The following is a 47,376-nucleotide window of genomic DNA, read 5'->3' as shown; positions in this document are numbered from 1 at the left end:
GCGGTATCGGCTTTTCGCCGCGCGCTGGAGGTGAGCCTGGTTACGGAATGTTGGGCTTTCCCATGGGGGTGAACATTTGCGACCTTCAGCGACCGTGGATGCGGCACGCCAGCGCGTAGCCGCATTCCTACGGGACCTAGTGACCTGCAGCGGCGTTTGAAAATGTATGAGCTGTTAAGTTCTCAAGGCGGCATGAGCGCACCTATGGCAAAAAGGCCGGGTGGCTCCTAAATCCCGTCTTCAGGGAGTCACGAAAGCATGAAGCGAGAACTCATCGCTTACCTCGATTCGATCAAGGCGCGCGATCCGGCGCCCCGCTCGCGCTGGGAGATACTGCTTTATCCCGGCGTGCTTGCGCTCGGACTGCATCGCCTTGCCCACTGGCTATTCAACGGCGAACTCTATTTCCTCGCCCGCCTGGTGAACCATCTGTCGCGCTTCTTCACGGCTATCGACATCCACCCCGGCGCGCAGATTGGACAGAATTTCTTTATCGATCACGGCTTCACGGTGATTGGAGAGACGGCCAAGATCGGCAACAACGTCACGATCTACCAGAATGTCACCCTTGGTGGCACAAATCCCGCTGACGGGGTTGGCGGCCAGCGCCATCCCCTGATCGCGGATGATGTCATCATCGGTTCGGGCGCGCAGGTGCTGGGTCCGATCATGGTGGGGCGTGGCGCGCGGATCGGCGCGAATGCGGTGGTGACGCGCGACGTACCGGAAGGCGCGACGATGGTCGGCATTCCGGCGCGGCCGACCCTGATCGATGCCGAGACGTTCAACAGCTTCGTCCCCTATGGAACGCCGTGCACCGAGCGGTTCGATCCGCAGACCCAGCAACTGGAATTGCTGAAATGCGAGGTTGAAACCTTACGCGGTAAGCTCGCCAAAATCATCGACGAGCGTGAGGCGGCGAGCGCCGCCAGTTCGACGGACCGCCAGTCCGCCTGATGGGGATCGTCACACCTTTTCCGTCGCAGGCACCTATCCAGGTGGCGTTCGACCGGGCCGAGCTTCAGCGCATCCTTGATCTGTATGGCCGAATGGTCGCCGCAGGGCGGTGGCGCGACTATGCGATCCAGTTCGGCAAGGATGCGGCCGTTTTCGCCTGCTTCCGCCGGGCCGCGGAGCGGCCGGAATATCGCATCGAAAAGCGTCCCGCCCTTCGCCAGCGCCAAGGCGAATGGGCGTTGATCGGAGAGAATGGTGCGATCCTGAAGCGCGGCCATGAACTCGGCCCCGTGCTCGCACCGGTCGAGCGGAAGCTGCTCAAGCTGGTGGAAGAATAGCGGCGGGGGCGCCCGCCTGTCCTGCCGATCAGCCAGCGGGGCGCGGCCTGCAGCGTGACTTGGAGCACGCGGTTCGCGGCGGCCGGCAGCCTTGCCTGAAGCCGTTCCGGCAGGCTTCTGACCGCGATCATGCGAGCATTGTGCCAAAAGGCCGACAGCAGCAGAGCCGAACCGATGACAAGCGCTGCGGCGGCAGCGGGTGTGATCGCACCGCTGGCCACGGCTGCCTCGATATCGGATACGCTGTATATCCGGCATTCTCCCCTGTGACCGGAGAGATAACAGGCGTGTATTGCTTGAGAAATATACTGCCTACTTCAGGCTGTGCCCTCAGCGTCAAGCGCGTAACCGGCCGACCGAACGGTGCGGATCAGATCGGGCTGATCTCCTAGGTTGATCGCCTTGCGGAGCCGGCGGATATGCACGTCCACGGTGCGCGGTTCGATGTCGCTGTCGCGCCCCCAGACAGAATCCAGCAGGCGTTCGCGGGAAAAGACGCGGCCCGGATGCTCCATGAAGTGCCGCAGAAGCCGAAATTCGGTTGGGCCGAGCGCCAGCGCGACGCCATCGCGGCGCACCTTGTGATCGGCAATATCCATTTCGATGCCCGAATAGGTCAGTCGTTCGCCGGCCAGCGCCGGACGGACGCGACGCAGCACGGCGGCGACGCGGGCGACCAGCTCGCGCGGGCTGAACGGCTTGGTAACATAATCGTCGGCACCGGTTTCCAGCCCGCGAATGCGGTCCTCTTCCTCGCCCCGGGCCGTTAGCATGATGATCGGGACGTTGGCCGAATGGCCGGCGCGGCGCAGCCTGCGGCATACTTCGATGCCGGACAGGCCTTCGATCATCCAGTCGAGCAACACGATGTCCGGCGGCCCTTCGGCAGCCAGGAGCAGCGCCTCCTCGCCGTCGGCCGTACGCTCCACGACATGACCTTCGCGGCGCAAATGCCACGTCAGCAACTCGGCGAGTGCTTCGTCGTCCTCGACGAGAAGGATGCGTGCTCCAGCCATGGCTTCAGACAGCGGGAGCCAACGCATCGGCACCTCGCGCGCGTTCGGGCATTTGTTCGCCGGTTGCGGCATAATAGATCATCTCGGCAGCGTTGGTTGCGTGATCTCCGATCCGCTCAATGTTCTTCGCGATGAACAACAAGTGCGTGGAGGCGCCGATATTGCTGGGGTTTTCCATCATATAGGTCAGCAGGGCGCGAAACAGGCTGTCATAGAGATCGTCAACTTCGCGATCGCGAATGCTCACGTCCCGCGCGCCCTCTGCGTTGCGCGCTGCGAAGGCGTTGAGCACGTCGTGCACCATCTCCGACGTCGCCCGCGCCATGGCGGGGAGGATGGCGAGCGGTTCGATGCCGCGCATATCCTGCAACAGCGGAACGCGCTTCGCGATATTCTTGGCATAGTCGCCGATCCGTTCGACGACGCCCGCGATCTTCAGCGCCGCAATCACTTCGCGCAGGTCATCGGCGAGTGGGGCGCGTAGCGCGATCAGCCGAACGACGCGGCGTTCGACCTCATTTTCCAGCTCATCGATGCGCTTGTCCGCTTCGACGATCTGGGACGCGGCTTCGGCATCGCGGCGGATCAAGGCTTGGACTGCCCCGTCGATCGCGGCCTCGGCAAGTCCGCCCATCTCGGCGACGAGCGCGCGCAATTCGCCGAGATCCTCGTCGAACGCCTTAACTGTATGCCCGCTGGTCGCCATTCTGCACTCCTGGGAGGCCCAATGCGGCAGATCCGCGTCACTTTTATGACACCGATGGCGGGGCCAGGGGAAGCTCTACGGTGACCGTGGTGCCTTCACCGACAGTGCTCGCAATGTCGAGTTTGCCGCGGTGGCGTTCGACGATGTGCTTGACGATCGCCAGCCCTAAGCCCGTTCCGCCGATGGCGCGGCTGCGGCCCGGATCGGCCCGATAGAAGCGTTCGGTCAGGCGCGGCAAATGTTCTGGCCCAATGCCATCGCCCTCATCGGCCACGCTGAACTGGGCAAGATCGGGCGTCATCGTCAGCACTGCGCGCACCGGCTTGCCCTCTCCACCATATTTGAAGGCATTGCTGATGATGTTGTGCATCAGTTGATGGAGCTGGCCGCGGTCACCGATCACCGCCACCTTGGGTGGTGAGGAGATCGACAATCGGTCTCCGTCACGGCGCGGCCGGAACTCGTCCGATACTTCGCGCAGCAGGGCCGCAAGGTTGACGAGATCCTTGGGGAGAAAATACCGATCAGCCTCGATCCGCGAGAGCGACATCAAGTCGTCGATCAGGCGCTGCATCCGCCGCGCTTCCTTCTCCATGATGGACAGGAAACGAAGGCGCGTCGCGGCATCTTCCGGACCGTTGGCTTCCTCAAGAGTCTCGATAAAGCCGATCAGGGATGCGAGCGGCGTGCGCAGTTCATGGCTGGCATTGGCAACGAAATCGACCCGCATCTGCTCGGCCGCGCGCTGGGCGCTGCGATCGGTCAGGCGCAGCAGGCGCCGTCCCGGACGGATCGTCCCCGCAGTCAACTCCCACAGCCGCTCATGACCACCGAGGCCATTCAGCGTGACCGGGCCGTCCTCGTCACCGCTCAAGACCGGCGCTGCTGCAGGGTGACGGAGCGCGAGGCGGACATAATCGCCGACAATATGCTCGCCCAGCAGCGTGCGCGCGGCGCTGTTGGCATGGCTGATGTGAAAGCCGTCCAATAGCAGTAGCGGCTCCGCCACTGCCTCGATCAGATCGTGGGACGGATCTTCCGGGGCCGGTTTGCTCTCCGCGATCGGGCCCGAGCCCAGGCGGGTGAAGCGCGGCAGCGCCATCTTAACCCAGCCGCTCCAGCGCCGGCAGCAAGGCATCGAAATGATCGATCAGGATCGTAGCGCCCAATTCTTCCGGTGGACGATCGGAGAAGCCGAAGGTGAGCGCGATGCACGGCATTCCCGCCGCGCGGGCCGCATCGGTATCGCTGATCGAGTCGCCGACGAACACCGCCCGTCCTCCGCCGGCCCGCGCGGTAGCTTCCCGTACAGGCGCGGGATCAGGTTTGCGTACCGGCAGTGTATCCCCACCGATGATGGTCGCGAACCGATCTTCCCAACCGCAGGCGGCAACGAGTTGCCGGGCGAGGGCTTCGGGTTTGTTGGTGCAGATCGCCAATGTCATCCCTTCGTCGTCGAGCGCGGTCAGCGCCTGCTCGACCCCAGGGTAGGGCGATGAATGGTCAGCGATATGACGCTCATAATAGTCCAGGAAGATCGGCATCGCCGTATCGACGAGCGCTTCGCTGGTGTCTCCTGTCGCCGCCAGGCCGCGGTGCAGTAACGTGCGCACGCCACGCCCGACCATGCCGCGCACAGCCCTTTCGGAAAGCGGCTGTCTGCCGAGTGAGGCGAGGCTGTGGTTGAGCGCCGCGGTCAGATCGGCGGCCGTATCCACCAGCGTGCCGTCCAGGTCGAAGATGACGATGTCGAACGCAATCCGGCCCATGGCCGCGCCCATAGCCATGGATATGGCCTGCGCAAGCGGAACATGGCAGAGATTGGAATATGAACGACACGCCTCTTGCCGCCATCATCCTTGCCGCCGGCAAGGGCACCCGAATGAAATCCGATCTGCACAAGGTCCTCCATCCCCTCGCGGGCAAGCCGATGCTGGGGCATCTGATCGATGCAGTTCAAAGCCTTGGCGCGGTGCGAACCGTGATCGTCACCGGGGCAGGCCGCCAGCAGGTGGCGGCCTTTGCCACGCCGCTCGGGCTGGAGGTGGCGGTGCAGGCCGAGCAACTCGGCACGGCACATGCCGTATCGCAGGCACAATCGGCCTTGGCGGGGTTCGAAGGGGATGTGCTGATCCTGTATGGCGACGTGCCGCTGGTATCGAGCGAAACGATGGCGCGTATGGTGGCCAGGCTGCACGCGCCGGATGCGCCGGCAGTCGTCGTGCTCGGCTTCCGCCCGGCCGATACGCTGCGGTACGGCCGCATCATCGCCGATCAGGGGCGCATCCTGAAGATGGTCGAACATAAGGATGCAAGCGCTGCCGAACGCGCGGAGACTTTGTGCAATTCGGGCCTGATGGCGGTGCGCGCGTCTGACGCATGGCGGCTGCTCGATCGGGTTGGGAATGAGAATGCCGCAGGCGAATATTATCTGCCCGACATCGTGATGCTCGCCGGCGAGGAGGGGCGGCATTCGGCGGTCATCGAAACTGACGCCGATGAAGTGGCAGGCGTCAACAGCCGCGCCGAACTCGCCGATGTCGAAGCAATCTGGCAGAAACGTCGGCGCGCACGCGCGATGGAGGAAGGGGCAAGCTTGCTGGTGCCCGAAACGGTGTGGTTCTCTTGGGACACGGTGATCGGACGGGATGTCACGATCGGCCAGAATGTCGTTTTCGGGCCCGGTGTGAAGGTGGCCGACAAGGTCACCATTCACGCCTTCTGCCATATCGAGGATGCCAGCGTCGGGAGCGGCGCGATCATCGGCCCTTATGCGCGGCTGCGACCGGGCGCCGACATTGGCGAGAATGCGCATGTCGGCAATTTCGTGGAGATCAAGAAGGCCCGGCTTGGGCAGGGAGCGAAGGCCAATCACCTGACCTATATCGGCGATGCGGATGTCGGCGCCGGTACGAATATCGGTGCGGGCACCATCACCTGTAATTACGACGGCTTCGGTAAATATCGCACGCAGATTGGCGAACGAGCCTTCATCGGATCGAACAGCGCCCTCGTAGCCCCGGTCTCGATCGGCGATGGCGCGATCGTGGCGGCTGGCTCGGTCGTCACGAACAACGTGCCGGCCGATGCACTGGCCGTGGCGCGCGGTGCACAGACAAATCGCGATGGCTGGGCGCTGCGTTTTCGGGAGCGCAGCAGGAAGGGCTGACCTGCGTCTATTCAGCTTTGTGCAACCGGACTAAGCGCTTGGGGCTGCGCGGTTGTTTGAAGGGAGCATAACGTCGTGTGCGGCATCATCGGTATCGTCGGCAAGGAAGAGGTCTGCGAGCGGCTGCTGAGCGGGCTGCGACGGTTGGAATATCGCGGTTATGATTCCGCGGGCATCGCGACCGATCACGACGGGGTGATCGATCGTCGCCGCGCACCGGGCAAGCTTGACAATCTGGCTGCGGTTTTGCGGGAGGAGCCACTGCCTGGCCGCACCGGCATTGCGCATACCCGCTGGGCGACGCACGGCGCGCCGACCGAGGACAATGCGCATCCGCATGCGACCGGCCATGTCGCGGTCGTTCACAACGGCATCATCGAGAACTTCAAGGCGCTGCGCGAGGAATTGCAGGCGCGCGGGCGCGTCTTCACCAGCCAGACCGACACGGAGGTGGTCGCGCATCTGGTATCTGAGCAGGTCGAGGCCGGTGCGGAGCCTGCGGCCGCCGTTGCTTCCGTTTTGAAGCGGCTTCACGGGGCGTTCGCGCTCGCCATCCTCTTCCGTGAATATCCCGATCTGCTGATCGGCGCCCGCCTCGGCTCGCCGCTCGTTGTCGGCTATGGCGAGGGCGAGACATATCTCGGCTCTGACGCGCTGGCGCTGGCGCCGCTCACCCAGCGCATCTGCTATCTCGAAGAGGGCGATTGGGTCGTCATCACGCGGGATGGCGCGCAGATCTTCGATGCTCTGGATCAACCGGTCGATCGTGCGATCGTCGAGTCTGGGGCGATGGACGTGGAGCTTACGAAGGGCAACCACCGCCACTTCATGCTCAAGGAGATTTATGAGCAGCCGATCGTCGTCGCTCAGACGCTGCGATCCTACCTGCGCCGGCTGGAAGAGCAGGTATCCATGCCGACCGAGGATTTCGATCTGGCTTCGGTGAAGCGCATCACGATCGTCGCGTGCGGAACGTCTTTCTACGCCGGCATGGTTGCGAAATATTGGTTCGAGCAATTTGCCCGCGTTCCGGTCGACGTCGATGTGGCCAGCGAATTTCGGTATCGCTCGCCAGTAATGGAGCCGGGTGGGCTTGCCCTGTTCATCAGCCAGTCGGGGGAAACGGCGGATACGCTGGCGGCGCTCCGTCACGCACGCACCGAGGGGCAGAAGATCGCGGTTGTCGTAAACGTGCCCACCTCGACCATGGCGCGCGAAGCCGATCTGCTGCTATCGACCCATGCGGGGCCGGAAATTGGCGTAGCCTCGACGAAGGCCTTCACCTGTCAGCTGGCGGTGTTGGCGGCATTGGCCGTCAACCTGGCGCGAGCGAAGGGCCGTCTGAGCCATGATCAGGAGCGCGTGATCGTTCGCCATCTCGCCGAGGCTCCTGCGGCGCTCAACGGCGCGCTCGCCTACGACGAGGCGATCGAGCAGATGGCCCATCACATCGCCGCCGCCCGTGATGTGCTCTATTTGGGGCGCGGCCCGGATTACCCACTGGCGTTGGAAGGCGCGCTCAAGCTGAAGGAAATCAGCTATATCCATGCCGAAGGCTATGCCGCGGGCGAGATGAAGCATGGGCCGATCGCGCTAATCGACGAAGCCGTGCCGATCATCGTCATCGCTCCCTCGGGGCCTTTGTTCGACAAGACCGTGTCCAACATGCAGGAAGTACAGGCACGCGGCGGCAAGGTGGTGTTGATCTCGGACTATGACGGCATCGCCGCGGCCGGCGACGGCTGCCTTGCGACCATCACCATGCCGAAGGTGCATCCGCTGATCGCTCCGCTCGTCTACGCCATTCCAGTCCAATTACTGGCTTACCATGTCGCCGTGCTGAAGGGCACGGACGTTGATCAGCCGCGTAACTTGGCCAAGAGCGTCACGGTGGAATGACGGCGGGATCATAGGGGCATGATGCGGGGGGCAGAGTGGAGACGCGCGTTGGCGTGCGCTGCGGTGCTGGCGGCTGTGATACCTGGCGCAAGCCGGTCGATCGCGGCACCACCGGGTAACGACAGCGCACAGTCTGACGATCACGTGCGCTTGCGCGAGCGGGCGCAGCGCAAACGCAGCGGCGATATGTCGCCGGCCAACGAACAGGCCGATACGCAGCGGCCGCCGCCGCCCGGTCTGGCGGGCGACTGGTTCGGACTGAAGGAATTCCTGGCGGATCGCGGGATCGGCGTGACCGCACGTTACGCCTCCGAGACGGCACTGAATTATACCGGCGGCCGCCGTAAGGCGATCACCGAGACCGGCCAGCTTGATATCGGTGCGCTGATTGACCTCAAGAAGCTGATCGGGTTGAATGGTGGATCCGTGCAGGGAACCGTCACCTATCGCCGTGGCCATGATCTTGGCCAGCATGCGGGCTTGGGCGTCCTTCAGCAAGTGCAGGAAGTCTACGGCAGAGGTCAGACGATCCGCCTGACCCAATTCTGGTACGAGCAGATGCTGGCGGGCGATCAGGTCGACCTGAAGCTGGGACGCACGGCCCCCGGCGAGGATTTTGCTGCCTTTTCCTGTTCCTTCCAAAATCTGTCCTTCTGCGGTTCGCAGCCAGGCAATATTGCGGGTGACTATTGGTATAATTGGCCGATTAGCCAATGGGGTGCGCGGGCGCGCGTGAATTTAGGTAAAATCTACGTCCAGGCAGCCGCCTATGAGCAGAACCCGCGCAATCTCGACCGCGGTTTTCTGGAATGGCATTTCCATGGCGCGGACGGGGTGTTGGTGCCTGTGGAAATTGGCCTCGTTCGGGGCGCCGCATCGAATGGGCCGATCGGCTCGTTCAAGGTTGGGGGTTGGATCAGCACGAGCAACGCCCCCGATGTGCTGCTGAATCAGCGTCGCCAGCCCGCTATCTTGGCCGGCGACACGATGTTGCAGCGTTCTTCCCGCAGCGGCGTCTGGGTGAATATCCAGCAGCAGCTGACCGGAAGTTCGAAGGATGGCAAAACGGAGCGCGGTCTGAGTGTGTTCGCGAACGCTACTCAATCCGACCGGCAGACCTCGGTTGTAGACAGCCAAGTGGCGCTCGGCCTTTTCTATCGCGGTCTGATCCCTTGGTTCACCGAGGACGTGTTCGGGCTCGGCATCGCCCGCACCCATGTCAATGATCGCGTCGCCGATCGTGAGCGACTGCTGGCGCAGCCGACGCAGGGTTCAGAATATGCGGCGGAAGTCTATTACGGTTTTCACCCGCGCAGTTGGCTGGAACTGCGCCCTAACCTTCAGTGGGTTCATCATCCAGGCGGCTATCGTCGAGCGGACGATGTGGGCGTGATCGGTCTAAAAGGTGCGCTCACGCTTTAGCGTAATCGACCCGACGAGCATCTGTTCGGCGGGCGCGCGAAGGTGCATGACGTATCTGCAGGCCGTGCAAAGCGGCCGCGAGAGGAGGGAGATGCGGATGATCCGATCGGTATGGGCGGGCGCCATGCGCCGCGCGATCGCATCCCTGATTGCCGTTCTGGTAAGCGGCGCTGCGGCAGCCCAGCAGGCGCCGGCGACCACCGCCGCGGAACAGCCTTTCATCAAGCCTGCGACGATCGATGATGCGCTGGAGGTTACCGGCGACAGCGTGGCCGCCAAGCAGATCAACACCCGCATGCTGATCGGGGTTGAGGTTAACGGCCAAGGCCCGTTCAACTTCTTCGTTGACAGCGGAGCCGATCGTACCGTGGTCGGCGAGGCGCTGGCGCAGCGACTTGGTCTACCGCTCGGACCTGCCGTGATGTTGAACAGCATGAGCGGGGCGAAGTTGACGCCAACGGTCCGTATCGATCGGCTGCGGGTCGGCAGTAGCGAAGTTCGCGACATCGCGGCGCCGCCGTTGCCGGAACGCTTCCTCGCCGCCCAGGGCCTCGTCGGCATCGACGCCTTGGCGGATCAGCGGCTTAACATCGATTTCGAGCGTAAGCGGGTCACCGTTCAGGACACGCACGGGTCGAACCTGAAAGCTGGACCCGACGAGGTCGTTGTCGTTGCACGACGGCGCAAAGGGCAGCTTATCCTGACGCAGGCGCTCGCCGGCGGCACGAACGTCGCCGCCGTGATTGATACCGGCACGGAAATCACTGTGGGCAACAGCGCGCTGCGTGCCAAGCTTATGCGCCGCAGCAAGCTGCCGTTCCGAACGGCAACACTGATGAGCGTGACCGGCGAATCCTTTATCGCCGATTTAATCCAGGTGCCGGAACTCAAGATTGGATCAATCCTGTTCCGTGGGGTGACGATCGCCTTCGTGGATGTTCCCCCCTTCAAGCTCTTCGGCCTGCAAAACGAGCCTGCAATCATGCTGGGTACCGATGTGCTGGAGGGATTTGCCCGCGTGTCCCTGGACTTCCGGCGCCGGCGCGTCCGCTTTTCGATGCGCCGCACGAGCCGTTGATCGCCCCGCGATAGATACCATATGGTGAACAGTTGCCGCCATTGATCGCGGCGCCGGAGTGTTCATGACCGAAGCTTTTCCCGTACTGCCGCTGCGCGACATCGTTGTATTCCCGCAGATGATCGTCCCGCTCTTCGTGGGACGCGACAAGTCGGTCGCCGCGCTGGAAAGCGCGATGGCGGCGGACAAGACCATTTTCCTGGTTTCGCAGATCGATCCTGCCGAGGATGATCCCGATGCCGATGCGCTGTTCGACGTCGGCGTGACCGCCACCGTGCTGCAGCTGCTGAAACTGCCGGACGGCACCGTCCGCGTGCTCGTCGAAGGCAAGCAGCGTGCCCGCATGACCCGCCTGCAAGCGGTGGCGACCCATTTGACGGCCGAGATCGAATTGCTCGGCGATGGCGAGGCAGATCCGAATTCCGATGACATCAAGGCGCTCATGCGGTCGGTCTCCGATCAGTTCGAGCGTTATGCCCAACTCAACCGCAAGCTGCCGGACGAACTGCCCGGCCAGTTGGCGGAGATTGAGGACCCGGCGCGCTTGGCTGATGCGGTTGCCGGCAATATTTCCGTCAAGGTCTCCGACAAGCAGGCGATGCTGGTCGAGAGCGATCCGGCCAAGCGGCTGGAAATGGCGTTCGCCTTCATGGAGGGCGAACTCGGTGCGCTGCAGGTCGAGAAGAAGATCCGCAGCCGCGTGAAGCGCCAGATGGAGAAAACGCAGCGCGAATATTACCTCAACGAGCAGTTGAAGGCGATCCAGCGCGAGCTTGGCACGAGCGAAGGTGAGGAAGGCGGCGACGAGATCGCCGAGCTGACCCAGAAGATCGCCAACACCAAGCTCTCCAAGGAAGCGCGCGCCAAGGCGACCGCAGAGGTTAAGAAGTTGCGGACGATGGCGCCGATGTCGGCTGAAGCCACGGTGGTGCGCAATTATCTGGACGTGCTGCTCGGCCTGCCGTGGGGCAAGAAGTCCAAGATCAAGAAGGACATCGCTGCCGCTCAGGCGGTGCTGGACGAAGACCATTATGCGCTGGAGAAGGTGAAGGATCGGATCGTCGAATATCTGGCGGTCCAGGCGCGCACCAACAAGCTCAAGGGTCCGATCTTGTGCCTGGTCGGTCCTCCCGGGGTCGGCAAGACCTCGCTCGGCCGCTCGATCGCCAAGGCGACGGGGCGTGAGTTCATCCGGCAGTCGCTGGGCGGCGTTCGGGACGAAGCCGAGATCCGCGGCCATCGCCGTACCTATATCGGATCGCTCCCGGGCAAGATCGTGTCGAACCTGAAGAAGGCTGGCACCTCCAACCCGCTGTTCCTTCTCGACGAGATCGACAAGCTCGGGCAGGATTATCGCGGCGATCCCGCGTCGGCCCTGCTCGAGGTGCTGGATCCGGAACAGAATAACAAGTTCCAGGACCATTATCTGGAGATCGATGTCGATCTGTCGGATGTGATGTTCGTCACGACCGCGAACTCGCTCAACCTCCCGCAGCCGTTGCTCGACCGGATGGAGATCATCCGCCTGGAAGGCTACACCGAGGATGAGAAGGTCGAGATCGCGAAGAAGCACCTGCTTCAGAAGCAGATCGATGCGCATGGTCTGAAGCCCGAGGAGTTCGTGCTGACGGACGAGGCGCTACGCGACCTGATCCGTTATTATACGCGCGAAGCCGGCGTTCGCACGCTGGAGCGCGAGATCGCCAAGCTGGCGCGCAAGGCGCTCCGCAAGATCCTCGAGAACAAGGAAGGGTCGGTCACGATCACGCCGGATAATCTCGGCGACTATGCCGGGATCCGGAAGCATCGGTTCGGGGTGTCCGAGGAAGAGGATCAGATCGGTGCTGTGACCGGTCTCGCCTGGACCGAGGTCGGCGGCGAGTTGCTGACGATCGAAGCCGTGACGGTGCCTGGCAAGGGGCATGTCAAAACCACGGGCAAGCTTGGCGAAGTCATGCAGGAGTCGGTTCAGGCCGCCTGGTCGTTCCTGCGTGCCCGTGCGCCGATCTATGGCATCAAGCCGAGCATCTTTGCGCGTAAGGATGTCCATATCCACTTGCCCGAAGGGGCTGTGCCCAAAGACGGTCCGTCCGCCGGTATCGGTATGGTGACGGCGCTGATCTCCACCTTGACCGGCATCCCGGTGCGGCGCGAAGTCGCCATGACCGGCGAAGTCACGCTACGTGGACGCGTTCTCCCGATCGGCGGCTTGAAGGAGAAGCTGTTGGCGGCGCTCCGCGGTGGCATCACCACAGTGCTGATCCCGGCGGAAAACGAGAAGGACCTTGCGGATATTCCGTCGAATATTCGGGAGGGCCTGGAAATCGTGCCGGTCAGCCATGTCGACGACGTGCTTGTTCGCGCACTGGCTCAGCCGATCGTGCCGATCGAATGGACAGAAGCGGACGAATTGGCGACGGAACCGCCGCTCGCACAGATCGGTACCGAACCCGGCGCGAGCGTCGCAAGACACTAAAACGCACCAGCTTTCCTTTGACTCACCCCGCCGGCTTGGCATTAGATGAGCGCTTGCGTTCGTCGGGCTAAGCTGGCGGAAAGGGGGAATTAATGAACAAGCAGGAGCTGATCGCGGCAGTCGCGGATCAAACGGGGCTGGCGCGCAATGATGCCGCCAAAGCTGTCGAATCGCTGATCGAGACGATCATCGCGCAGCTGAAGAAGGGTGAAGAAGTCCGCATGGTGGGCTTTGGCAATTTCTCCGTAAGCCGCCGGAAGGCGTCTGTGGGCCGCAACCCGCGAACGGGTGAGCCGATGAACATCAAAGCCACGAGTCAGCCCAAATTCCGGCCCGGTAAGGTGCTGAAGGATTCGGTCAACTAGCCCACGCCAGCTGCTTTAGCTGCGGGGAGCCGCACGGGCTTGGCCGGAAAGCCGGAGACTGGCAGGACGCTGCTCTTCCGCCTGCGATGGTCGGGTGCGTATGAGAGCACCGCTCTGGACATAGCGTTCGCGGCCCGGTAACCGGCAGCGAACGGGCGCATAGCTCAGCGGTAGAGCACTGCCTTCACACGGCAGGGGTCGCAGGTTCAATCCCTGCTGCGCCCACCAGATCAAGCCCCGGCGGCCGCACGGCCCGCCGGGGCTTTCTCGTTTCAGGGCCGCGCACGCGCAGCCCTCGGGCAGGAATGGGGAGGAAGGCTGATGGCGGGACCGCTGCAAGGCCTGAAGGTGCTGGAGCTGGCGCGGATCCTGGCAGGCCCCTGGGCAGGCCAGACGCTTGCCGATCTGGGCGCCGACGTGATCAAGGTGGAAAGCCCGGAAGGGGACGATACGCGCCGGTGGGGCCCCCCCTTTGTGAAGGGTGCGGACGGCGGGGATCTGTCCGCAGCGTACTTCCACGCTTGCAATCGCGGCAAGCGGTCCATCGTGGCCGATTTCACCACGGCGGAAGGCCGCGCGCTGGTCGAGCGGCTAGCCGCCTCGGCGGACGTGCTTATCGAAAACTTCAAAGTCGGCGGGCTTGCCAAATACGGGCTGGATTATGAAAGCCTCGCCAGGATCAATCCGCGGCTTGTGTACGCCTCGATCACCGGTTTCGGACAGGACGGGCCCTATGCGGCACGTGCGGGCTATGATTTCCTGATCCAGGGCATGGCCGGTGCGATGTCGATCACCGGTGATCCCGACGGGCCGCCGACGAAGACCGGCTTCGCCATGGCGGACATCTTTTCCGGTCTCTACGCGACGATCGGTATCCTCGCGGCGCTTCGACGCCGGGACGAGACCGGGCAGGGAGCGTGGATCGATTGCGCGCTGATGGACAGCCAGGTCGGCGTACTCGCCAATCAAGCGCTCAACTATCTCGTCTCCGGAACGGCGCCGGGCCGGCTCGGCAATGCGCATCCGAGCATCGTGCCTTACGAGGTGTTTCCCGTCATCGACGGGCACATCGTGATCGCGGTCGGCAATGATGGGCAGTATCGGCGCCTGTGCGACGTGCTCGGCGAATCCGCGCTTGGCACAGATCCCGAATTTGCGACAAACCCTCAGCGGGTTGCCAATCGCGCGGCGCTGATCGGAAGGCTCTCTGCACTCACGCTGCGCTTCCACCGCGACGCGTTGCTGAGCGCGCTTGAAGACGCGTCAGTCCCCGCCGGGCCGATCAATACGATCGCGCAGGCGTTCGATGATCCGCAGGTCCGCCATCGTGGTATGCGGCTCGATCTTACTTCGGCCGATGCGGAGAGTGGTATAGTTCCCGGCGTGCGGACGCCGCTCGTCATCGACGGCGTTCCAGCTGCGCACACCCGGCCCTCGCCAGCCGTGGGTGAGCATCAGGCGGACATCCTGGCGGACACGGCATGGTTGCGCGGCTGACGCTGCGCGCGCTCCACCTGGATGACGCGGAAGCCGTATTCGCGCTTTATCGGGCGGTTGCGGCATCCCCCGAGAGCGGGTTGGCTCGCCGACCGGACGAGCTGTCGTTGGACTATGTCGCCGGCAATATCGCCAAGGCCTTGAACGGCGGCGTGGCACTCGGCGCGTTCAGGGAGGGGCGGATGGTCGGTGTGATCCGCGCGCTGCCGATAGGGCCGCGCCAGTTTGCGCACGTGCTCACCGATCTGACGGTCGCGGTCGATCCGGCAGCGCAGGGGCAGGGGATCGGTGCTGCGCTGTTTAGTGCCCTGTTTGAGGCGACGACGGCCCTCGGCATTACGCGGGTCGAACTGATGACCCGATCCGGAAACGGGCGAGCGATTGCGCTCTACGAGAAGCTGGGCTTCGTGAGGGAGGGCTGCTTCAGAGGTCGCGTGCGCCTGCCGGATGGCCGAATTGAGGACGATATCGCCATGGCCCGGCTCGCCTGAACACGAAAACGCCGGCCGGCGCCAAGCCGACCGGCGTTTCTTTTACATGTCGATCAGTAGCAGAAGCGGTTGATCAGATTTTCCAGCCGCTCCTGGCCACCGGACTTGGGCTGCGGGTTGAGGTTCTTCGACAGCGCGAGGTCGGCGACCTCCGCCAGGGAGCCGCTGGTCGCGACCTTGCCGACTTCGCCGTCCCAGCCGGCATAACGCGCCTTCTTGAACGCATCGAGACGGCCATCCTCGACCAGTGCGGCAGCGTTGAGCAGGCCCTTGGCGATGACGTCGATCGCGCCGACATGGCCATAGAACAGGTCGGCGGCATCGACGCTCTGACGGCGCACCTTGGAGTCGAAGTTGAAGCCGCCGTCGGTGAAACCGCCGGCGCGGATCACTTCCAGCATCGCCAGCGTCATTTCCTCGACCGAATTCGGGAATTGATCCGTGTCCCAGCCATTCTGATGGTCGCCGCGGTTGGCGTCGATCGAGCCGAAGATGCCGAGCGCGTTCGCCATCGCCAGTTCGTGCTCGAACGTGTGGCCGGCCAGCGTCGCGTGGTTCGCTTCGATGTTGACCTTGACCTCGTTCTCCAGGCCGTAGCGCTTCAGGAAACCGTATACGGTCGCCGTATCGAAATCATATTGATGCTTGGTCGGCTCGTGCGGCTTGGGTTCGATCAGGATCGTGCCGTTGAAGCCGATCTTGTGCTTGTGCTCGACGACGAGGTTGAGGAAGCGGCCGAGCTGATCCAGCTCCTTCTTGAGATCGGTGTTGAGCACCGTTTCATACCCCTCGCGGCCGCCCCACAGGACGTAGTTGCTGCCACCCAGCCGGTGCGTCGCCTCCAGCGCGCCGCGGACCTGCATCGCGCCGAACGCGAACACCTCCGGATCGGGGTTGGTCGCGCCGCCCGCGGCGAAGCGCGGATGGCTGAACAGGTTGGCGGTACCCCACAGCAGCTTGCGACCGGTCTCGCCCTGCAGACGTTCCAGATCGTCGACTGCCTCGGCCAGGTACTTCTGATGCTCCGCGGCGTTCGTCGCGACCGCCATCACGTCGACGTCGTGGAAGCAATAGAAGGGCACGTCGAGCTTCTGGATGAAGTCGAAGCCCTCACGGCGCTTCCAGGCGGCGGCCGCACTGTCCATCTGGCCTGCCAGCCACGGGCGGCTGAACGTGCCAGCGCCGAAGATGTCGGCACCGGGCCAGGAGAAGGTGTGCCAGAAGCAAACAGCGAAGCGGAGATGATCCTCCATCGTCTTGCCCATCACGACGCGGTTCTTGTCGTAGAAGCGGTAGGAGAGCTCGTCGGTCGAGTCCGGCCCCTTGAAGGTGATCGGAGCGATCTCTGCGAAATAGGTGGGTTGGGTTGACATTACTGGCCTCTCATTTTCGGGCTGATGTGGGGATAGGCTTCTTTGAAAGCGTGTTTCTTGGGCGCGAGTAGCGCGACGTCCGCCGGATCCGGCTGGATCACGCGTTCGACCGGCGGCGGAGCGCAGATTGTCCGCGGATCGCCCTGATCGACCGCTACCTGCGCCAGGCGAGCGGCGCCCAGCGCTGGACCGACTTCGCCGCCGCGCAGATAGACGAGCGGGGTTTCCATTGCCGCACTGATGATCCTGCCCCAGTAAGCCGAGCGGGCACCGCCGCCGATTACGGCCAATTGGGAGACGCGAGTGCCCGCGTCGCGCAGGGCATCCAGACCATCCGCCAACGCGAAAGCAACGCCCTCCAAGACGGCCTGCGCCAATGTTCCTGCGCTCGTGTCATTGTCGAGGTTGAGGAATGCGCCACGGACGAGCGCATCATTATGCGGGGTGCGCTCGCCGGAAAGGTAAGGAAGAAATACTTCCTTCCCGCGTGCCGGCCCGGTGCTTTCCGCCCGGCTGAACAACTCGGGCGCATTGGCCGCTCCCGTGATGCGCGCAACCCAGTCGATGCAGGATGCGGCACTCAGATGAACCGACATCTGATGCCACATGTTGGGCAAGGCATGGCAGAAGGCATGGACTGCTCGCGCCGGGTTCGGGCGGAACGCCTCCGTCGCGATGAAGATAACCCCGGACGTACCCAGCGACAGAAGCGCATCGCCATCCGCGACGACACCCACGCCGATGGCGCCAGCGGCATTATCGCCACCGCCGCCGACGACCGGTACAGCTGCCATGCCCCAGTTTTCGGCAACCTCGGACCGCAATGTTCCGGCAATGTCCGATCCTTCGAACAAGCGGGGCATATGATCTCGGCTCAGTCCGGTTGCCGCCAGCAACGCATCGCTCCAGTCGCGCTTTGCGACGTCCAGCCAGATCGTGCCGGCGCTGTCCGACATGTCCGACGCCTTATCGCCTGTCATCCGCAGGCGGACATAATCTTTCGGCAGCAGGACGGTGCGAACCTGATCGAAGATTTCCGGCTCATGCTTGCGCACCCAGGCCAGCTTGGGCGCCGTGAAGCCCGGCATGGCAAGGTTGCCGGTGATAGCCTGGAGCGCCGGGACGGCGGCGGTCAGTTCCTCGCACTCCTGATAGGAGCGACCGTCGTTCCACAGAATTGCCGGACGCAGCGGCTTGTCCGCAGCGTCCAGCAAGGTAGCGCCATGCATTTGGCCCGCAATGCCGATGCCGCGTACGGAGCGCCGCACGGCCGGATCGATCGCGCGCACGGCAGCCTCGGTTGCCGCCCACCAATCCTCCGGCGCCTGCTCTGACCAGAGAGGGTGGGGCCGGGAGACGGACAGGGCCGCATTTCCCTGTCCGGCGACGCTGCCGTCTGCCGCGATTACCACGGCCTTCACACCGGACGTACCGATGTCGATACCCAGAAACATGCAGCGCGATCCTTAATCGACGAAGGGGTTGATGGTCTGGATCGTGCCGTCCGGATTGAACTTAAGCTCGGTCACCTTCACGTTGCGCAGGTGGTTCTTGTTGGAGATCTGCGTGTCGGCATAGAACAGCCACCACTTGCCATCCTTCTGAATGATCGAATGGTGGGTCGTCCAACCTTGAACAGGCTTAAGGATATGGCCGGTATAGGTGAACGGACCATAGGGATTGGTGCCGATCGCATAATTCAGGAAGTGCGTATCGCCCGTGGAGTAGGTGTAATAATATTTACCGTCTTTTTTGAAGACCCACGACGCTTCGAAGAACCGCTTTTCATGATCGCCGCCTAGTACAGGCTTGCCGTTCTGATCGACGATCACGGCGTCGCGCGGCGCTTCGGCGAGCTGCTTCAGATCCGGCGTCAGCCGCGCGACCTTGCCCGATATGGCTGGCTTGTCGTCTTGCTGAAGATCCGTGTCGGTGCCGTTCGGATCAAATTTGCCCGTGGTCCAGCGCTGCAGCTGGCCGCCCCAAATGCCGCCGAAATAGAGATAGGCCTGATTGTCATCGTCGATAAAGACGGCGGGGTCCATGGAATAGGCGCCCGTGATCGGCTCCGGCTCTGCTTTGAAAGGACCCATTGGGTTCTTCGATGTCGCAACGCCGATTTTGAACTGACCCAGGCCGCGCGGATCGAGGTTCTTGTCGCGCGCCGGGAAGAACAGATAATAGGTGCCGTTGCGGTAAGCCGCATCGGGGGCCCACATCTGCTGAGATGCCCAGGGCACGTCCTTCACGTCCAGCGCGACGGGTCCGATCTTCACCGGCGCACCGACATGATCCATTTCCAGAACGCGATAATCGTGCATCGCATATTGGTTGCCGAGATCGTCATTGGGAATGTCGGTCGGCACGTCATGCGAAGGATAGACGTAGATCTTGTTGTTGAAGACGTGTGCGGACGGGTCCGCCGTGTAAATCTCCGTCACCAGCGGCTGCGAAACATAACGCTTTCCTTCTGGCGATACCTGGGGAACGACTGGAGCAGCAGCGCTGGCAGTCACTGTCGGACCGGCCAGCATCGTGCCGGCAAGCGCCGCCCACATCATCTTCGAATACAGCATCTATCCTCCTCTCGACGATTTCGCGACGCCCGTTGATGGACGCAACGTGCCTTCGCCGTCTGTGCGGCAATCGGCTGATAGCGCTACCAATAACCGCCGCTTCGCACCGATCAAGCGGTTCCTATGCCAGAATGGCGAATCTGCAGATGATCGTTTCGGAACCGTTCGGTGCCGCGTCGGTTCAAGGGCAAGTTTACCTGGACGGAGATGGCGCATGGCAGATACCCCGACCGAAGGCAGCGAGCCTGCTGCCGCCCCCAAGGCGAAAACGAAGCCTGCTGCAAAGCCGGCGGCGCGCAAGGCTGCCGGGTCGACGGAGACGCCGGCTGCCGCTTCCAAGCCGGCGGGGAAACCTGCATCCAAACCCCGTGCAAGCGCTTCGCGCGCGTCGAAGGGCAGTGGAACGACGGCCAAGGCGACCCGGCCGCGAACGGTCGCGAAGACGGCTGCTGTGCGTCCCGCCGCCAAGACGAAACCGGCTGCCAGCAAGGCTAACGCCAAGGCGAGCTCGCCCGTCAGCGTGAAGAAGGCTGCGGCCGGTGCCGGCATCTTTGCGGTGGTTGCGGCATCCGTCGCGGCCATTTTCGGCGGCAAGAAAAAGTAGGATGTCGGGCGATCCAGGCGTTGGGCCTGGATCGTTCAATTGCACTATGTTTAGCCGGCCAAGCGGATGAGTGGCCGTACGGCAAGCCGGCAAACGCCGTTACATCGTTTCCGAACAGCGTACGCCGTCGCAGGCGCGGTGAAGGCGCCAGGATATCGCCGCGGCGCCCAGGCACATCACCGCCACGGCGGTGAGAGCTTGGATGACCGATACGCCCACGGCCGCCAAAGTCACCGCGCCCACTGCGCCGACGACCATCGCACCCGAATTGACGATATTGTTCGCGGCGACGGTCCGCGCGGTATGATCGCTTTCGACGGTCGTAGTGAGGAAGGCGTACAGCGGTACCACGAACATGCCCCCGGTGACTGAAACGCCCAGGAGCGCGAGAGCGACCAAAGGCGCATCAGGATGTGTCGCAAAATCGCGGAAGGAATATAAGATGCCATCGGCGGCGGGTTCCCACCGATGCGCGGCGAATGTCATCAGCAGCACGAACCCCGCCATCGCAATGACGGATGCGGGCGCATAGCGCGCCGACACGCGGCCCGCGAGCAGGCGGTTGATCAGGACGGATCCGATCGCCACGCCGATCGAGAAGATGGCCAGGAAGAGGCTGGCCACCTGTTTGTCGGCGGTGAACACATTCTTCACCAAGGGCGGAAATTCGATCACCAGCACGGCGCCGATCATCCAGAAAAAGCTGATCGAGAGGATAGCGAGGAACAGCCGCGGTATGTGCATCGTCGCAGAAACAAGCGTGATCGATGCGCGGATGATGTGCAGATCGATCGGCGGGCTTTCGCCAGAGGCGGGGGCCGGCGGGATCTCCCGCGCGGTCAGCCAGCCGATGGCGGCGACGGCAAGGACCAGGATCGCCGCCAGCCGCGGATCGATCAGGCCGGCCAGGATTGTTCCGCCCAGAATGGCGATATAGGTACCGGCTTCGACCAGGCCGGTGCCGCCGAGCACCTCACCCCGCCGCAGATGCTGGGGCAGAATCGCATATTTGATCGGCCCGAAGAAGGTCGAATGGGCGCCCATCGCGAGCACAGCCCCCAACATCAGGGGAACCGACGCGAACAGCAGGCCAGCGGCGCCCACGATCATGATCGCGATCTCGGCGGTCTTGATGATGCGCACGATCCGCGCTTTGTCGTGGCTGTCCGCCAATTGGCCGGAAAGTGCGGACAGAAGGAAGAAGGGCAGGATGAACAGCCCGGTCGCGATTGCGTTGAACGCCGCTTCCTTCTTCGCGTCCGAATAGATCGAGTAGGTCGCGAAGAGAACCATCGCCTGCTTGAACAGGTTGTCGTTGAACGCGCCTAAAAACTGCGTCGCAAAGAGCGGCAGAAAGCGGCGTTTGCCTAAAAGCCGGAACGATGGAATCATCGGAGGGCGCTATGTGCGTCGCTGTTTTTTCTCACGGTTGGGCCCCATAGACGAATTCGGGCAACAACGCCAAACAGCGACTTGCTATGAATGAAGCTTCCTCCAGGATCCGCAGCCCCATCCTCGAAACCTTGCGCTTGCGCTTGCGGATCCACAGTCTTGCGGACGTCGATCCGCGGTCGGCGATCACTGCGGATGCGACGACGATGCAATTCGTCGGCGGCCCCCAGGACCGCACCGAGAATTTCAACCGAATCCTGCGCTATGCGGGTCATTGGGCGCTACTGGGGCGCGGCCTGCTTCTGGTTGAAGACCGTGCAAGCGGGCAGATGGTTGGGGAGGCAGGCCTTGGCCGTTTCGAGCGCGGGCTCGGCCGCGATTTCGACGATGCGCCGGAAGCCGGATGGCTGTTCGCGGCATGGGCGGCCGGGCAGGGCTTCGCGACCGAGGCGATGCACGCCGCCATCGACTGGCACGAACAGACGTTCGGGCCCACCCGGATGGTGTGTCTCATCGACCCTGCCAACGGCGCGTCGGTGCGGGTGGCGCAGAAGCTGCTCTTCACGCCCTTCCGTCAAGCGACCTTCAAAGGCCATGACGTTATATTACATGAAAGGCTGCCAACCCCTCCCCAAAGGGGATAAGCCACGCTAGACCGCACCCATGCTGACGCTGCCGAACATCCTCACCCTGTCGCGCATTGTCGCGATGCCGGTGATGGTCTTGTTGCTGTGGCATCCGCGGCCATGGGATTATGCGGTCGCGTTCGGCCTCTACGTTCTCGTCGGCGTCACTGATTATTTCGACGGCTATCTGGCGCGCGCACAGGGTGCCGTTTCGAAGCTTGGCGTGTTTCTCGATCCGATCGCCGACAAGATCATGGTGGCAACAGTCATCGTCATGCTGTTGTTCACCCGTGCCATCGACGGGCCAGCGGTCGTGGCGGCGCTCATCATCCTGGTGCGCGAAATCGCGGTTTCCGGCTTGCGCGAATTTCTCGCGGATTTGCGCGTCTCAATGCCGGTCAGCCAGCTTGCGAAGTGGAAGACCACCTTCCAGCTGATTTCGCTCGGTGCCTTGATCCTATCCGGCGCCTTGCCGGATCAACCCTGGATCGCCTGGGTGGGCCTCTTCTGTCTGTGGAGCGCGGCCGGCCTTACCGCGATCACGGGCTGGGATTATCTCCGCGTCGGCCTCAAGCATATGGATTGACGTGAATATTCTGTATTTCGCATGGGTCCGAGAGCAAATCGGGCTGGACCAGGAACAGGTCGAACCGCCGGCAACGGTGGAAGATGTGCACGGTCTGATCGCTTGGCTTGCGGGACGCAGCGGCGGCTATGCCAGCGCGCTGGCTGATCCGGCGCGGCTGCGCGCGGCCATCGATCAGCGGTTCGTGCCGCTCGATGCACCAATCGCCGGCGCGACCGAAATCGCCATCTTCCCACCGGTCACGGGCGGATGAAGGATGTCCGGCTACAGGCAGCGCCGTTCGACGCCGGGGCCGAGCTTGCGCGATTGGACGCATTGGGTGGCGGCGGCGTAGCGAGCTTCACCGGCGTTGTGCGCGGTGACGGCGATCTCACCGAACTCTTTCTGGAGCATCATCCGACCATGACCATCCAGGTCATGGAAGAGCTGGCGGAGTGGGCGGTGGGTCGCTGGTAGCGGGGGGGGGCGACGGCGATCCACCGCTACGGCCCTTTGCGAGCTGGCGACGCGATCGTCTTCGTGGCGACGGCGGCCAAGCATCGGGGCGCCGCCCTAGAGGCCTGTGCTGCGTTGATCGATCGACTGAAGACCGAGGCGCCTTTCTGGAAGAGAGAGAGTTTCGGCGACGGGCGCGCGCTTTGGGTCGAGCCCCGGCTTGCGGACGATGCCGCGGCCGCGCGCTGGTTGCGGGAGCAGCGCTAAGCCTGTAGGGGGCATGCCTCATTTTTAGGCAGCACTCCCATGGCCAGGCTGAAACCCATTGCGATCGGCGATGTCGTCATCGAGACGCCAGTGATTCTGGCGCCGATGACCGGTGTCAGCGATCTGCCGTTCCGCCGCTTGGTGCGCTCCTACGGATCGGGATTGAACGTTACGGAGATGATCGCCAGTCAGGCAGCGATCCGCGAGACCCGGCAGTCGGTGCAAAAGGCATTGTGGGATCCAAGCGAGGATCCCGTCTCCATGCAGCTTGTTGGCTGCGAACCGGAGCAGATGGGGGAAGCGGCGAAGCTGGCGGAAGATCGTGGTGCCGCCATCGTCGATATCAATATGGGCTGCCCGGTCCGCAAGGTGGTTAATGGCGACGCCGGATCGGCATTGATGGCCAAGCCGCAACTGGCGGCGCAGTTGATCAAGGCAACAGTCAAGGCGGTGAAGGTGCCCGTCACGCTCAAGATGCGTATGGGCTGGGATCATCAGAGCCTTAACGCACCGGAACTCGCCCGTATTGCGGAGGATCTTGGCGTCAAGATGATCACGGTGCACGGCCGCACCCGCTGCCAGATGTACAAAGGGTCGGCGGATTGGGCGTTCATCCGTCGGGTCAAGGATGCCGTAGCGATACCGGTGATCGCCAATGGCGACATTTGCTCGATTGAAGATGCCGATCAGGCGCTCGAACAATCGGGCGCCGACGGCATCATGATCGGCCGGGGTGCCTATGGCCGGCCGTGGCTGCTGTCGCAGGTGATGCGCTGGCTGCAAATGGGGGAGCGGCGCGCAGATCCCCCTATGGACGAGCAATATCGGGCGATCGTCGCGCATTACCACGACATGCTCGAGCTCTACGGCCATGAGGTCGGGGTGAATATGGCGCGCAAGCATATCGGCTGGTACACCAAAGGCTTGCCCGGCTCGGCCGAGTTCCGCAACCTGGTCAACCAGCAGCCGGAGGCGTCGACCGTCCTGCGCATGCTGTCCGAATTTTACGCGCCATGGACTATACGAGCGGCCGCCTAGCCCGTTTGCGGGCGCGCGGTGACGCGCGCCCCGCACCGGCAGAGGCGCTACTGGCTGCTTTGCCGACGCCCATCATGGTGGTCGACGAAAGCGGCGTCATCCTCGATGCCAATGCCGCGGCGGAAACCCTGCTGAACCTGTCGCGCAGCGTGGTCATCGGCATGGCGATCGATGAGGCTACCGGTCATCATCTGCGGACGATGCCGACAGACACGCCGTTCGTGGCCTATGATCTGGACATTTCGCTGCCGGGCAACCGCCACCTGCGTGGCGATTTGTTGGCGGCGCCGCTGCCGGATTGGCCGGGCTGGCGGATCGTTGCCCTCCACGCCTATCCGACGGCGGTCCCCATCGCGCGACGTGCGGGCGGTAATCTGGCAGCGGCCGGTGCAGCGGCTCTGCTGGCCCACGAAATCAAGAATCCGCTGTCCGGCATACGGGGCGCTGCGCAGTTGCTTGATGCCAATGCCGATGCGGAATCACGTGCCCTGACCCGGCTGATCCGGGATGAGGTAGACCGCGTGACGGCCTTGCTGGACCGCATGGAAGGCTTCACCGACACCCGGCCGCTCAGCATCGGGCCGCAAAACATCCATGCCATCCTGGAGCATGCGCGTGCGGTGGCGGCGCAGGGCTTCGGCAACAACGTCCTCTTCAGAGAGGTTTATGATCCGTCATTGCCACCGGTGCTGGGGCACAAGGATTCGCTGATCCAGATCGTGATCAACCTTCTGAAGAATGCCGCCGAGGCCCTGGGTGAGAAGGGTGGCGTCGTCACGCTGACCACTGCCTATCGCCATGGCATGCGGATGGTCACCGACGGCGGCGACGGTCGGCGGCAATTGCCGATCGAGGTTTGCGTGATCGACGACGGACCAGGGGCACCGCCCGAAATCGCCGAACATCTGTTCGATCCGTTCGTCAGCTCCAAGCGTGACGGTCGCGGACTGGGCTTGGCGCTGGTCGAAAAGCTGGTCGCCGACCAGGGTGGCATCGTCGAATATGCACGGGAAGGCATACCCGAGCGCACTGTCTTTCGCCTGCTGCTGCAGCGCGCGCGGGGGAAATGAGCATGGGTGGGCGGGTCCTGGTCTGCGACGATGATGCGGCGATACGCACCGTCGTGCGCGAAGCGCTTCGCCGTGCCGGCCATCAGGTGGAAACTGCGTCAAGCGCCAGCGACCTACGGCGCGCCATTCGCAATTTCCGGCCGCAAGTGTTGCTGACCGACGTGATCCTGCCAGACGGTAACGGCCTGGACCTCGTACCGGAACTGCTCACGCAAAATCCGCACATGCCGATCATCGTGCTGTCGGCGCAGAACACCTTCACCACCGCGATGCGTGCGACCGAGCAGGGGGCGTTCGATTATCTGCCCAAGCCGTTCGACTTGGCGGAGCTGGTGCAGGCCGTCGATGACGCCTTGGCGCGGGGCGTGGCCACTGATGTCGAGGATGATGCGCGCGCGGGCGAGGATCTGCCCCTGATCGGCCGCTCCCCGCCGATGCAGGAAGTGTATCGCACCGTGGCCCGCGTCGTCTCGAATGACCTGACCGTGCTGGTGCTGGGGGAATCTGGCACGGGCAAGGAACTTGTCGCCCGCGCTATTCACGATTTCGGGCCACGCCGCACCGCGCCGTTCGTGGCCGTGAATATGGCCGCCATTCCGCGCGAATTGATCGAGAGCGAACTGTTCGGTCATGAGCGCGGTGCCTTTACCGGTGCGGCGCAACGCACGGCCGGGCGCTTCGAACAGGCGCAAGGCGGCACGCTGTTTCTGGACGAGATCGGCGACATGCCGATGGAGGCGCAGACGCGGCTTTTACGCGTGCTCCAATCGGGCGAATTTTCTCCTGTGGGCGGCGCTCGCGCGATCCGTGCCGACGTCCGGATCATTGCCGCGACCCATCAGGAATTGCCGCGGCTGATCGCGGACGGGCAGTTTCGGGAGGATCTTTATTATCGACTGAACGTGGTACCGGTCCGGTTGCCGCCGCTGCGCGAACGTGGGGGCGATGTCGGCGATCTTGCCCGTCATTTCCTGGACAGGGCCGCCGCCGTGGGCCTGCCGCGCAAGCAACTCGATCCCGGCGCGATCGCGCGCCTGGAGCAGCACAGCTGGCCCGGCAACGTCCGTGAGTTGGAAAATCTCATGCGCCGGCTCGCCGCGCTCACCCGCGACGCGGTGATCACCCCGGCGCTGATCGAGCAGCAATTGGGGATTCAATCGCCTCAGCCGCCGCTGCCGGCGCCGGAGGGTGCAGGCCTGGATGACCTGATCGAGCAACATCTGGCGCGGCATTTCGCCAGCTATGGCAGCGCGCTTCCCCCCGACGGCCTGTATGACCGTGTCCTCGCCGAGATCGAGCGCCCGCTGCTACGGCAAACCCTCGCCGCGGTCCGCGGGAATCAGCTTAAGGCGGCACGGCTGTTAGGGATAAATCGCAACACGTTACGGAAAAAGCTGACCGATCTCGGAGTCGGCCCCACGGTGCGACGAAGCGAGTAACGCCCGCGCGGCCGCATCTCGCCGCAGATGTGTTCCTACCGCCACATGTTTGTGGTAGCCCGGACACGATGAAGCCGTCCTTGCCCGGATCGCTATTGCCTGCGCCGCGTTGGCGGCGACGCCTTGCGTTGCTGATCAAGGTGCGGGGCGTATCCGTTTTGGGCGAGCCGCTGACGGTCGCCGCGATCGTTGCGATCGCCGCCTTGACCTATGTCACGCTGTCGAAAGGCTCGTCGGGAAATCCGCTGGACCCGCTGGTCGTTGCGGCATTGCTGGTCGGCAACCTGGTTCCGTGGATGGCGCTGCTGGTGCTGTTCGCGCGGCGGATCGCGCGCGGTCGCTCGGAGAAATCGCCGCTAGGCGGCCGTGGCGGCCTGCATGCGCGTTTGGTGGCGCTCTTCTCCGTCCTGGCGGCGGTGCCAACCTTGCTGGTCGTGATCTTTGCGTCACTGCTGTTTCAGTTCAACATGCAATTCTGGTTTTCGGATCGTGCGCGCGTCGTCCTGCAGAATGCGGATCGTGTCGCGCAGACCTATGTCAACGAGCATAAGAACGATCTCGCAGCCGCTAACGTGGCCATGGTCAATGATTATCTACACGCGCTAGCGACGGCATCTCCCGACGATCCGCGATGGAACTCGTTCTTTGCCAGCCAGATTTTCTACCGGACGTTGGACCAGGGAGCGCTTATCCAGGTCGGCGACGACGGGGTTGAACGGTTGGTTGCGCTCGCCAATCTCGACCAACGCCCGGTCGAGGAGCGGCTCCCGCCCGCGTTGATCCCGCAGCTGGCCGACGGCAAGCCGCATGTGCGCGTGCTGTCGGATCACATGGAATCAGTGATGCGGATGGACGCCGCATCCCGCACCTACCTTTGGATTCAGAGAAATGCCGCGCCGACGGTGCTGGCACAGGCCGGACGCGCCAATGCGGCGCTGGGCAGCTACAATGCGCTGGTCACGCAAGCGGCCAGGCTGCAGATCCGCTTCAACGTGGCGCTTTTCGTTGTGTCGCTCCTGATTGTGGGATTCGCGATCTGGGTTGCCTTGACCGTCGCCGACCGACTGGTGCGCCCCATTGGCGAGATGGTCGGAGCCGCCCGTCGCGTGGCCGGTGGCGATCTCGCGGCGCGCGTGCCGGCGCCCAACAAGTTCGATGAGGTTGGTCGTCTGGCGGCGGCGTTCAACCGCATGACCCGGCGGTTGCAGGAACAGACCGGCGCGCTCGAAAGCCGTCGCGCGCTGACGGAGGCGGTGCTGGCGGGCGTCTCGGCCGGTGTCATCTTCGTGGATCGTGATCGTGACGTCACCGTGATCAATCTGTCCGCACAGGCGCTGTTGCGGACTGGCGACACCAGCGCGATCGGGCGCCAGCTGGACGACCTCGCGCCGGAGCTGGCCAAGATGCTGGATTCCGGCGAGCGCCAATCCGTGGTCCAGCTGAACAGCGACGGTGACGTGCGGACGCTCGCCGTCACCGTGGTCGGGGCCGGCAATGGCCAGGTGCTGACCTTCGACGACATCACCCAACAGCTGGCGGATCAGCGCCATGCCGCCTGGTCGGACGTCGCACGACGGATCGCGCATGAGATCAAGAATCCGCTCACGCCGATCCAGCTGGCGGCCGAGCGGTTGCAGCGCCGTTATGGCAAGGAAGTGCAGAGCGATCCCGGCACGTTCGAGCGCCTGGTGTCCACGATCGTTCGTCAGGTCGGCGACATACGCCGCATGATCGACGAATTCTCGTCCTTCGCGCGCATGCCGAAACCCCATTTCCGTCGCGAAAACCTGCTCGATATGGCCCGACAGGCGCTGTTCCTGCACGAAGTGGCGCATCCTGCCATTCGCTTCAGCTTGGATGCACCGGATCAGGTGAAAGTGGTCTGCGATCGTCGGCAGATCGGCCAGGCGCTGACGAACATTGTGAAGAACGCATGCGAAGCGATCGAGGCAAGGGTGGGTGAGGGCCAGGGCGGGACGATTGCGATGGCCATCCGCGAGGATAATGGACGCCTCATTCTGGAGGTTGCCGATGATGGCGTTGGACTGCCGGCGGAGCGCGATCGGTTGACCGAGCCCTATGTCACCACCCGGGTGAAGGGCACCGGTCTCGGCCTAGCGATCGTAAGACGCATCGTCGAAGAGCATTTCGGCACGATCACCTTCGCCGATCGCCCGGGGGGCGGCACCGTCGTCCATCTCGATTTCGATTTGAACGCGCTTGATACGATTGCCGACGAAGAAAACCTTGAAGACCGAGTTCCTGAGCTCGCCGACATGAGGAGCCTGTAAGAACATGCCGCTCGATATTCTGGTTGTGGACGACGAGGCCGACATTCGCGAGCTTGTGTCGGGTGTGCTCGAAGATGAGGGCTATCGTCCGCGCAGCGCGAGCGATGCCGACAGCACGTTGGCTGCGCTTGCCGAACGACGACCGAGCCTCGTGCTGCTGGACGTCTGGCTGCAGGGATCGCGCCTGGATGGTCTTCAGCTGCTGGGTGAGATCAAGCGCCGCGACCCGACCTTGCCGGTGATCGTCTTCTCAGGACACGGCAATATCGACACGGCGGTGGCGGCGGTGCGCCAGGGTGCGGTCGATTTTATAGAAAAGCCGTTCGAAAGCGCGCGGCTGCTTCATCTGGTCGCGCGCGCGACAGAGGCGGATCAATTGCGGCGTGAAAACGCCACATTGCGCGCGCAGATTGGTCAGGAAGACGAGCTGACGGGGACGTCGCAGGCGATCAACCATGTCCGCGCGACGCTGAAGCGGGTTGCGGGCACGGGCAGCCGAGTGCTGATCGTGGGGCCTGCCGGCGCCGGCAAGGAGGTCGCAGCGCGGCTGCTGCATAATTGGTCCCCACGCCAACGCGCGCCGTTCATCGTCGTATCGGCAGCGCGCATGACGCCCGATCGCGTCGAGGAAGAATTGTTCGGCGTGGAGGAGGGGGGCGAGCTGATCCGGTCGGGCATGCTCGAGCAGGCGCATGGGGGCACCCTGTTCCTGGACGAAATCGCCGATATGCCGATGTCTGCGCAAGCAAAGATATTGCGCGTCCTGACCGATCAGAGCTTCTCGCGGGTCGGCGGAACCCGGACGGTCAAGGTCGATGTGCGCGTGGTATCTGCCAGCGCGCGCGACCTCACCGCCGAGATCAGCGCCGGTCGTTTCCGTGAAGATCTCTATTACCGGTTGAACGTAGTACCCGTGGTCCTGCCGCCGCTGGAGCAGCGCCGCGAGGATGTGCCGATGCTGGCGCTGCACTTTGCGGCCCGCTACGCTGCCGAGCGGCGCGTACCAACCCCCGAGCTGAGCGCCGAAGCTGCTGCCGCGCTGCAGGCTTATGATTGGCCGGGGAATGTGCGACAGCTACGCAACGTGATCGAGCGTACCATCATCCTGGCGCCGGGCGATCGGATCGGGCGGATCGATGCCGACATGTTGCCACCGGAATTGCTGTCGGGGCAGGCGGAGATCGTCCCCGGCAATGCGGGCCGATCCATCATGGGGACGCCTTTGCGCGAAGCACGCGAGACGTTTGAACGCGAATATCTGCGGGTTCAGATACGGCGCTTCTCGGGGAATATCAGCCGCACCGCCACGTTTATCGGGATGGAAAGGTCGGCGCTTCACCGCAAGCTCAAGAGCCTTGGTCTCGCCGATCCTCGGGGGGAGGAGGAATAACCCTCATCAGATCTGGACGATAGAAAGACGATCGACCGATAGGGCCGTGGCACATCCAATCATGCCAGGGCCTGCAATGTCCCACATCCTGTTGCTGGGATATGATGTTCATCAATGGGGGGGCGGTTGGCGGGGCCGATCCAGCATGCCGCCTTGTGCTGCGACGCAACAAGGCCTATTTTCAATCGCCCGCATCGTGCGGGCGCACACGACGCCGTGAACGGCGCCAGTGCGGGCCATGACCCGCCAACATGAAAGAAGGCCAGTCAATATGGCAGACAAGGTCAACAATCTTCAGGACATTTTCCTGAACACGCTGCGCAAGTCCAAAACACCGGTGACCATGTTCCTGGTGAAGGGCGTGAAGCTCCAGGGGATCATCACCTGGTTCGACAATTTCTCGGTATTGCTCCGCCGCGATGGCCAGAGCCAGCTGATCTACAAACACGCAATTTCGACGGTCATGCCGGCGCATCCGCTCGACCTGGCAGAGGCGGATAAGGCGTTCGAGGACAGGAAATCCCCGTTGTTGCAGGAGATATTCCTGGCGGCGGTGCGGAAGTCGGGCGAGCCCGTCACCATGTTCCTGGTAAACGGTGTGATGCTGCAGGGCGAGATCGCCGCATATGACCTGTTCTGCATGATGCTCCGCCGCGATGGCATGAGCCAGCTCGTCTACAAGCATGCCATTTCGACCGTGCAGCCGCTCCGTCCGCTCAACCTGATGAACGGCGAGGAAGGCGAAGAAGAAGAAGAGGAATGAGCGAGGGGTGAAAGCCCCGCAGTTCATACCTATTTCGTTATTATGACGGGATTTGGCAGGGAAGAGGCGGACGAAGTCCGTCATGGTGCACGCGCAATCATCGCGCTGCCGGAGATTAACAGCGGCTTGCGCGACACGGCGGCTCGTCTTGACGAAGCCGCCGGCCTTGCTGCCGCCATCGGCCTGGAGGTTGTCGACCGTCTCTCGTTCCGGGTGCGCCAACCGAAGCCGGCCACCTTGTTCGGCTCCGGTCAGGTCGAGCAGATCGCTATTGCCGCGCGCATGCACGATGCCGAGCTGATCGTGGTGGATGCAGCCCTGACGCCCGTGCAGCAGCAAAATCTGGAAAAAGCGTGTGAGGCCAAGGTCATCGATCGCACCGGCTTGATCCTGGAAATCTTTGGTGAGCGTGCCGCAACCGCCGAAGGTCGCCTCCAGGTTGAACTCGCGCATCTGGACTATCAGGCGGGCCGTCTGGTTCGGTCATGGACGCACCTTGAACGCCAGCGCGGCGGCTTCGGCTTCCTCGGCGGCCCCGGCGAAACCCAGATCGAGGCGGACCGTCGCCTCATCCGTGATCGCATGGCCAAGATCCGGCGCGAGCTGGAACAGGTGCGCAAGACGCGTGGCCTGCACCGGGCGCGGCGCGAGCGTGCGCCATGGCCGGTGGTGGCGCTGGTCGGCTACACCAATGCCGGCAAATCCACGCTGTTCAATCGCCTGACCGGCGCCGACGTAATGGCGGAAAATCTGCTGTTCGCGACGCTGGATCCAACGATGCGGCAGGTGAGCCTGCCGGGCATAGACAAGGTGATCCTGTCGGATACGGTCGGGTTCGTGTCGGACCTGCCGACACAATTGGTGGCGGCGTTCAGGGCAACGCTGGAGGAGGTGACGGCAGCGGATTTGATCCTCCACGTCCGCGACATCGCCCATCCCGATACGGACGCCCAGCGGGCGGATGTACTCGCCGTTCTCACGGAGATTGGCGTTGGTCCGGAGACGGGCGAGGGTGCCCCGATTATCGAGATCTGGAACAAGCTGGATGCGCTTGACACGGAGGCGCATGATCGGGTTCTGGCAGACGCGGCGCGCGCAGAGGATGTTATCCCAGTCTCCGCCCTAACCGGCGAGGGCGTCGAGGATTTGCGTCGTCAGGTCGCCGAGAGGCTGTTGGCGGGTGCGCTCGTTCACAATATCGTGCTTCCCGCGGCGGATGGCGGCGCCATTGCATGGCTGCATCAGCATGGCGAGGTGATCGATCAGGCGCTCGAGGGTGAGACGCTGACGCTCGACGTGCGCTTGTCCCCCGACGAGTGGAGCCGCTTCCAGGCTCGCGCCTGAGTTTCGGTCACAATTATGTCACACCGGCTGCCTAGCGCCATAGCTCTGTAGTCGGGACTCCCTTTACGTCGAGCGAATCTGCCCCTCTGTTCCCGCCGCTATTTGGTCCGGGCCTTGTCTGGACCTGCTGGCAGGGCGTCGATGGCGTGGTTCTGGATGACGCCCCTCCGCCGGACGAGGTCACGTTCCGCTGGCTACATCTGGATCTGTGGGATCAGCGCAGCGCGCGGTGGATTGCGGATCAGTCGAAGCTGCCGCCCAGCGTCCAGGCTTTGTTCCTGTCGCCGGATGATCAGCCGCGGGTGATCGGCCAGCAGGGCGCGCTTGGGCTTGTCCTGCCCGATTTTGAACGGGAATTTGATCGGGAGGAAACCGAACGGATTGGCGCCCTGCGTCTTGCTGTCCGACCAGGGCTGATGGTCACGGGCCGTTATCATCCGCTTCATACGCCGGATATCTTTCGCCATCGTGCCGCACAAGCTGAGATGCTGGACGCACCGGCTGCGCTGGAACTGATCCTCAACAGCCTGTCGGAAACACTGACGCTTCGTACTGCATCGGTGTCGTCCGCGTTGCTGGGATTGGAGGACAAGCTGCTCGCCGATCAGGATCCGCCGGATACCCGCTCGCTCGTCGCGCTTCGGCGGCTGACGGCGCGGCTCGCACGGATGTCGGGCGGGATGCACACGACCATGGTTCGTGCGATCGACGATCCTGCGGTCGCGCCGCTCTACCGCGATGTGCTGGGGCGTATGGAGCGCCGCTTGCAGCCGATCGAACGCGATGTGGCCGCAACGCAGTCGCAGCTTCGGCTCCTGCGCGAGGAGCTGGATCTACAGGCGGGGCAGCGGACAAACGAGAACGTCTACCTGCTCTCGATCATCACTGCCTTGATCATGCCCGCGACGCTCGTAACTGGCTTCTTCGGCATGAACACCGGCGGCATGCCTTTGGAGCATGGCGGAGCAGGGACCATGCTTGCGACGATCCTGGCGATCGGCTCGTCGCTTGCGACGTGGTGGCTACTGCGGACGATGGGCCTGATTCGGCGCTAATGCAGCAGTCGGTTGCGTGAGGCGATGAAGCGGCTCAGCCCGTCTCTCTCTTCGCCGCCTGCCAATGCTGTTCCATTTGATCGAGTGTAAGGCCGGGTAAGCCCACACCGGCATGCTGTTCCATCGTGCGGAAGCGGCGCTCGAATTTGGATGTGGCCTGGTGGAGCGCAGCTTCCGGTTCGATGCCCAGCTTGCGCGCCCAGTTGACCACCGCGAACAACAGATCACCCAGCTCGTCGGTGCGCTCCTCCGGCGTGCGCGCCGCCTCCACCTCCGCCAATTCCTCAAGCACTTTGGCACGGGCGCCTGCGGCATCGTCCCAGTCAAAGCCGACCACCGCCGCCCGCCGGGAAATAAGGTCGGCTCGCGACAATGCGGGAAGATCTGGCGCTACCGGGTCGAGTGCACTCACCGGGCGAGCGAGGCAGCCGCCCGTGCGCGCTCTTCGATGCTGGCAGGAACGGGGTCGCCAGCCGGCACCAGCCAGCTGCCGCCCACGCACAGCACCGCGTCGACCGCCAGCCAATCGGGTGCGGTGTCGACGGTGATGCCGCCCGTCGGGCAGAATCGGCATTGATAAAAGGGCGCCGCAAGCGCCTTCAACGCCTTGATCCCGCCGGACGTCTCGGCCGGGAAGAATTTGAAATGATCCAGCCCAAGGTCCAGGCCGCGCATGATATCGGCGGCGGTGGCGATACCCGGCAGGAAGGGGATACCACGCTCGATCGCCGCTTCGGCCAGCGGCGTGGTCAGTCCTGGGCTGACGATGAACTTGGCGCCGGCGTCGATTGCCGCGTCAAGCTGCTTCTCGTTCAGAACCGTGCCCGCGCCAACGAACGATCCTTCGCATTTCGACATTTCACGGATCACGTCGAGCGCGGCCGGGGTGCGCATGGTGACTTCCAGGACGGGGAGACCGCCATTCACCAGCGCCTGCGCGATCGGCAGGCCGTGCGCGGTATCATGAACCACCAGCACCGGGATGACCGGGGCCATCTGCATCACTTCATCGATCTTCACGCGTCGATTTCCTTATCTTCGATATTCTTGTCGAGGGAGATCCCGTCGCCCAACAGACCTTCGCCCAGATCCCCGCACATCGCGGCCAGCATGGCCGAACCGCCCTGCTCGGCGGGGCTCGCACCATGCCGCATGAAGGCGAACAACTCGCGTCCGGTGCCGATATGGGGTTTGGGACTTACAGCCTGATCGCGTGCCATCCAGTCGGCGGCGGAGACCAGCGCGTTCAATGTACCATCGTCGGCGGAGAGGCGAACCACGTCGCCATCCCGCAATTTGCCGATCGGGCCACCCCCCAGCGCTTCGGGCGACAAGTGGATGGCCGCCGGTACCTTGCCGCTCGCGCCGGACATGCGGCCGTCGGTGACAAGCGCAACCTTGAAACCCTTGTCCTGCAGCGAGCCGAGCGCGGGGGTCAGCTTGTGCAGTTCGGGCATGCCATTTGCGCGCGGACCTTGGAAGCGGACCACGACGACGACGTCACGATGAAGCTCGCCACGCTTGTAGGCCGCAAGCACATCGTCCTGGTCGTGGAAGATACGGGCGGGAGCTTCGATCGTCCATCGGATCGGATCGACGGCGCTCGTTTTGAAGGTCGCGCGGCCGAGATTGCCCTGGACCAGCCGCATGCCGCCATCCGGCTGGAACGGCGCCGAGGCCGGGCGCAACATGGTTTCGTCGCGTGATTCACGCACCGGCGTCCAGCGCAGATCGTCACCGTCCAAGACAGGCTCGAAGGCATAGCCGCGGATGCCGTCACCCCAGATCGTCAGGATGTCGTCGTGCAGCAAGCCGGCCTCAAGCAGGGTCGCGATAACGAAGGAGATGCCGCCGGCCGCATGGAAATGGTTCACGTCGCCCGAGCCGTTAGGATAGACGCGGGCAACCAGCGGGACGGCCGCCGACAGGGCATCCAGATCTTCCCAGTCGAAGATGACGCCAGCGGCACGCGCTATGGCGGGCAGGTGAATGGCATGGTTGGTGGACCCGCCAGTGGCCAGCAGCCCTACCGCTGCGTTGATGATCGCCTTCTCGTCGACACAGCGTCCCAAAGGGCGATAATCGTTGCCGTCCCAGCCGATTGCGGCCAGCCGGTGCACCGCCGCCCGCGTCAGTTCCTGCCGCAATTTGGTGCCGGGATTGACGAAGGCCGCGCCGGGGACATGGAGGCCCATGACTTCCATCATCATCTGATTGGAATTCGCGGTACCGTAGAAGGTGCAGGTCCCGGCGGAATGGTAAGAGGCGCTTTCGCTTTCCAGCAGCTGCGCGTCGTCCGCCTTGCCTTCCGCATAGAGCTGCCGGACGCGCTGCTTTTCCTTGTTGGACAGGCCGGAGGGCATGGGCCCTCCCGGGATGAGGATGGTCGGCAGGTGGCCGAACCGCAGCGCGCCAATCAGCAATCCCGGCACGATCTTGTCGCAGATGCCGAGCAAGGCGGCACCCTCGAACATGCCGTGCGACAGGCCGACGGCCGTGGACAGCGCGATGACGTCACGGCTGAAAAGCGAAAGCTCCATGCCGGGTTGGCCTTGGGTCACGCCATCGCACATGGCAGGCACGCCTCCCGCGACTTGCGCCGTCACGCCAATTTCCCGCGCGAATATCTTCATCTGGTCGGGATAGCGGCCATAGGGCTGATGCGCCGACAGCATGTCGTTATAGCTTGTGACGATGCCGATGTTCATCGCGCGGCGTGCGATGATGGCGCTCTTGTCCTCGCCCGCGGCGGCGAAACCATGGGCGAAGTTGCCGCAGGAAAGCCGCGGACGATCAACGCCATGCTCCCGCTCGCGCTCAATGAGCGTGAGATAAGCGCGGCGCGAGGCCGCGGATCGCGCGATCACCCGGTCGGTGACGGCGGCTATTCGACTGTCGAGCGCCATGCGCGTCAAATCGCGGGGTCACGCACTTTTTGCAACGCCAAAGCGCCTTTCTACGACGAAAGATTTCGAGGGGGCGGTGAGGTGAAGTCACTCGCTTCACCGCAGAATTGCTTTCTCGACGGGCTTCTACGATGAAACTCGCGGAGCCCATTTCATTTAGCGAGATTCCCGGATCATCTGGAAATTGGCATGCGTCTTCCGCTCACCCTCCTCACTCTCGCTGCCTGCGTAACAATTCCGGCCGCTGCGCAGGAGGTAGGCCCGGCGCTCGATCCTGGCTCGATGACCGGCTGGGCTGGTGGTGCGGCGGCGCAACACAGCCTGCGACATGGCGGCACGCGCCGCGCCGCGCCAATGAGTGCCAAGGAAGCAAGCGCACGCGCGAAATGCGCGCGCCGCTATACCGTCGCTTCCAACCTCGGTATGCAGCATCCGACAACCCGGCGTCTGTTCAGGCTATGCCGGGCGGCCGGCTATTATTAAATCCAGCGGCGGCCGACTTGCGCGTGCGGCGGTAACCTGCTCCCTTCGCTGCATGAAGCCGATCCTTGCGCCGCTTGCCTTTGTTCTTGTCGCCGCTGCACCTCCACCAGAACCCGATCGTTCGATCGCGCAGACCGAGGCGGCGCTTGCGGCCGGGCAGACGACGTCGGCGGCGTTGGTGCGGCATTATCTGCGCCGGATCGCGCAGATCGACCGGGCCGGCCCGCGCCTCAATGCGATACTTGCGGTCAATCCGCGCGCGCTGGCGGATGCGGCACGGTCGGATGCGTTGCGCAAGGCTGGACGGCCTCGCGGCCCGCTGGAAGGCGTTCCGATCCTGATTAAGGACAATATCGACAGCCTCGATCCGCTGCCGACGACGGCAGGATCGCAAGCTCTTGCCAATAACATAACCCATCGCGACGCGCCGTTGGTCGCGCGTCTGCGCGCAGCGGGCGCCATCATCCTGGGCAAGACCAACCTGTCGGAATGGGCGAACATGCGGTCTCCTCACTCCACCAGCGGATGGAGCGGCATCGGCGGCCTAACCCGCAATCCCTATGTGCTGGATCGCTCTGCCTGCGGTTCGTCGTCCGGTACGGGCGCCGCGATTGCGGCTGGACTGGCCGTGGCGGGGATCGGAACCGAGACCGATGGCTCGATCACATGCCCCGCTTCCGTGACTGCGTTGGTGGGATTGAAGCCGACGGTCGGCCTCGTCTCGCGCACACACGTCATCCCCATATCGCACAGCCAGGATACGGCTGGACCGATGACGACCAGCGTGGCCGACGCAGCCATGTTGCTGACCATCCTGGCTGGCTCCGATCCCGCCGATCCTGCGGCCCTACAGGCGGATGCCCACCGGCAGGATTACCGGGCCGCCCTGAAGCCGGGCGCGTTACGCGGCGCAAGGATCGGAGTGTTGCGATTCGCCGTGGGCGACGAGCCGGGAACAGCGGCCCTGTTCGAACGGGCGCTGGATGATCTGCGTGCGGCCGGAGCCATTCTGGTGGATGTCAAAGAGCCCGCCAGTCAGGACAAGATGGGGCAATATGAGCACACGATCCTGATCACGGAGCTGAAGCAGGACCTGAATGCCTATCTCGCCTCAACCCCGCCAACGGTTGCGACGCGGGACATGGCGGGTTTGATCGCCTTTAATCGCGCCCATTCCCGTGCCGAACTCCCCTGGTTCGGGCAGGAATATTTCGAGCAGGCGGAGGCTTCCAGGGGATATAGCGATGCCGGCTATCGCAAAGCGGTGGTCGAAGCGCGTCGGCTTGCCGGCGCTGACGGGATCGACGACATGCTGGCGGACGATCGTCTGGACGCCCTGGTTGCGCCCACCGGAGGGCCTGCCTGGCGCAGCGATCTTGTGACGGGAGATCATTTCGTCGGCGGTGGCGCCGGCAGTTATGCCGCGGTCGCCGGCTATCCGCACCTCACGGTGCCGATGGGGCAGGTGCATGGCCTACCGGTAGGATTGTCTTTCCTGGGCGCGAAATGGTCGGAAGCGAGGCTCATCGCGCTCGGCTATTCCTACGAGCAACTGACCCATCAGCGGCGCTTGCCGCTATTCCTGGCCGGTCCGGAGCAACGGCCATGACGGTGGCGGCGGCGCCGTGCCCATGCCGTGTGCGGCGCATAGCCGCAGGAAAAAATGCGAGCGGTCTTAATGGCCTAACTTAAATCGGGGAGACACGAACGGGTCGCAGCTAGGGAGCATCCTGAAAGAATATACGCACAGGAAGAGCCGTTCTGATCGACCCCTACCTACCCCCGTCGCTGCTCCGCAGATGGGAGCGACGGTGCCACCTCTCAGATCAAGACCGAAATGCATTCCAAGCTCTGCCGTTCACGCGCAGATGCTATGGAAAAGACGCGTACATCGTCGAGGAAGGGCAGCGCGCGACCTATTGTTCCCTGCTGCTGAGCGGCTTCGCCTATCGCCAAAAGCTGGTCCATGATGGCGGCCGCCAGATCATGGCCATCCATATTCCGGGCGAGTTTATCGATCTGGAAAATTGCAGCTTGGCAGTGGCCGACCACAATGTGCAGAGCCTGGTCGGATGCGAGGTGGCTCAAGTCCCCGTGGCCGCGCTGCGCGACCTGGCCCAAGCGCATCCTACTATCGCTGCGGCGATGCGGCTCGACATGCAGATCAATGCCTCAATTTCGCGCGAATGGGTGGTGAACGTCGGCCGGCGTGATGCGCGCACCCGCATCGCCCACCTGTTGTGCGAGCTGGCGCTGCGGCTGGAAGCGTCAGGCAACGCCACGGGCGGCATCTACCAATTCCCGCTCACGCAGGATCAGGTGGCGGACGCGACCGGCCTGACACCGGTCCACACCAATCGCACGCTGCAATCCCTGCGCCGCGATGGGCTGATCAGCCTCTCATCCGGCGCGCTGCAGGTGCTGAACTGGGAACGTCTGCGTCAGGCCGGCGATTTCAATGAGCGCTATCTGCATCACGCGGTCTGAGCGGTACTACCTGGGATAGTCGCGCCACAGCCACTCCAACGCGGCCGGCAGCGTCTGGGCGATCACGTTCCCATCGACGTGGACGGCGTCTTTGGCGATCACATAATGATAATCATAGCCGCGCGCCTTCAACGCTGCGGCCATCCGATCGTTCGCCATCGGCCAGTTACGGAAGGTCTCAGCGGGATCCTGCCAATGCAGATCCTTCTCGCCGACCGCCATCCAGATGCGGATCGGCTTGCGCGGATTGTCCGGGATCAGGCGGGCATGATAATCCCACGCTCCGTGCGGGGTCGCCGGGTCGACCGGCGACGCCTGGTTCACGAAGGTTCCTGAATAAGACAGGACCTTGCGATACCATTCAGGATGGAACCAGGCCATGCTGAACGCGGCCGCTGCGCCGGAACTTCCGCCCATCGCGGCCCGGCCATTCGGATCCTTGGTGAAGGTGATGCCATAGAGCCGTGCCGCGCGCGGCAGCACCTCTTGCTCGACAAATTCAGCGTAGCGGCCGGACAGGGTGTCATATTCCAGCCCGCGTTCGGAGCCTTGGGCATCGCCGCCGCCCGACTGGATCATCACCGCTACCATCATCGGCACGCGTTTCTGGGCAATGAGGCTGTCGAGCGCAGCCGCCATCCGCGCCGCATAGTCGCGTCCGTCCTGCACCACGATGAAAGGCACTTCACGACCCTTGCGATATCCGGCCGGGATGTAAACGAAGACATCACGTCGGTAAGGACCGGCCTCCGATTGCTCAGCGGCTGGGGCGGCGATGCGGTTGCCCCACGCGTCCCGCCGGCGGGTGATGTCGTTATCGAGTTGGCGGATGCCTGGAAAGATGCCGCTCTCTGCGGACGTCATGATGAAGCTTTGCAGGCGACCATGCGGGATATCCGGACGCGCGACCATCTCCGGCGCGTCTTGATAGGGCGGACCGATATGCTCTTCGGCCGGCGTGACGGCGCCAACCGCGCCTGTCGCAAGAAATGCTATCAGCATCAGCCCTTGTCGCACAACCGATCCTCTCTCGTGCCGATCCATGAGGAACGCGGTCAGCGCGTGCGGCGCATTACCAGCGATCCCGTGGATCTTTCGTAGCGAGGAAGTGGCGCATCAGGATATAGCCGATCGCTGCGGCCGGGATCGCGGCCAAAGCAGCAAGCACATTCAGCAAATGCATCCCACGGCCGCTCCCTCGGCCAATGCGCATGACCTGGTTCAGGCGCCGGCGAGCCCAGCCTGATCGAATGCCGACGCCGTGACAATGGCCAAGCTGGCGCGGGCAGGGCGGGCGAGATCCGCACGGGTGAGCGGATCAGGCCGTCAATCGTCGTCCCGTGCGGCAGGTTGCTCAGCCGGCGCTTCGCCTTGGTTAACCGGCGATCTTCCCAACAGATTGCGAACGATACCGTAGCCGAGCAGCGCGCAGATGATCACGATAACGATGTCGGTTGGCCTCACGCGGACCCTCCACCTTCCGCCCTCCGAAATCGCTGAAGCAGCAGCTTCGTTCGGGATCGAACTCCTGCCCACAGCGCGACTGCGCCGACAATGATCAGCTTGTAGAATGCGAGGCCGGATTGGAGCAGCATTGTGAGGATGTTGCTAAGAAGCCCCGTCTTTGCTGCAAGCGCCGCCGCTCCGCCCGCCACCAGCGCGCTGATCCCATATTCGGCCATTTTCGGGCTGGACGTTTGCGGCTGATAATGTTTGCCGGGCAGATAGCTGAAGCCCGACATGGCGCTCCGGAACTGGGACAGGTCCCCTCTGAAATGGACGGGATCGGAGACTAGGATCGCCTTCATCGCCCCGTCGCGACCCAGCAGGCGGCTGGTGTAATTGACAATCTCGGCACCGCTATCCGTGTGCATCACCGTGCCCCACTCCAGATTCTGGGTGTCCGCGCGATAGTGCGGCTTGATCAGCCAACGATCGGTGTGGAGCCCACCCTCACCGACGACCTTGCGGTCTTCATTGTCGCCGCCCTCATTGGCCTTGATCTGCCGATACATCGCCTCCGCGTCGACCGCGCCCGTATCAGGAATATAGCCGGCAGGGTCGAAGGTCAGGATCGCGAACCAGCCCGGGCCTTCCGCGGCGATCGTATAATTATCCGCGTTGGGCTGATTGCCATTGAGCGCCAGGAACAGGTTCGTACCGTTCGGATCCAGATAGCGCAGGCCCTTGGCAATCCGGATCTGGGCCTGGTCGCCAAGCGTAACGGTGGCAGGCCCATGCACCCACGAAAGTGCGTCGATCTTCGCATGTGTAACGGCAAGCGGCGGCGGCCTGTCAGGCGCGTGCGCTTGCAGGCCCGACAAGCTTAGCGAGAAAGCGACCAGCATCGCCCAACGCGTCAGCGTCATATCTAATTACCCCCGATGCGGAGTAATATATCGCCGTTTCGGATATTTTGGAACTAAAATAAGATTCCGATTCAGCGCTGATCGGACTCGCCGAATCTAACTTATGCCGCGCTCTCGTCGCGTCGGGGCGTGCGGAGAAGGCGTGAGGACCAACTGGCAATTCGCCATCGGCGATATGGGCCTCATCGAACCGGGGCCGGTCGGACCGAAAACGAGCGTCATGCGGGGGGATCTGCCGGACCGTCGGCACGGCGCCGAAACAGCCCAGTCAACTTCGAACGGAAAGCAGCGCCAAGTGCGACCACGCCGACCAGCAACGGCTTGATGAAAGCCAGCAGGAGCTTGAGGAGCCCCGCGAACAGGCCGGTCTTGGCGGCGGCTGCCGCGGCGCCACCGGCGACCAGCGCACCCAAGCCATACTCCGCCAGCTTGTCACCCGATTGGTGCGCTTCATACCGTTTATCGGGGAGATAGCCGAACCCCGCCAATGCTACCCGATATTGCGACAGATCGGCTGGGAAGGCCTTGGGATCGGACACGAGGATGGCCTTCATCACCCCCTCGCGGCCGAGAATCCGGCTGGTATAATTGATGATCTGCTCACCGCTGTCGGTGTGCATGACCGTGCCCCACTCCAGGTTGTGCGACGCAGCTTCGTAATGGGGCGGGGAAAGCCAGCGATCGACATAGAGACCACTTTCGCCGATCGCCTTGCGCTGCTCGTTACTGGGGCCTTCGTCGGCCTTGATCTGCTTGAACAGCGCGTCGGGATCGACCTTGTCCTTGTCACTGACATAGCCCATCGGCTGGAATTCGAGGATCGAGAACCAGCTGATCGACTCCGGCGCGATCGTATAATCATTATCGTCGGGAGGGTTACCGTTCAGCGTCAGAAACTTCTTCGTGTCGCCGGGACTGAGATAGCGCAGGCCCTTGGGAAGGCGGATCGTGGCCTGGTCGCCAATCGGTACGGTAGCGGGGCCATGCACCCAATGCAGCGCATTGACCTGCCGCAGCATCTCTTCGGCCGATGACGGCGCGGCGGTTGGCGTTTGCGCACCGGCAACGGACGTGAAGAAAGCGGCCAACACGGCCACGGACGCCATTTTCATGAAAGTCCCCCTGTGGTCATCAGACTGCCATCGCTTCCTGGGCAGCGCAAACCAGAAAGAGGACGTTCTCTCCGGTGGCTATCCCACAGCCGAGCGCAGCCCGCGATCCAGCAGGCGCGTCAGCCGCGCGGAGAAGGCCCGCGGATCGGCCGGAAGCTCGCCGTCGGCAATGCGTGCCTCGTCGAACAGCAGGTGGGCCGCATCCTCGCGCAGGGCCGCATCGCCATCGCCCGCCTCGGCCAGCTTCGTGATCAGCGTGTGGCGCGGGTTGATCTCCAGCACCGGCTTCGCGCCCGCATCGAGACGGCCTGCGCCCGCCAACAGCTTTGCCAGCTGGCGATCCATGCCATGATCCGGCGCCACCAGGCAGACTGCGCTTTCGGTCAACCGTTCGGATGTGCGTACGTCCGACACCGCATCACCGAGCGTTTCCTTCACGAAGGCCACGAAGCCATTGACCGCGTCGGATGCGACCGGCGCGGGCTCCTCGCCTTCGAGCAGGGGCACCAGGCTGAGATCCGATAGGCCCTGTGTGACTGACTTGAACGGTTTGCCGTCATAATCCACCCCGCCGGTGACCCAGAAGCTGTCGACTTGATCGGTCAGCAGCAGCACCTCGATGCCACGCGCGCGGAAGCCTTCGAGCTGGGGTGAGGAAGCGAGGCGATCCAGGTCGGGGCCGGTCGCATAATAAATAGCGGTCTGGTTGTCCCTGAGCGACGCAATATAATCCTTGAGCGAGCGCCAATCCCCAGCTGACGTCGTGGTCTTGAAGCGGGCGAGGCCAAGGAGCGCCTCCCGGCGCGTGAAATCCTCGTACAACCCCTCCTTGAGGACCGCGCCGAAATTATCCCAGATCTTTAGGTAGCGATCGGTATCGCTGGACGATAGTTTGTCGAGCTCGGAAAGGATGCGGTTCGCCACACCCTTCTGAATGGCGGCGAGGACCGGACTTTCCTGGATCATCTCGCGCGATACGTTGAGCGGCAGGTCATTCGAATCCACCAGCCCACGCACGAACCGCAGATAGCGTGGCAGGATCTGCGCCTCGTCAGTGATGAAGACGCGGCGGACGTAAAGCTTCATCCGGCCGGCGCGGTCAGGATCGAACAGATCGAAGGGGCGCGTTTCCGGCACGAACGCAAGCACGGTATATTCGTGCAGGCCTTCGGCACGATAATGGAGCGTGAGGGCTGGATCATCGAACTGCCCGGCTACGCCGCGATAGAAGTCCTTATATTCCTCCGCTGTCACGTCCGCCTTGGGCTTCGTCCACAAGGCGGCGCCGTCGGCAATCTGCGTCGGGTCGGCGTCGGGCGTCTCCTTCAGGAAGATCGGCACCGGCACATGGCCGGATTGGGCCTTGATCGTGCGCTCGATCATGGAAGGCTGCGTGTAGGCGCTCGCCTCTTCCTTGAGGTGCAGCCGGACGCGCGTACCGCGAATGGGCGCCTCGTCCAGATCGGCGGGGGCGATCGTATAGGTGCCGAGCCCATCGGACGACCATGTCGCGGCTGTATCTGCGCCGGCCCGGCGCGACGTCACGTCCACTTTGTCGGCAACCATGAACGCCGAATAGAAGCCCACGCCGAACTGCCCGATGAGCTGGCTGCCCTCGGCGTCCTTCGCGCCCGCGATCCTCTCCATAAACGCCTTGGTGCCCGATCGCGCGATGGTACCCAGCGCTTCCGCCATTTCGGTATCGCTCATGCCGATGCCGTTATCCTCGATCATCAGCTGGCGGTTGTCGGCATCAAGGGTGACGGTAATCCGCGGCTGAGCATCTTCGCCCAGCAATGCCGGATTGCTCAGCCCCTCATATCGCAGCTTCTCGCAGGCATCGGCGGCGTTGGAGATCAGCTCGCGGAGGAAGACGTCCTTGTCCGAATAGACCGAATGCACCATCAGGTGCAGCAGTTTCGCGACATCGGCCTCGAAGGAGCGCGTTTGCGGGGCGGTTTCGATGGTCATGGCAGGATCAGGGTCTCCGCGATTAATCTCCGCGCAGATGGACGCGGGACCGGCGGCTTTCAAGTTCGTCCCTAGCCCGCGAGGTTTTCCGCCATTTCCGCAAGTTCCAACCAGCGCAGTTCGGCCGCGTCGCGATCCGCGCGTGCCTTTTCAATCGCCTTCATCAACGTGTCGAAGCGCTTGGGATCACAGGCATAAAGATCGGGATCGGCCAAAGCGGCTTCGTCCTTCGCGATCGCTGCTTCGTAGCGTTCGATCTGCTGCGGCAATAGCTCCAGATCGCGCTGATCCTTATAGCTCAGCTTGGCGCGTGGCTTGGGAGGAGCGGGCGCGGCCGTCGCCGGCTTGGCCGCCGTCGCGCCGCCACGAAGCTCCGGTCGGGGGCCGCGTTGCTTGACCCAATCCGCATAGCCGCCGGCGACGATGTCGACATGGCCCGATCCGTCCAATCCTAACGTGACGGTAACGGTCCGATCCAGAAAGTCCCGGTCGTGGCTGACGATCAGCACCGTTCCGTCATAGTCGGAAATGACCTCCTGCAGCAGATCGAGCGTCTCTAGATCGAGATCGTTGGTGGGCTCGTCGAGAACCAGCAGATTGGAGGGCCGCGCAAATTCGCGCGCGAGCAACAAGCGGGAGCGCTCGCCGCCCGACAAGGTGCCGACCCGTGCATCCACCATATTAGGATCGAACAAGAACTCCTTGAGATAGCCGGCAATATGCTTGCGGACACCAAGGACCTCAATCCAGTCGCCGCCATCGGCAAGAATGTCGCGCACCCGCTTGTCAGGCTCCATCAGCTTGCGCTGCTGATCGATAATCACTCCGTCCAATGTCTTGGCCAGCTTCACCGTCCCTTCGTCGGGCTCCAACTCGCCGGTCAGCAATTTCAGCAGCGTCGTCTTGCCCGCGCCATTGGATCCGACGACGCCGATCCGGTCGCCGCGTGTGATCCGGAAGCTGAAATCGCGGATGATCGTCCGGTCGCCGAAGCGCTTGGTGACATGATCCGCATCGATCACAACCTTCGTGCGCGTATCGTTGCTGGCGGTGACGAGCTTGGCTGCGCCTTGGGGCGCGATCATGGATGCGCGCTGCGCCCGCATCTCCATCAGCTTGGCCTTGCGGCCTTCGTTGCGCGCCCGTCGCGCAGTGACACCGCGCAGCAGCCAATGCTCCTCGATCTTGAGCTTGGCTTCCAGCCGCTGCGCATTGCGCGCCTCTTCCTCATAGACCTGCTCGGTCCACGCCTCGAACCCGCCGAAGCCGATCTCGGCGCGGCGCATTGATCCACGATCCAGCCACAGCGTGCTGCGCGTCAGCCGGGTGAGAAATGTGCGATCGTGGCTGATGACGACGAAGGCGCCCCGGAAGCGGCTCAGCCACTCCTCCAGCCAATCGATCGCGGCGAGATCCAGATGATTGGTAGGCTCGTCCAGGAACAGGACGTCCGGGTCCTGCGCCAGCGCCCTGGCGATGGCGGCCCGCCGGCGCTCGCCGCCGGACGCCGTGGCCGCTTCTCGACTGAGATCGATGCCCAGCTGATCGGCGATCGCCTCGACTTCATAGGGCTGGGGCGCATCTGCCCCGTGCAAGGCCCAGTCCCGCAACGTCGGATGGCCCGCGACCTGAGGGTCCTGCTCGAGCAGGACGACCTTCGTGCCCGGCACGATGGTGCGTCTGCCTTCGTCGGGATCGATCGCACCGGCCAGAAGGCGGAGCAGGGTGGTCTTGCCGGCGCCGTTGCGGCCGATCAGCGCCAACCGATCGCGCGGCTGCAGATGCAGGTCGATATGGCGGAACAGCCAACCCGCACCTTGAACGAGGCCGAGATCTTCATATGCGAGGACAGGTGCTGCCATGGACCGAATCTGAGGAGGAGGCGCGCGATCGGAACGATCTGCGCGCTCGTGACATTCACTGCCTATTCAAGCGATGGCGCCCATGCAACATTCCATGCTGATGAAGATCGTTATCGCGGCAAGTATTGCCGGCATCGCATTCCTACCGGCCGAGGGCACGCGACGAGTCCGCGATCAGGATCAGGCCTTTGCCGCACGTAAGGCCGGTCAAATCCTGCCGCTGCATGAGATCGAGAGCCGCATCGTCCCGCGCATGGCAGGCTGCGATTATCTGGGGCCCGATTTTGACCCCAGTTCAGGTGTTTACCGGCTTAAGTTCATGCGAGGTCGATCAGTCATCTACGTTGACGTAGATGGCCATAACGGACAGATCGTCGGTCGCTCCGGCGATTGAGCGGCGCAAATTCCCGACTTATTCGTTACGGAGCGGTTATGTCGCTGACCGTGACCGTCCATGGAGAATCGAATGCGCGTGCTGATTGTTGAGGACGAGCCCAATCTGGGGCGCCAGCTGCGGGCGACC

At 63.4% G+C, this 47,376-nt stretch carries 43 protein-coding genes, 1 tRNA gene and 1 pseudogene; 28 read left to right on the top strand and 17 right to left on the bottom strand.

What is annotated here, in order from left to right:
* The first annotated feature begins 258 nt into the window (after window positions 1-258).
* Both epsC and ACOJSI_RS17370 read left to right on the top strand, forming a co-directional pair.
* A complete protein-coding gene (gene epsC / locus ACOJSI_RS17375; protein ID WP_420139567.1) occupies window positions 259-957 on the top strand; it encodes a serine O-acetyltransferase EpsC in 699 nt (232 codons plus the stop codon).
* Window positions 957-1,295, top strand: a complete 339-nt coding sequence (locus ACOJSI_RS17370) for a DUF2794 domain-containing protein (protein WP_420139566.1) — start codon at window positions 957-959, stop codon at window positions 1,293-1,295. The genes epsC and ACOJSI_RS17370 overlap by 1 nt, the downstream gene beginning before the upstream one ends.
* A gap of 317 nt (window positions 1,296-1,612) precedes the next feature.
* On the opposite strand, the gene phoB is transcribed toward ACOJSI_RS17370, so the two are convergent.
* The 4 genes from phoB to gph are packed head-to-tail and all read right to left on the bottom strand — an operon-like array spanning window position 1,613 to window position 4,804.
* The gene (gene phoB / locus ACOJSI_RS17365; protein WP_420139565.1) at window positions 1,613-2,311 is read right to left on the bottom strand and encodes a phosphate regulon transcriptional regulator PhoB; all 699 of its coding nucleotides are present in this window, start codon (window positions 2,309-2,311) and stop codon (window positions 1,613-1,615) included.
* Window positions 2,312-2,315: 4 nt separating this feature from the next.
* Window positions 2,316-3,017 (bottom strand): phosphate signaling complex protein PhoU, encoded by a 702-nt coding sequence (phoU, locus tag ACOJSI_RS17360; protein ID WP_420139564.1) that lies wholly within the window; start codon window positions 3,015-3,017, stop codon window positions 2,316-2,318.
* A gap of 43 nt (window positions 3,018-3,060) precedes the next feature.
* The gene (locus tag ACOJSI_RS17355) at window positions 3,061-4,119 is read right to left on the bottom strand and encodes a sensor histidine kinase (RefSeq protein ID WP_420139563.1); all 1,059 of its coding nucleotides are present in this window, start codon (window positions 4,117-4,119) and stop codon (window positions 3,061-3,063) included.
* A 1-nt stretch (window position 4,120) separates the two neighbouring features.
* Complete coding sequence (gph, locus tag ACOJSI_RS17350) at window positions 4,121-4,804, bottom strand: phosphoglycolate phosphatase (protein WP_420139562.1); 684 nt, start codon at window positions 4,802-4,804, stop codon at window positions 4,121-4,123.
* A 41-nt stretch (window positions 4,805-4,845) separates the two neighbouring features.
* Between gph and glmU the strand changes: the two genes are divergently transcribed.
* The 9 genes from glmU (at window position 4,846) to ACOJSI_RS17305 (ending at window position 15,414) form a co-directional block, all read left to right on the top strand.
* Window positions 4,846-6,186, top strand: a complete 1,341-nt coding sequence (gene glmU, locus ACOJSI_RS17345; RefSeq protein WP_420139561.1) for a bifunctional UDP-N-acetylglucosamine diphosphorylase/glucosamine-1-phosphate N-acetyltransferase GlmU — start codon at window positions 4,846-4,848, stop codon at window positions 6,184-6,186.
* 75 nt (window positions 6,187-6,261) lie between these two features.
* On the top strand, window positions 6,262-8,085 hold the full coding sequence (gene glmS / locus ACOJSI_RS17340) for a glutamine--fructose-6-phosphate transaminase (isomerizing) (RefSeq protein WP_420139560.1): 1,824 nt from the start codon (window positions 6,262-6,264) through the stop codon (window positions 8,083-8,085).
* A gap of 48 nt (window positions 8,086-8,133) precedes the next feature.
* Window positions 8,134-9,507 (top strand): carbohydrate porin, encoded by a 1,374-nt coding sequence (locus ACOJSI_RS17335; protein WP_420139559.1) that lies wholly within the window; start codon window positions 8,134-8,136, stop codon window positions 9,505-9,507.
* 97 nt (window positions 9,508-9,604) lie between these two features.
* On the top strand, window positions 9,605-10,585 hold the full coding sequence (locus ACOJSI_RS17330; protein ID WP_420139558.1) for an aspartyl protease family protein: 981 nt from the start codon (window positions 9,605-9,607) through the stop codon (window positions 10,583-10,585).
* 64 nt (window positions 10,586-10,649) lie between these two features.
* Complete coding sequence (gene lon, locus ACOJSI_RS17325; protein ID WP_420139557.1) at window positions 10,650-13,061, top strand: endopeptidase La; 2,412 nt, start codon at window positions 10,650-10,652, stop codon at window positions 13,059-13,061.
* A 92-nt stretch (window positions 13,062-13,153) separates the two neighbouring features.
* Entirely contained in the window at window positions 13,154-13,426 is a 273-nt protein-coding gene (locus ACOJSI_RS17320) for an HU family DNA-binding protein (protein ID WP_420139556.1), read from the top strand.
* 153 nt (window positions 13,427-13,579) lie between these two features.
* A tRNA-Val gene (locus tag ACOJSI_RS17315) sits at window positions 13,580-13,654 on the top strand.
* A 93-nt stretch (window positions 13,655-13,747) separates the two neighbouring features.
* Window positions 13,748-14,923, top strand: coding sequence for a CaiB/BaiF CoA transferase family protein (locus tag ACOJSI_RS17310; RefSeq protein WP_420139555.1), 1,176 nt, complete (start codon window positions 13,748-13,750; stop codon window positions 14,921-14,923).
* Complete coding sequence (locus ACOJSI_RS17305; RefSeq protein ID WP_420139554.1) at window positions 14,908-15,414, top strand: GNAT family N-acetyltransferase; 507 nt, start codon at window positions 14,908-14,910, stop codon at window positions 15,412-15,414. The genes ACOJSI_RS17310 and ACOJSI_RS17305 overlap by 16 nt, the downstream gene beginning before the upstream one ends.
* Window positions 15,415-15,467: 53 nt before the next feature.
* On the opposite strand, the gene xylA is transcribed toward ACOJSI_RS17305, so the two are convergent.
* The 3 genes from xylA to ACOJSI_RS17290 are packed head-to-tail and all read right to left on the bottom strand — an operon-like array spanning window position 15,468 to window position 19,363.
* Window positions 15,468-16,787 carry a xylose isomerase gene (gene xylA, locus ACOJSI_RS17300; RefSeq protein ID WP_420139553.1) on the bottom strand — a complete coding sequence of 440 codons (1,320 nt, stop codon included), beginning with the start codon at window positions 16,785-16,787 and terminating at the stop codon, window positions 15,468-15,470.
* Entirely contained in the window at window positions 16,787-18,241 is a 1,455-nt protein-coding gene (gene xylB, locus ACOJSI_RS17295) for a xylulokinase (RefSeq protein WP_420139552.1), read from the bottom strand. Before xylB ends, xylA begins: the two co-directional genes overlap by 1 nt.
* Before the next feature lie 12 nt (window positions 18,242-18,253).
* Window positions 18,254-19,363, bottom strand: coding sequence for a glycoside hydrolase family 43 protein (locus tag ACOJSI_RS17290; protein WP_420139551.1), 1,110 nt, complete (start codon window positions 19,361-19,363; stop codon window positions 18,254-18,256).
* Between the two features lie 214 nt (window positions 19,364-19,577).
* Between ACOJSI_RS17290 and ACOJSI_RS17285 the strand changes: the two genes are divergently transcribed.
* A complete protein-coding gene (locus tag ACOJSI_RS17285; protein ID WP_420139550.1) occupies window positions 19,578-19,967 on the top strand; it encodes a hypothetical protein in 390 nt (129 codons plus the stop codon).
* Between the two features lie 99 nt (window positions 19,968-20,066).
* On the opposite strand, the gene ACOJSI_RS17280 is transcribed toward ACOJSI_RS17285, so the two are convergent.
* The gene (locus ACOJSI_RS17280) at window positions 20,067-21,359 is read right to left on the bottom strand and encodes an MFS transporter (protein WP_420139549.1); all 1,293 of its coding nucleotides are present in this window, start codon (window positions 21,357-21,359) and stop codon (window positions 20,067-20,069) included.
* A gap of 86 nt (window positions 21,360-21,445) precedes the next feature.
* On the opposite strand from ACOJSI_RS17280, the gene ACOJSI_RS17275 reads away from it, so the two are divergent.
* The 12 genes and pseudogenes from ACOJSI_RS17275 to ACOJSI_RS17220 all read left to right on the top strand — a co-directional run bounded on the left by ACOJSI_RS17275 (window position 21,446) and on the right by ACOJSI_RS17220 (window position 33,663).
* The gene (locus tag ACOJSI_RS17275; RefSeq protein WP_420139548.1) at window positions 21,446-22,003 is read left to right on the top strand and encodes a GNAT family N-acetyltransferase; all 558 of its coding nucleotides are present in this window, start codon (window positions 21,446-21,448) and stop codon (window positions 22,001-22,003) included.
* 19 nt (window positions 22,004-22,022) lie between these two features.
* On the top strand, window positions 22,023-22,571 hold the full coding sequence (gene pgsA, locus ACOJSI_RS17270; protein ID WP_420139547.1) for a CDP-diacylglycerol--glycerol-3-phosphate 3-phosphatidyltransferase: 549 nt from the start codon (window positions 22,023-22,025) through the stop codon (window positions 22,569-22,571).
* 1 nt (window position 22,572) lies between these two features.
* Window positions 22,573-22,824: a molybdopterin converting factor subunit 1 gene (moaD, locus tag ACOJSI_RS17265; protein ID WP_420139546.1), complete on the top strand. Its 252-nt coding sequence runs from the start codon at window positions 22,573-22,575 to the stop codon at window positions 22,822-22,824.
* Window positions 22,821-23,273 (top strand): annotated as a pseudogene (locus ACOJSI_RS17260) (molybdenum cofactor biosynthesis protein MoaE). The gene moaD and the pseudogene ACOJSI_RS17260 overlap by 4 nt, the downstream one beginning before the upstream one ends.
* Window positions 23,274-23,312: 39 nt before the next feature.
* On the top strand, window positions 23,313-24,311 hold the full coding sequence (dusB, locus tag ACOJSI_RS17255) for a tRNA dihydrouridine synthase DusB (RefSeq protein WP_420139545.1): 999 nt from the start codon (window positions 23,313-23,315) through the stop codon (window positions 24,309-24,311).
* Window positions 24,287-25,381 (top strand): two-component system sensor histidine kinase NtrB, encoded by a 1,095-nt coding sequence (locus ACOJSI_RS17250; protein WP_420139544.1) that lies wholly within the window; start codon window positions 24,287-24,289, stop codon window positions 25,379-25,381. Before dusB ends, ACOJSI_RS17250 begins: the two co-directional genes overlap by 25 nt.
* Window positions 25,378-26,820: a nitrogen regulation protein NR(I) gene (gene ntrC / locus ACOJSI_RS17245; protein WP_420139543.1), complete on the top strand. Its 1,443-nt coding sequence runs from the start codon at window positions 25,378-25,380 to the stop codon at window positions 26,818-26,820. Before ACOJSI_RS17250 ends, ntrC begins: the two co-directional genes overlap by 4 nt.
* Window positions 26,821-26,888: 68 nt before the next feature.
* Window positions 26,889-29,111 (top strand): ATP-binding protein, encoded by a 2,223-nt coding sequence (locus ACOJSI_RS17240; RefSeq protein ID WP_420139542.1) that lies wholly within the window; start codon window positions 26,889-26,891, stop codon window positions 29,109-29,111.
* 4 nt (window positions 29,112-29,115) lie between these two features.
* Window positions 29,116-30,501, top strand: a complete 1,386-nt coding sequence (locus ACOJSI_RS17235; protein WP_420139541.1) for a sigma-54-dependent transcriptional regulator — start codon at window positions 29,116-29,118, stop codon at window positions 30,499-30,501.
* Between the two features lie 238 nt (window positions 30,502-30,739).
* The gene (gene hfq, locus ACOJSI_RS17230) at window positions 30,740-31,264 is read left to right on the top strand and encodes an RNA chaperone Hfq (RefSeq protein WP_420139540.1); all 525 of its coding nucleotides are present in this window, start codon (window positions 30,740-30,742) and stop codon (window positions 31,262-31,264) included.
* 42 nt (window positions 31,265-31,306) lie between these two features.
* Complete coding sequence (hflX, locus tag ACOJSI_RS17225; protein WP_420139539.1) at window positions 31,307-32,608, top strand: GTPase HflX; 1,302 nt, start codon at window positions 31,307-31,309, stop codon at window positions 32,606-32,608.
* Between the two features lie 146 nt (window positions 32,609-32,754).
* Window positions 32,755-33,663 carry a CorA family divalent cation transporter gene (locus ACOJSI_RS17220; RefSeq protein ID WP_420139538.1) on the top strand — a complete coding sequence of 303 codons (909 nt, stop codon included), beginning with the start codon at window positions 32,755-32,757 and terminating at the stop codon, window positions 33,661-33,663.
* Window positions 33,664-33,697: 34 nt separating this feature from the next.
* Here ACOJSI_RS17220 and ACOJSI_RS17215 read toward each other — a convergent pair whose 3' ends face one another.
* Genes ACOJSI_RS17215 through edd form a run of 3 tightly spaced genes read right to left on the bottom strand, consistent with a single transcriptional unit; the run spans window position 33,698 to window position 36,569 of the window.
* The gene (locus tag ACOJSI_RS17215; protein ID WP_420139537.1) at window positions 33,698-34,075 is read right to left on the bottom strand and encodes a MazG nucleotide pyrophosphohydrolase domain-containing protein; all 378 of its coding nucleotides are present in this window, start codon (window positions 34,073-34,075) and stop codon (window positions 33,698-33,700) included.
* Window positions 34,072-34,665: a bifunctional 4-hydroxy-2-oxoglutarate aldolase/2-dehydro-3-deoxy-phosphogluconate aldolase gene (eda, locus tag ACOJSI_RS17210; protein WP_420139569.1), complete on the bottom strand. Its 594-nt coding sequence runs from the start codon at window positions 34,663-34,665 to the stop codon at window positions 34,072-34,074. The genes ACOJSI_RS17215 and eda overlap by 4 nt, the downstream gene beginning before the upstream one ends.
* A gap of 14 nt (window positions 34,666-34,679) precedes the next feature.
* Window positions 34,680-36,569: a phosphogluconate dehydratase gene (gene edd / locus ACOJSI_RS17205; protein ID WP_420139536.1), complete on the bottom strand. Its 1,890-nt coding sequence runs from the start codon at window positions 36,567-36,569 to the stop codon at window positions 34,680-34,682.
* Window positions 36,570-36,758: 189 nt separating this feature from the next.
* Here edd and ACOJSI_RS17200 point away from each other — a divergent pair, with 189 nt between their 5' ends.
* The 3 genes from ACOJSI_RS17200 to ACOJSI_RS17190 all read left to right on the top strand — a co-directional run bounded on the left by ACOJSI_RS17200 (window position 36,759) and on the right by ACOJSI_RS17190 (window position 39,539).
* Window positions 36,759-37,052 (top strand): hypothetical protein, encoded by a 294-nt coding sequence (locus ACOJSI_RS17200; protein WP_420139535.1) that lies wholly within the window; start codon window positions 36,759-36,761, stop codon window positions 37,050-37,052.
* Between the two features lie 52 nt (window positions 37,053-37,104).
* A complete protein-coding gene (locus tag ACOJSI_RS17195) occupies window positions 37,105-38,661 on the top strand; it encodes an amidase (RefSeq protein WP_420139534.1) in 1,557 nt (518 codons plus the stop codon).
* A 131-nt stretch (window positions 38,662-38,792) separates the two neighbouring features.
* Entirely contained in the window at window positions 38,793-39,539 is a 747-nt protein-coding gene (locus ACOJSI_RS17190) for a Crp/Fnr family transcriptional regulator (RefSeq protein ID WP_420139568.1), read from the top strand.
* Between the two features lie 6 nt (window positions 39,540-39,545).
* On the opposite strand, the gene ACOJSI_RS17185 is transcribed toward ACOJSI_RS17190, so the two are convergent.
* From ACOJSI_RS17185 to ACOJSI_RS17160, 6 genes are all read right to left on the bottom strand, one after another.
* Window positions 39,546-40,541: an alpha/beta hydrolase gene (locus ACOJSI_RS17185; RefSeq protein WP_420139533.1), complete on the bottom strand. Its 996-nt coding sequence runs from the start codon at window positions 40,539-40,541 to the stop codon at window positions 39,546-39,548.
* A gap of 324 nt (window positions 40,542-40,865) precedes the next feature.
* On the bottom strand, window positions 40,866-41,003 hold the full coding sequence (locus ACOJSI_RS17180) for a hypothetical protein (protein WP_420139532.1): 138 nt from the start codon (window positions 41,001-41,003) through the stop codon (window positions 40,866-40,868).
* Window positions 41,000-41,908, bottom strand: a complete 909-nt coding sequence (locus tag ACOJSI_RS17175; protein ID WP_420139531.1) for a DUF2167 domain-containing protein — start codon at window positions 41,906-41,908, stop codon at window positions 41,000-41,002. The genes ACOJSI_RS17180 and ACOJSI_RS17175 overlap by 4 nt, the downstream gene beginning before the upstream one ends.
* 218 nt (window positions 41,909-42,126) lie before the next feature.
* Entirely contained in the window at window positions 42,127-43,020 is an 894-nt protein-coding gene (locus ACOJSI_RS17170; protein ID WP_420139530.1) for a DUF2167 domain-containing protein, read from the bottom strand.
* A gap of 78 nt (window positions 43,021-43,098) precedes the next feature.
* Window positions 43,099-44,991: a molecular chaperone HtpG gene (gene htpG / locus ACOJSI_RS17165; protein WP_420139529.1), complete on the bottom strand. Its 1,893-nt coding sequence runs from the start codon at window positions 44,989-44,991 to the stop codon at window positions 43,099-43,101.
* A gap of 71 nt (window positions 44,992-45,062) precedes the next feature.
* Window positions 45,063-46,853: an ABC-F family ATP-binding cassette domain-containing protein gene (locus tag ACOJSI_RS17160; protein ID WP_420139528.1), complete on the bottom strand. Its 1,791-nt coding sequence runs from the start codon at window positions 46,851-46,853 to the stop codon at window positions 45,063-45,065.
* Window positions 46,854-46,947: 94 nt separating this feature from the next.
* On the opposite strand from ACOJSI_RS17160, the gene ACOJSI_RS17155 reads away from it, so the two are divergent.
* Window positions 46,948-47,247, top strand: coding sequence for a hypothetical protein (locus ACOJSI_RS17155; protein WP_420139527.1), 300 nt, complete (start codon window positions 46,948-46,950; stop codon window positions 47,245-47,247).
* The last annotated feature ends 129 nt before the right edge of the window (window positions 47,248-47,376 follow it).

This window comes from Sphingomonas sp., from assembly GCF_048595155.1.
Lineage (GTDB): Bacteria > Pseudomonadota > Alphaproteobacteria > Sphingomonadales > Sphingomonadaceae > Sphingomonas_I.
Note: the sequence above shows the minus strand (reverse complement) of the source record. Positions and strands in the feature narration are given on the sequence as shown.

Bases quoted from the DNA above. Each gene is read 5' to 3' on its own strand.
- ACOJSI_RS17200 (WP_420139535.1), top strand. From the start codon at position 36,759: ATGCGTCTTCCGCTCACCCTCCTCACTCTCGCTGCCTGCGTAACAATT.
- ACOJSI_RS17175 (WP_420139531.1), bottom strand. From the start codon at position 41,908: ATGACGCTGACGCGTTGGGCGATGCTGGTCGCTTTCTCGCTAAGCTTG.
- hflX (WP_420139539.1), top strand. From the start codon at position 31,307: ATGACGGGATTTGGCAGGGAAGAGGCGGACGAAGTCCGTCATGGTGCA.
- ACOJSI_RS17290 (WP_420139551.1), bottom strand. From the start codon at position 19,363: ATGCTGTATTCGAAGATGATGTGGGCGGCGCTTGCCGGCACGATGCTG.
- ACOJSI_RS17305 (WP_420139554.1), top strand. From the start codon at position 14,908: ATGGTTGCGCGGCTGACGCTGCGCGCGCTCCACCTGGATGACGCGGAA.
- htpG (WP_420139529.1), bottom strand. From the start codon at position 44,991: ATGACCATCGAAACCGCCCCGCAAACGCGCTCCTTCGAGGCCGATGTC.
- xylA (WP_420139553.1), bottom strand. From the start codon at position 16,787: ATGTCAACCCAACCCACCTATTTCGCAGAGATCGCTCCGATCACCTTC.
- ACOJSI_RS17310 (WP_420139555.1), top strand. From the start codon at position 13,748: ATGGCGGGACCGCTGCAAGGCCTGAAGGTGCTGGAGCTGGCGCGGATC.
- ACOJSI_RS17195 (WP_420139534.1), top strand. From the start codon at position 37,105: ATGAAGCCGATCCTTGCGCCGCTTGCCTTTGTTCTTGTCGCCGCTGCA.
- ACOJSI_RS17185 (WP_420139533.1), bottom strand. From the start codon at position 40,541: ATGCTGATAGCATTTCTTGCGACAGGCGCGGTTGGCGCCGTCACGCCG.
- hfq (WP_420139540.1), top strand. From the start codon at position 30,740: ATGACCCGCCAACATGAAAGAAGGCCAGTCAATATGGCAGACAAGGTC.
- ACOJSI_RS17250 (WP_420139544.1), top strand. From the start codon at position 24,287: ATGGACTATACGAGCGGCCGCCTAGCCCGTTTGCGGGCGCGCGGTGAC.
- pgsA (WP_420139547.1), top strand. From the start codon at position 22,023: ATGCTGACGCTGCCGAACATCCTCACCCTGTCGCGCATTGTCGCGATG.
- xylB (WP_420139552.1), bottom strand. From the start codon at position 18,241: ATGTTTCTGGGTATCGACATCGGTACGTCCGGTGTGAAGGCCGTGGTA.
- ACOJSI_RS17240 (WP_420139542.1), top strand. From the start codon at position 26,889: ATGAAGCCGTCCTTGCCCGGATCGCTATTGCCTGCGCCGCGTTGGCGG.
- ACOJSI_RS17235 (WP_420139541.1), top strand. From the start codon at position 29,116: ATGCCGCTCGATATTCTGGTTGTGGACGACGAGGCCGACATTCGCGAG.
- ACOJSI_RS17330 (WP_420139558.1), top strand. From the start codon at position 9,605: ATGATCCGATCGGTATGGGCGGGCGCCATGCGCCGCGCGATCGCATCC.
- lon (WP_420139557.1), top strand. From the start codon at position 10,650: ATGACCGAAGCTTTTCCCGTACTGCCGCTGCGCGACATCGTTGTATTC.
- eda (WP_420139569.1), bottom strand. From the start codon at position 34,665: ATGCAGATGGCCCCGGTCATCCCGGTGCTGGTGGTTCATGATACCGCG.
- ACOJSI_RS17160 (WP_420139528.1), bottom strand. From the start codon at position 46,853: ATGGCAGCACCTGTCCTCGCATATGAAGATCTCGGCCTCGTTCAAGGT.
- epsC (WP_420139567.1), top strand. From the start codon at position 259: ATGAAGCGAGAACTCATCGCTTACCTCGATTCGATCAAGGCGCGCGAT.
- phoU (WP_420139564.1), bottom strand. From the start codon at position 3,017: ATGGCGACCAGCGGGCATACAGTTAAGGCGTTCGACGAGGATCTCGGC.
- dusB (WP_420139545.1), top strand. From the start codon at position 23,313: ATGGCCAGGCTGAAACCCATTGCGATCGGCGATGTCGTCATCGAGACG.
- glmU (WP_420139561.1), top strand. From the start codon at position 4,846: ATGAACGACACGCCTCTTGCCGCCATCATCCTTGCCGCCGGCAAGGGC.
- ACOJSI_RS17170 (WP_420139530.1), bottom strand. From the start codon at position 43,020: ATGAAAATGGCGTCCGTGGCCGTGTTGGCCGCTTTCTTCACGTCCGTT.
- ACOJSI_RS17320 (WP_420139556.1), top strand. From the start codon at position 13,154: ATGAACAAGCAGGAGCTGATCGCGGCAGTCGCGGATCAAACGGGGCTG.
- gph (WP_420139562.1), bottom strand. From the start codon at position 4,804: ATGGCTATGGGCGCGGCCATGGGCCGGATTGCGTTCGACATCGTCATC.
- ACOJSI_RS17155 (WP_420139527.1), top strand. From the start codon at position 46,948: ATGCTGATGAAGATCGTTATCGCGGCAAGTATTGCCGGCATCGCATTC.
- ntrC (WP_420139543.1), top strand. From the start codon at position 25,378: ATGAGCATGGGTGGGCGGGTCCTGGTCTGCGACGATGATGCGGCGATA.
- ACOJSI_RS17370 (WP_420139566.1), top strand. From the start codon at position 957: ATGGGGATCGTCACACCTTTTCCGTCGCAGGCACCTATCCAGGTGGCG.
- edd (WP_420139536.1), bottom strand. From the start codon at position 36,569: ATGGCGCTCGACAGTCGAATAGCCGCCGTCACCGACCGGGTGATCGCG.
- phoB (WP_420139565.1), bottom strand. From the start codon at position 2,311: ATGGCTGGAGCACGCATCCTTCTCGTCGAGGACGACGAAGCACTCGCC.
- ACOJSI_RS17275 (WP_420139548.1), top strand. From the start codon at position 21,446: ATGAATGAAGCTTCCTCCAGGATCCGCAGCCCCATCCTCGAAACCTTG.
- ACOJSI_RS17285 (WP_420139550.1), top strand. From the start codon at position 19,578: ATGGCAGATACCCCGACCGAAGGCAGCGAGCCTGCTGCCGCCCCCAAG.
- ACOJSI_RS17355 (WP_420139563.1), bottom strand. From the start codon at position 4,119: ATGGCGCTGCCGCGCTTCACCCGCCTGGGCTCGGGCCCGATCGCGGAG.
- ACOJSI_RS17280 (WP_420139549.1), bottom strand. From the start codon at position 21,359: ATGATTCCATCGTTCCGGCTTTTAGGCAAACGCCGCTTTCTGCCGCTC.